We start from the raw sequence: 40,578 nt of genomic DNA, 5'->3' as shown, positions 1-40,578 counted from the left end.
TCCCACACCGCCGCAAGCGACACCGTCACCGCCCACAACGCCGGCTGCAACACATCCGCAGCCGCAAAATCATGCCGACCCGCCAGCACATCATCCAACTCCCACTCCACAAACGGAGCCAGCGCCGCCGCACACTCCGCAAGACGCGCCGCGAACACCGGCGACACCTCCGCCAGCTCACGCCCCATCCCGATCCACTGCGAACCATGACCAGGGAAGACGAACACCGTCCGCCCCACCCCCGCAGGCGACACCTCACCCGACACCACACCCGCCACCGGCTGACCCGTCGCCACCGCAGCCAACCCCGCAACCAAACCCTCACGCCCAGCACCCAACACCACCGCACGATGCTCGAACACCGAGCGGGTCGTGGCGAGCGACCACGCCACATCACCCACCGGCACACCGGGCCGCGCGACCACGTGCTCACGCAGCCGGCCCGCCTGTCCGGTGAGGGCCACGGCACTCTGGCCCGAGACCGGCCACGGAACGACCGCGACGGAGTCGGCGAGCACCGGCAGCGCCGGCTCCTCCCCGGGCTGCCGGTCGGGCTCCGCCGCTTCGGTGGGCTCGGGTGCCTCTTCGATGATCACGTGCGCATTGGTGCCGCTGACGCCGAACGCCGAGACACCCGCGCGCCGCAGCCGCTCACCCGCGGGCCACTCCTGCGCCTGCTCGAGCAACTGCACGTTGCCGGTCGTCCAGTCCACGTGCGTGGAGGGGGTGTCGGCGTGGAGGGTCCGCGGCAGGACGCCGTGCCGCATGGCCAGCACCATCTTGATGATGCCCGCCACGCCGGCGGCCTGCTGCGTGTGACCGATGTTCGACTTCACCGAGCCCAGCCACAGCGGCCGGTCCTCGGAACGCTCGCGCCCGTAGGTGGCCAGCAGCGCCTGGGCCTCAATGGGGTCACCGAGGGTGGTGCCGGTGCCGTGCGCCTCGACCACGTCGATGTCCGCGGCCGTGACCTGCGCGTTGGCGAGGGCGGCGCGGATGACGCGGCGCTGCGAGGGACCGTTCGGGGCGGACAGGCCGTTGGAGGCACCGTCCTGGTTGACAGCCGAGCCGCGGATCACCGCGAGCACCTGGTGCCCCTTGCGGCGCGCCTCGGAGAGGCGCTCCAGCACGATGATGCCCGCGCCCTCGCCCCAGCTCACGCCGTCGGCCTCGTCCGAGAAGGACTTGCACCGGCCGCTGGAGGCCATGCCGCCCTGCTGCGAGAAGTCCATGAACGCGCCCGGCAGGGCCATCACGGCCACCCCGCCGGCCAGCGCCATCGAGCACTCACCGGCCCGCAGCGCCGACACCGCCTGGTGCAGCGCGACCAGCGACGAGGAGCACGCCGTGTCCACCGTCACCGCAGGACCCGTCAGGCCCAGGACGTAGGAGATACGGCCCGAGACGACCGCGGAGGCGGTGCCGGTGAGCCGGTAGCCGTTCAGGCTCTCGTCGTCGGCGGGCAGGCTGCTCTCGTAACCCGAGCTGCTCGCGCCGATGAAGACACCGGTGGCGGAGCCGTGCAGCGAGGTCGGGGCCAGCCCGGCCCGCTCGATCGCCTCCCACGTGGTCTCCAGCAACAGGCGCTGCTGCGGGTCCATGGCCAGGGCCTCGCGCGGGCTGATGCCGAAGAAGCCGGCATCGAAGTCGGCGGCGTCGTAGACGAAGCCGCCCTGCCGCGTGTACGCCTCGCCGGCGCGGACGGCATCGCTGCCGAACTCCTCCTCGAAGACGTCCCAGCCACGGTCGGTCGGGAACTGCGAGATCGCGTCCGTTCCGGTGGCCAGCAGGTCCCAGAACTGCTCGGGACCGTGCACGTCGCCCGGGTAGCGGCAGCCCATGCCGACGATGGCGATCGGCTCGCCACCGGCGGCGGCCACCACCTGCACCGCACCGTCGGACTGCGCGGGCGAGCCGTCGGCGGCGCCGACGAGTTCGCCGCGGATGTAGTCGGCGAGCGCGGCGGCGTTCGGGTAGTCGAAGATCATCGTTGAGGGCAGCCGAACACCGGCGGCCGTGGCCAGCCGGTTGCGCAGCTCGACCGCGCCGACCGAGTCGAACCCGAGGTCACGGAACGCCCGCTGCGGCAGCACGTCCTGCGCGGAGTCGTGGCCGAGCACCGCGGCCGCGTGGCTGCGGACCAGCTCGGTCAGCGTCTGCCGCTGGTCGCCCACCGACATGCCCCGCAGGCGGGCCGCGAGTTCGGAGCCGCCGGACTCGGATTCGGTGCCGGCTTCGGCCTCCAGGATCTCGCGGACCTCGGGGATCGCCGAGAGCAGCGGGCTCGGGCGCCGCAGGGTGTAGGTCGGCACGAACTGCGCCCAGTCGAAGCCCGCGACCGCGATCGCGCCTTCGTGCGCGTCGATCGCCTGGCCGAGGGCGCGCATGCCGCGCTCGGCGTCGATGCCGTCCATGCCGTAGTCCGACAGGCGCTCGCCGCCTTCGCCGGCGGCCATGCCGACGCCGGACCACAGGCCCCAGGCGATCGACGTGGCGACCGCGCCGCGGGCACGGCGGCTCTCGCACAGCGCGTCGAGGTAGGCGTTGGCCGCGGCGTAGGCACCGAGGCCGCCACTGCCCCAGGTGCCCGCGCCGGAAGAGAAGAGGACGAACGCGTCCAGCTCCCGGTCCGCGGTCAGCTCATCCAGCGCCGCGGCGCCACCGGCCTTGGCGGAGAGCAGCGACGCCAGGTCGGCCGCCTCGATCTCCTCGACCAGCATGCCGCCGGTGATACCGGCGGCGTGCATCACGGAGGAGAGCGGCGCACCTGTGGCGTCGATCCAGTTCAGAAGCTCGCGGGTCGACTCGCGGTCACCCGCGTCGGACGCGACCACCTCGACCGTCGCGCCCGCGGTGGCGATCGAGGCAGCCAGTTCGGCGACGCCCCTGGCACCCGGGCCGGAACGGCTGGTCAGCACCACGCGCTCGGCGCCACGCCCGACCACCCACTCGGCAGTAATCGCACCCACACCACTCGTGCCACCGGTCACCAGCACCGTGCCACGCGGCGCCCACTCCGCCCGGACCACCGGACGGCCCGCACGCTCAAGCCTCCGCCCGAGAACACCACGCGCACGCAGCGCCACCTGGTCCTCGCCACCATCGGCGAGCACGGCGACCAGTCGTGCTCCGGACCGCGCGTCGAACTCCTCGGGCAGGTCGATCAAACCGCCCCAGCGCCCCGCCAGTTCCAGACCGGCGACCACGCCCAGGCCCCAGACCTGCGCCTGCACCGGGCTCGTCACGCTCTCGCCGGCCCCGGTGCCGACCGCACCGCGGGTCAGCACCCACAGCGGTGCCCCGACGTTCGCCCGGCCGAGCGCCCGCACGAGTGCCGCCGTCGCCACGAGTCCGGCCGGCACCACCGCGTACGCGGGGTGCGACGCCTCGTCAAGCGCCAGCGTCGAGACAATGCCCGCCACTCCGGCGGTCACGGACGCGTCGATCCCTTCGGGGCCGGCGGCGGTGACGATCTCGGCACCGCGCTCGGTCAGCGCCCCGGCGACGGACTCCGCGTCCGCGCCCGTGCCGACGACCAGCCAGGTGCCCGACAGCACCGCCTGCGACTCGGCCACCGGCGCCCAGGTGATCCGGTAACGCCAGTCGGCGACCGTCGCGTCCACCCGGCTGCGCTTGCGGTAGTCCGCGAGCGCCGGCAGCACCTCACCCAGCCTGCCACCATCAACATTCAGCGCCGCGGCCAGCTCGTCCAGGTCACCGCCCTCGACGGCGGCCCAGAACTCCGCATCGCCCTCGGACACCCTCCCCAGGACCGGGTGCGGCGTCTGCGGCCAGTAATGGCGGTGCTCAAAGGCATAGGTCGGCAGATCGACCACCGTGCCGCCACCGAGAATCCCGGCCCAGTCGACGCCGACGCCCTTGACGTACGCCTCGGCGAACGAGGTCAGCAGACGCTCGGCGCCGCCGTCCTCGCGCCGCAGCGTGCCGACGACCACGGCGTCCGCGTTCTCCTGCACCGCGTCACCGATCGCACCGGTGAGCACCGGGTGCGGCGAGGACTCGACGAACACGCCGTGCCCGGCCTCGGCCAGGATGCCGATTGCCCGGTCGAACTCGACCGTCTCGCGCAGCGAGGCGAACCAGTAACCCGGGTCCATCTCCGGACCGTTCAGCCACTCGCCACTCAGCGCGGAAACCATCGGAACCCTGGCCTCGCGCGGAGCTATCCCCGCCAGGACGGACAGAATCTCGTCCCGCAGCTCGTCCACCTGCGGGCTGTGCGAGGCGTAGTCCACCGGAACCATCCGGGTACGCACCGACTCGCCGCACGACTCCTGCACCTCACGCAGCGCCTCCGGCTCACCGGAGACCACCGTCGCCCGCGGCCCGTTCACCGCCGCGATCGACAGGCGCGCGCCGAAGGGAGCGATGCGCACGCGCACCGCGTCCGCCGACTCCGCGATCGACAGCATCCCCCCACGACCCGCCAGGGCCGCAAGCGTCCTGCTGCGCAACGCCACCACCTTCGCCGCGTCCTCCAGGGACAGAATCCCCGCCACCGCGGCGGCGGCAATCTCACCCTGCGAGTGACCCACCACCGCGTCAGGAACAACACCCGCGGCGCGCCAGACCTCCGCGAGGGAGACCATCACGGCCCACAGCGCGGGCTGGACCACGTCGGCGGCCTCGAACCCGTGCTCACCCGCGAGCACATCGTCGAGCTCCCAGTCCACGAACGGCGCGAGCGCCGCCCCGGCCTCGGCAAGACGCGCTGCGAACACCGGCGACACAGCCGCCAGTTCACGGCCCATGCCGATCCACTGCGAACCCTGACCCGGGAAGACGAACACCGTCTTGCCCACCCCGGCCGGGGAGACGGAACCCGTCACCACACCGGGAGCCGGCTGCTCCGTGGCCACCGCGGCCAGACCGGCCGCCAACACCTCGCGCTCGGCGCCCAGCACCACCGCGCGGTGCTCGAAGACCGAACGCGTCGTGGCCAGCGACCACGCCACATCCCCCACCGGAACCTCGGGCCGCGCCAGCACGCGCTCCCGCAGCCGGCCCGCCTGACCCGCGAGGGACACCGCGCCGCGGCCGGAGACCAGCCAGGCGGGAACGGTGGGCGCGAGCACCGGCAGCTTCGGCTCGCCGCCGGTCTCCGGAGCGGCTTCCGCCGCCTCGGTCTCCGCCGGTGCCTCTTCGAGGATCACGTGCGCGTTCGTACCACTGATGCCGAACGCCGAGACACCCGCACGCCGCGGCCGGTCGCCCGGCTGCCAGTCGCGTGCCGCGCTGAGCAGTTGCACGTTGCCCGAGGCCCAGTCGACGTGCGACGAGGGGGTCTCGGCGTGCAGGGTCCGCGGCAGCAGGCCGTGCCGCATGGCGAGCACCATCTTGATGACGCCCGCGATACCGGCGGCCTGCTGCGCGTGACCGATGTTCGACTTGATCGACCCGATCCACAGCGGCTGGTCGGCGGTGGGCCGCTCCTGGCCGTAGGTGGCGAGCAGCGCGCCGGCCTCGATCGGGTCACCCAGCTCGGTGCCCGTGCCGTGCGCCTCGACCACGTCGATGTCCGCCGCCGCGAGTTGCGCGTTGGCGAGGGCGGCGCGGATGACGCGGCGCTGCGAGGGGCCGTTCGGGGCGGACAGGCCGTTGGAGGCACCGTCCTGGTTGATCGCGCTGCCCCGCACGACGGCGAGCACCTGGTGCCCGTTGCGCCGCGCGTCGGACAGGCGCTCCAGCATCAGGACGCCCGCGCCCTCGGCCATGCCCATGCCGTCGGCGTCGTCGCTGAACGCTTTGCAGCGTCCGTCGGCGGCGAGCGCCCGCAGCCGCGAGAAGCCCACGAACTCGTCCGGGTCGGCCATCACCATCACGCCGCCGGCCAGCGCCATCGAGCACTCGCCGCTCCGCAGGGCCTGGGCCGCCTGGTGGAGCGCGACCAGCGACGAGGAGCAGGCGGTGTCCACGGACACGGCCGGACCGGTCAGGCCCAGCGTGTAGGAGACACGTCCCGACAGCACGCTCAGCGCGTTGCCCGTGATCAGGTGCGGCTGTGCGTCCGCCTCACCGGCGACGGCCGCGACGTAGCCCGAGGGGGCCGCGCCGACGAAGACGCCCGTGCCCGTGCCCTTGAGCGAGGCCGGGTCGATGCCGGAGCGCTCGATCGCCTCCCACGAGGTTTCGAGCAGCAGCCGCTGCTGCGGGTCCATCGCCAGCGCCTCACGCGGGCTGATCCCGAAGAACCCGGCGTCGAACTCCGCGGCGCCCGGCAGGAAGCCGCCCTCGACCACGTAGGTCGAGCCCTCGGCGTTCGGGTCCGGGTCGAAGAGCCCTTCGGCGTCCCAGCCGCGGTCGACCGGGAAGCCGGAGATGGCGTCGCCGCCGGTGGCGAGCAGCTCCCACAGTTCCTCGGGGCTGCGCACCCCGCCGGGGTAGCGGCAGGCCATGCCCACGATCGCGATCGGCTCCGAGGGAGCGTTGACCACGACGGTCGTGACCTCGTTCGAGGCGTCGCCCAGCAGCCTGGAGAGGATCTCCTCGGCCAGGGCCGTCGCGTTGGGGTGGTCGAAGACCACGGTGGAGGGCAGCTTCACGCCGGTGGCAGTGTTGAGCCGGTTGCGCAGCTCCACCGCCGTCAGCGAGTCGTAGCCCACGTCGCGGAAGGCCCGGTCCGCCGGGACCTCGGCCACGGACTCGTGGCCCAGTACCGCGGTGGCGTGGGAGCGGACCAGGTCGATGACGGTGCGGCGCCGCTCGGCCACCGGCAGCGCGGCCAGCTTGGACGCGTACTCGCCGCGCTCGGCCGTCTCGGTCTCGGCCGGCCGCGTCGGCTCGACCTCTTCGAGCGCCTCCGCGATGGTGTCGAGCAGCGGGCGCGGGCGCGCCGCGCAGAAGACCGGGGCGAACTTCTCCCACTCGACGTCCGCGACCGCGATGAACGTCTCGTCATCCGCCAGGACATCGCCCAGCGTGATCAGCGCGCGGTCCAGGTTGAGGAAGTTCATGCCCTGCCGCCGCAGGCGGCTGGGCGTCACGCGGCCGGGGGTCTGCTCGATCGTCGCGTCGACGGCGTCCCAGTCGCGGGTGTCCCAGACGCCCCAGGCGATGGACGTGCCCGGCAGGCCGCGGGCCCGCCGGTCCTCGGCGAAGGCGTCGAGGAAGGAGTTGCCGGCGGCGTAGGCGCCGTGGTCGTTGCTGCCCCAAGTCGCGGAGATCGACGAGAACAGGACGAACTCGTCCAGGTCGAGGCCCGCCGTCGCCACGTCCAGGTGCACCGCACCCGCGGCCTTGGCGCCCAGCGCCGTGGCCAAGCCCTCGCGGTCGGTGTTCTCGACCCGCGCCAGGTAGGGCGCGTTCGCCGAGTGCAGCACCGTCGACAGTCCGGGGCCGGACTGCTCGATCCAGGTCACCATGTCGGTGACCTGCTCCTGGACGCCCAGGTCGCAACTGATCACCTCGACGTCCGAGCCGGCCTGCGCCACCGAGGCGGCCAGCTCGGCCAGCCCCGGAGCCGAAGGGCCGGAACGGGACGTCAGCACGACGCGGGCCGCGTCGCGCTCGGCGAGCCAGACGCCGACGCTGACGCCGATCGAGCCGGTACCGCCGGTGAGCAGCACCGTGCCGCGCGGCTGCCACGCCTCGCGACCGCCCGGCCTCGCCTCGGCCCTGACGAGTCGCCGTATGTAGGTGGCGGACCCGCGCAGCGCGACCTGGTCCTCACGGCCTGCCGCGAGAACGGACGCGAAACGGTTACCCGCCTCGACGTCGAAGACCGGCGGGAGGTCGATGAGACCGCCCCACATCTCCGGGCGTTCGAGGCCGACCGCGCGGCCGAGGCCCCACAGTTGGGCCTGCACCGGGCTGGTGGTGACCTCGCCCGCGCCGGTCTGCACCGCGCCACGGGTGACGATCCACAGCGGGACGGCGGCAGCGGCCTCGTTCATGGCGCGCACCAGGTCGACCGTCGCGGCGGTGCCGCGCGGCACCCAGGGGTAGGTCGGGTCGGGGGCCTCGTCCAGCGCGAGCAGCGAGACCACGCCGCTGACCTCGGAGACCATGAGTTCGTCGACGGTCTCCAGCGTCGTACGGATCACCTCGGCGCCGTGGCGCGTCAGCGCGTCGGCAATCGCGGGAGCGTCCGGGGTGTCGCCGATCAGCAGCCAGTTGCCGGAGAGCGCGGCGGCGCCGCCCCGGCCGGCCGGCTGCCAGGTGATGCGGTAACGCCAGTCGTCGACCGGCCCGCCGGTCCGCTTCACGACGGGCGTCTCGGGCCAGAACCTGCGGCGCTGGAAGGCGTAGGTGGGCAGGTCGACGGTCTCGCCGCCGCCGAGCACGGCCGCCCAGTCGACGGCGACGCCGCCCACGTACGCCTCGGCGAGCGAGGTCAGCAGGCGCCGTGCGCCGCCGTCCTCGCGCCGCAGCGTGCCGGCCGTGACCGGGGAGCGCTCTTCGAGGCTGTCGCCGATCGCGCCGGTGAGCACCGGGTGCGGCGAGGACTCGATGAAGGTGCCGTGTCCGGCTTCGCCCAGGATGCCGATCGCGCGGTCGAACTCGACCGTCTCGCGCAGCGAGGCGAACCAGTAACCCGGGTCCATCTCCGGGCCGTTCAGCCACTCGCCACTCAGCGCGGAGACCATCGGGATGCGAGCCTCGCCCGGGGTGATGCCCGCCAGGGTGGCGAGGATCTCCTCACGGAGCTCGTCCACCTGCGGGCTGTGCGAGGCGTAGTCCACCGGAACCATCCGGGTGCGCACCGACTCGCCGCACGACTCCTGCACCTCGCGCAGCGCCTCCGGTTCACCGGAAACGACCGTCGCCCGCGGCCCGTTCACCGCCGCGATCGACAGGCGCGTGCCGTAGGAGGCGATGCGCACGCGCACCGCGTCCGCCGACTCCGCGATCGACAGCATCCCGCCACGACCCGCCAGGGCCGTGAGCGTCCTGCTGCGCAACGCGACGACCTTCGCCGCGTCCTCCAGGGACAGGATGCCCGCCACCGCGGCGGCGGCGATCTCACCCTGCGAGTGACCCACCACCGCGTCGGGAACAACACCCGCCGCCTGCCACACCGCGGCCAGCGACACCATCACCGCCCACAGCGCCGGCTGCACCACATCCGCGGCCTCGAACCCGTGCTCACCCGCGAGCACAGCGTCCAGCTCCCACTCCACGAACGGCGCGAGCGCCGCCCCGGCCTCGGCAAGACGCGCAGCGAACACCGGCGACACAGCCGCCAGCTCACGGCCCATACCGATCCACTGCGAACCCTGACCCGGGAAGACGAACACCGTCTTACCGGCTCCGGTGGGCGCGACCTCGCCGGTGACCACGCCGGCCAGCGGCTGATCCGTGGCCAGCGCCGTCAGGCCGGCGAGCAGTTCCTCGCGGTCGCCGCCGAGCACCACCGCGCGGTGCTCGAAGACCGAACGCGTCGTGGCCAGCGACCACGCCACGTCGCCCACCGCCACCTCGGGCCGCGCCAGCACGTGCTCGCGCAGGCTGCCGGCCTGGCCGGCCAGCGCGACGGGGCTCTGCCCCGAGACCACCCATGCCGGAAGGGCGGGGGTGAGTACGGCGGCGGGAGCCGGGGCCTTCTCCTCTTCGACGGCGGCCGGCTCGTCCTCGTCGGGCGTCTCCTCCAGGATCATGTGCACGTTCGTGCCGCTGACGCCGAAGGCCGAGACACCCGCGCGCCGCGGCCGGTCGCCCGGCTGCCAGTCCCGCGCCTCCTGGAGCAACTGCACGTTGCCGGCCGCCCAGTCCACGTGCGTGGACGGGGTGTCGGCGTGCAGCGTCCGCGGCAGGACGCCGTTCCTGATCGCCAGCACCATCTTGATGACGCTCGCGACGCCGGCCGCGCACTGGGTGTGTCCGATCTGGGACTTCACCGAACCGAGCCACAGCGGCTGGCCCTCGGTGCGCTCCTGGCCGTAGGTGGCCAGCAGCGCCTGCGCCTCGATCGGGTCACCGAGCGAGGTGCCGGTGCCGTGCGCCTCGACCACGTCGACCTCGGCCGCCGAGACCTGCGCGTTGGCGAGCGCGGCGCGGATGACGCGGCGCTGCGAGGGGCCGTTCGGGGCGGACAGGCCGTTCGACGCACCGTCCTGGTTGACGGCCGAGCCGCGGATGACCGCGAGCACCTGGTGCCCGTTGCGGCGCGCGTCCGAGAGGCGCTCCAACAGGATCATGCCGGCGCCCTCGCCCCAGCCGATGCCGTCGGCGTCGTCGGAGAACGCCTTGCTCCGACCGCTGGAGGCCATGCCGCCCTGCTCGGAGAACTCCATGAACGCGCCGGGCGAGGTCATCACCGCGACACCGCCGGCCAGCGCCATCGAGCACTCGCCGGAGCGCAGCGACTGCACCGCCTGGTGCAGGGCCACGAGCGAGGAGGAGCAGGCCGTGTCGACCGTGAGTGCCGGACCGGTGAGGCCCAGGACGTAGGAGATGCGGCCGGAGGCGACGGAGGAGATGGCGCCGGTGAGCCGGTAGCCGTGCAGGCTCCGGTCGTCCATGGGCAGGGCGCTCTCGTAGCCCGAGTGGCTGGCGCCGATGAAGACACCGGTGGCCGTGCCGTGGAGCGAGGTCGGGGGCAGCCCGGCCCGCTCGATCGCCTCCCACGAGGTCTCGAGCAACAGCCGCTGCTGCGGGTCCATCGCCAGCGCCTCGCGCGGATTGATCCCGAAGAAGCCCGCGTCGAAGTCGGCCACGTCGTAGACGAAGCCGCCCTGCCTGGCGTACGCCTGTCCGGCGCGGACCGCCTCGCCGCCGAACTCCTGCTCGTAGGCGTCCCAGCCGCGGTCGGTCGGGAACTCGCCGACGGCGTCCGTGCCCGCGGTGATGAGGTCCCAGAACTGCTCGGGCCCGCGGACATCGCCCGGGAACCGGCAGCCCATGCCGACGATGGCGATGGGCTCGCCCACGGCCGCGGCCAGGACCTGCACCGCGCCCTCGCCCTGGGCGGAACCGTCGGCGGCGCCGACGAGTTCGCCGCGGATGTACTCGGCGAGCGCGGCGGCGTTCGGGTAGTCGAAGATCATCGTCGACGGCAGCCTGACGCCGGCCGCCGCCGAGAGGCGGTTGCGCAGCTCGACCGCGCCGACCGAGTCGAAGCCCAGGTCCTTAAAGGCCCGCTGCGACAGCACGTCCTGCGCGGACTCGTGCCCGAGCACGGCCGCGGCGTGGCCGCGGACCAGCTCCGTCAGCGTCTGCCGCTGGTCGGCGACCGACAGGCCGGTGAGCCGTGCGGCAAGTTCCGAACCGCCGGCCCCGGCGCCGGGCTCCGCCGCGACGCCGGCCTCGGCCGCGAGGATCTCGCGGACCTCGGGCAGCGCGGAGAGCAGCGGGCTGGGGCGGCGGAAGGTGTAGGTCGGCACGAACTGCGCCCAGTCGAAGCCGGCGACGGCGACCGCGCCCTCGTCCGCGTCGAGCACCTGGCCCAGCGCGCGCATGCCGCGCTCGGCGTCGATGCCGTCCATGCCGTAGTCGAGCAGCCGCTCGGCACCGGCCGCCATGCCGACGCCGGCCCACAGGCCCCACGCGATCGACGTGGCGACCGCGCCGCGGGCGCGGCGGTTGTCGCAGAGCGCGTCGAGGTGGGCGTTGGCGGCGGCGTAGGCGGCCAGGCCGCCGCTGCCCCAGGTGCCCGCGCCCGAGGAGAAGAGGACGAACGCGTCCAGCTCCCGGTCGGCGGTCAGCTCGTCCAGCGCGGCGGCGCCGCCGGCCTTCGCCGACAACAGCTCCGCCAAGTCGGCCGCCTCGACCTCCTCGACCGGCTTGCGGCCGCCGACACCGGCGGCGTGCAGCACCGAGGAAAGGGACACACCGGTGGCGTCGATCCAGGTCAGAAGCCCGGCGGTCGACTCGCGGTCGCCGATGTCGGACGCAACCACGTCCACCGTCGCGCCCGAGGCCGCGAGGGAGGCCGCCAAGGCGGCGACTCCGGCGGCTGCCGGGCCGGAACGGCTGGTCAGCACGACGCGCTCGGCGCCGCGCCCGACCACCCACTCGGCGGTGATCGCGCCCACACCGCTCGTGCCACCGGTCACCAGCACCGTGCCACGCGGCGCCCACTCCGCCCGGACCACCGGACGGCCCGCACGCTCGAGCCTCCGCCCGAGAATGCCGCGCGCACGCAGCGCCACCTGGTCCTCGCCCGCTCCGGCGAGCACGGTGACGAGGCGGGCTCCGACCCGCGCGTCGAGCACCTCGGGCAGGTCGATCAGACCGCCCCAGCGCCCGCCAAGTTCGAGACCCGCCACCACGCCGAGACCCCACACCTGGGCCTGCGTCGGGCTCACGGCCGGCTCGCCCGCGCCGGTGCCCACGGCACCGCGCGTCAGCACCCACAGCGGTGCCTCGATGCCGGCCTCGCCCAGCGCCCGCAGCAGCTCCACGGTGGCGAGGGAACCGGCCGAGACGACGCTGTCGCCTGCGAGCCGTTCGCCGTCGAGTGCCAGCGTCGAGAGCACGCCGGCGACGCCGGCGGCCACGGACGCGTCGATCTCACCGGGGCCGGCGACGGCGACGATCTCCGCGCCGCGCTCGGCCAGCGCCCCGCCGAGCAGCCCGGCGTCGACGCCGGTGCCCACGACGAGCCACCTGCCCGGGAGCACCGCCTCGGAGTCGGCGACCGGGGCCCAGGTGATCCGGTAGCGCCAGTCGGCGACCGCCGATTCGGCACGCTCGCGACGGCGCCAGTCCGTCAGCGCACCGAGGGCGGCCTCGTTCGGGTCCACGCCGAGCAGCTCGGCCAGCGTGCCGGCGTCGCCCTGCTCGACGGCCGTCCAGAAGCCGGCCTCGGCCGGGGTGCTCCCGGCTGCGGCGAGCGTCGGCCGCTCGACGACGGTGCTCGGCCAGAAGCGGCCACGCTGGAAGGCGTAGGTGGGCAGGTCGACACTCACGCCGCCGCCCAGGATGCCCGCCCAGTCGACGGCCACGCCGCGGACGTACGCCTCGGCGAACGAGGCGAGCAGGCGCTCGGCGCCGCCGTCCTCGCGCCGCAGCGTGCCGACGACGACGGGGAGGCGCTCTTCGAGGCTGTCACCGATCGCACCGGCGAGCACCGGGTGCGGGGAGACCTCGACGAAGACGCCGTGCCCGGCCTCGCCCAGGATCTGGATCGCGCGGTCGAACTCGACCGTCTCGCGCAGCGAGGTGAACCAGTAGCCGGGGTCCATCTCGGTGCCCGCGAGCCATGCGCCGGTCACCGCGGAGACCATCGGGACGCGCGCCGTGCCCGGCACGATCCCGTCGAGTGCGGTGAGGATCTCCTCGCGCAGCTCCTCCACCTGCGGACCGTGGGAGGCGTAGTCCACCGGGATCATCCGGGTGCGGACCGACTCGCCGCAGGCGTCGACCAGTTCGCGCAGGGCGTCGGGGTCGCCGGAGACGACCGTCGCCCGCGGGCCGTTCACCGCCGCGACCGAGAGCCGGTCGCCGTACGAGGCGATGCGCTCGCGCACCGCGTCCGCGGACTCGGCGATCGACAGCATCCCGCCGCGCCCCGCGAGCGCCGCGAGCGTCCAGCTCCGCAGCGCGACGACCCGCGCCGCGTCCTCCAGGGAGAGGATGCCCGCGACCGCGGCGGCGGCGATCTCGCCCTGCGAGTGACCCACCACCGCGTCGGGAACGACGCCCGCCGCCTGCCAGACCTCCGCGAGGGAGACCATCACGGCCCACAGCGCGGGCTGCACCACGTCGGCGGCCTCGAACCCGTGCCGGCCCGCCAGGACGTCGTTCAGCTCCCACTCCACGTGGGGGGCGAGCGCCGCGGCGCACTCGGCGAGCTTCGCCGCGAAGACCGGGGAGAGCTCCGCCAGTTCACGGCCCATGCCGATCCACTGCGAACCCTGCCCCGGGAAGACGAACACCGTCTTGCCCACCCCGGCCGGGGAGACCTCGCCGGTCACCACTCCGGCCACGGGCTGCTCCGTGGCCACGGCGGCGAGGCCCGCGAGCAGCTCCTCGCGCTCGCCGCCGAGCACCACGGCGCGGTGCTCGAAGACCGTGCGCGAGGTGGCGAGCGACCACGCCACGTCGGCCACCGGAACCTCGGGCGACGCCACCGCGTGCTCCCGCAGCCGGCCGGCCTGGCCGGCGAGGGCCACGGCGCTGCGGCCCGAGACGAGCCACGCGGGCACGGCGGGGGCGAGCACCGGCAGCTTCGGCTCGCCGCCGGTCTCCGGGGCCGCCTCGGGCGCCCCCGTCTCCGCCGGTGCCTCTTCGATGATCAGGTGCGCGTTGGTGCCGCTGATGCCGAACGCCGAGACACCCGCGCGCCGCGGCCGGTCACCCGGCTGCCAGTCCCGCGCCTCCTGGAGGACCCGCACGTTGCCGGATGCCCAGTCGACGTGCGACGAAGGGGTGTCGGCGTGCAGCGTCCGGGGCAGCAGGCCGTGGTTGAGCGCGAGCACCATCTTGATGACACCGGCGACACCGGCGGCCTGCTGCGCGTGGCCGATGTTCGACTTGATCGAACCGATCCACAGCGGGTCGTCGCCGTGCCGCTCCTGGCCGTAGGTGGCCAGCAGCGCCTGCGCCTCGATCGGGTCACCCAGTGTGGTGCCCGTGCCGTGCGCCTCCACGGCGTCGACGTCCGCCGCCGAGATCTGCGCGTTGGCGAGGGCGGCGCGGATGACGCGGCGCTGCGAGGGACCGTTCGGCGCGGACAGGCCGTTGGAGGCACCGTCCTGGTTGATCGCGCTGCCGCGGATCACCGCGAGCACCTGGTGCCCGTTGCGGCGCGCGTCCGAGAGGCGCTCCAGCATCACCATGCCGGCGCCCTCGGCCATGCCCATGCCGTCGGCCTCGTCGCCGAAGGCACGGCAACGCCCGTCGGAGGAGAGCGCCCGGAGCCGCGAGAAGCCCACGAACTCGCTCGGGTCGGCCATCACGAGGACGCCACCGGCCAGGGCCATCGAGCACTCGCCGCCGCGCAGCGCGGTGACCGCCTGGTGGAGCGCGACCAGCGACGAGGAGCAGGCGGTGTCCACCGAGACGGCGGGGCCCGTCAGGCCGAGGGTGTAGGAGATGCGGCCGGAGAGCACGCTCAGCGCGTTGCCCGTGATCAGGTGCGCCTGGGCCTCGGCCTCGCCGCCCACGGCGGCGATGTAGCCGGAGGTGGCGGCACCGACGTAGACGCCCGTGCCGGAGCCCTTGAGCGAGGCCGGGTCGATGCCGGAGCGCTCGATCGCCTCCCACGAGGTCTCCAGCATCAGGCGCTGCTGCGGGTCCATCGCCAGCGCCTCACGCGGGCTGATCCCGAAGAACCCGGCGTCGAACTCCGCGGCGCCCGACAGGAAGCCGCCCTCGACCACGTACGTCGAGTCCTCGGCGTCCGGGTCCGGGTCGAAGAGCCCCTCGACGTCCCAGCCGCGGTCGACCGGGAAGCCGGAGATCGCGTCGCCGCCCGAGGAGAGCAGGTGCCACAGCTCCTCGGGGCTGCGCACCCCGCCCGGGTAGCGGCAGGCCATGCCGACGATCGCGATCGGCTCGGAGGGGGCCGACCCGGACACCGTCACGGTCGGTCCGGCGTCCGCCACCCCGAACAGCTCGGAGAGGATCTCCTCGGCCAGGGCGGTGGGGTTGGGGTGGTCGAAGACCACCGTGGAGGGCAGCTTCACGCCGGCCGCGGTGTTGAGCCGGTTGCGCAGCTCCACCGCCGTCAGCGAGTCGAAGCCGACGTCCCGGAACGCGCGCTCGGCCGGCACCTCGGCCACGGACTCGTGGCCGAGTACGGCGGTGGCGTGTGAACGCACCAGGTCGATGACGGTGCGGCGGCGCTCGGCCAGCGACAGCGAGGCGAGCCGCAGCGCGTACTCGCCGCGCTCCGCAGCCCGCACGGCGGCGGGCCCGGCGAGGTCGGTCTCCTCGCGCGCCTCCGGGATCGTGTCGAGCAGCGGGCGCGGACGCGAGGCGCAGAAGACCGGGGCGAACCGCTCCCACTCCACGTCGGCGACCGCGATGAACGTCTCGTCGTCGCCGAGGACCTGTCCCAGGGCGGTGAGCGCCCGGTCCACGTCGAGGAAGTTCATGCCCTGCCGGCGCAGACGGGTGGGCGTCACCCGGCCCGCGCCCTGGTCGAGGGCCGCGTCGACGGCGTCCCAGTCCTGGGAGTCCCAGACCCCCCAGGCGATGGAGGTGGTCGGCAGGCCGCGGGCCCGCCGCACCTCGGCGAAGGCGTCGAGGAACGAGTTGCCGGCGGCGTACGCGCCGTGGTCGTTGCTGCCCCAGGTCGCGGAGATCGACGAGAAGAGCACGAACTCGTCGAGGTCGAGACCCGCCGTCGCCACGTCCAGGTGCACCGCGCCCGCGGCCTTGGCGCCGAGGGCGGCGGCGAGGCCGTCCCTGGTGGTGTCCTCGACCCGCGCCAGGTACGGCGAATTGGCCGAGTGCAGCACGGTCGACAGGCCGGGACCCGACTCTTCGAGCCAGGCGACCATGTCGGTGACCTGCTGCTGGACACCCAGGTCGCAACTGATCACCTCGACGTCGGAGCCCGCCTGGGCCACCGAGGCGGCGAGCTGCGCGAGCTTCGGGGCGGAGGGACCCGAGCGGGAGGTCAGCACGACGCGGGGCGCGCCGCGCTCGGCGAGCCACACGCCGACGCTGACACCGATCACTCCGGTGCCGCCGGTCAGCAGGACCGTGCCACGCGGGTTCCACTCCACCGGCTCGGCGCGGCGCGCCTCGGCGTGCACCAGGCGCCGGATGAAGGTACCGGACTCGCGCAGCGCGACCTGGTCCTCGCGGCCGTCCGCGAGGACCGCGGCGAGCCGCGTGCCGGTCCTGGCGTCGATCGCGGCCGGCAGGTCGACGAGTCCGCCCCAGAAGGCGGGGCGTTCGAGCCCGACCGCGCGGCCGAGGCCCCAGACCTGGGCCTGAGCCGGGCTGGCGGTGACCTCGCCCGCGCCGGTCTGCACCGCGCCGCGGGTGACGATCCACAGCGGGGTGTCGGCGCCGGCCTCGTGCAGGGCACGGACGAGGTCGACCGTGCCCGCGGTGCCGCGCGGCACCCACGGGTGGTCGGCGGAGGGGGCCTCGTCCAGGGCGAGCAGCGACACGACGCCGCTCAGCTCCGTGAACGCGGCCTCGCCGATGCCGTCGAGCGTCGTGCGGACCACCTCGGCGCCGTGCCGCGTCAGCGCGTCGGCGATCTCCGGTGCCTCGGCGGCCTCGCCGACGAGCAGCCAGGTGCCGGACAGGACGGCGGAGCCGTCCCCGCCGGTCGGCTGCCAGGTGATGCGGTAGCGCCAGTCGTCCACCGACCAGGCGGCCCGCTTCGCGGAGCGGACCTCGGGCCAGAACCTGCGGCGCTGGAAGGCGTAGGTGGGCAGGTCGACGGTCTCGCCGCCGCCCAGGACATCCGCCCAGTCGACGGCGACGCCGCCCACGTACGCCTCGGCGAACGAGGTCAGCAGGCGCTCGGCGCCGCCGTCCTCGCGCCGCAGCGTGCCGACCACGACGGAGGAGCGCTCCGCCAGGCTGTCGCCGATCGCGCCCGCGAGCACCGGGTGCGGCGAGACCTCGACGAACACGCCGTGTCCCGCGTCGCCCAGCGTACGGACGGCCCGGTCGAACTCGACGGTCTCGCGCAGGCTGGCGTACCAGTAGCCCGGGTCGAGCTCGGGTCCCGCGATCGTGGCGCCGCTCATGGCGGAGATCATCGGGATGCGGGTCTCGCGCGGGGCGATGCCGGCCAGGGCGGCGAGGATCTCCTCGCGGAGCTCGTCGACCTGGGGGCTGTGCGAGGCGTAGTCCACCGGGATCATCCGGGTGCGCACCGACTCGCCGCACGACTCCTGCACCTCGCGCAGCGCGTCGGGCTCACCGGAGACGACCGTCGCCCGGGGGCCGTTGACCGCCGCGATCGACAGGCGCGTGCCGTAGGAGGCTATGCGCACGCGCACCGCGTCCGCCGACTCCGCGATCGACAGCATCCCCCCACGACCGGCAAGCGCCGCAAGCGTCCTGCTGCGCAACGCCACCACCTTCGCCGCGTCCTCCAGGGACAGAATCCCCGCCACCGCGGCGGCGGCGATCTCACCCTGCGAGTGGCCGACGACGGCGTCCGGCCGCACGCCGGCCGCACGCCAGACCTCCGCGAGGGAGACCATGACCGCCCACAGCGCGGGCTGGACCACGTCGGCGGCCTCGAACCCGTGCCGGCCCGCCAGGACGTCGTCGAGCTCCCAGTCCACGAACGGCGCGAGCGCCGCGGCGCACTCGGCGAGCCGCGCCGCGAACACCGGCGAGACCTCGGCCAGTTCACGGCCCATGCCGATCCACTGCGAACCCTGACCCGGGAAGACGAACACCGTCTTGCCCACCCCGGCCGGGGAGACCTCGCCCGTCACCACGCCGGGGACCGGCTGGCCGGTGGCGACCGCGGTCAGACCGGCGAGCAGTTCCTCGCGCTCGCCGCCGAGCACCACCGCGCGGTGCTGGAACGCCGAGCGGGTCGTGGCGAGCGACCACGCCACGTCGCCGGCCGGCACCGCGGGGGATGCCACGGCGTGTTCGCGCAGCCGGCCCGCCTGGCCCGCGAGGGCCTGCGCGCTCTGGCCCGAGACGGGCCAGGCCACGAGCGGGACCGCGTCGGCGAGCACCGGCAGCGCCGGCTCTCCGCCGGCCTCCGCCGGGGGGAGCTCGGGAACCTCGGAGGGGGCGGGCGCCTCCTCCAGGATCACGTGGACGTTGGTGCCGCCGATACCGAAGGCCGAGATGCCCGCGCGCCGCGGCTGCTCGCCCGCGGGCCACTCCACCGCTTCGCGGAGCAACCGCACGTGTCCGGTCGACCATTCGACGTGCGTGGAGGGCTGCTCGGCGTGCAGGGTCCGCGGCAGCAGGCCGTGCCGCATGGCGAGCACCATCTTGATGATGCCCGCGACGCCGGCCGCTTCCTGCGTGTGGCCGATGTTGGACTTCACCGAGCCGAGCCACAGCGGCTTGTCCTCGGTGCGCTCCTGGCCGTAGGTGGCGAGCAGCGCCTGCGCCTCGATGGGGTCACCGAGGGTGGTGCCGGTGCCGTGCGCCTCGACGACGTCGACCTCGGCGGCCGTGACCTGCGCGTTGGCGAGGGCGGCGCGGATGACGCGGCGCTGCGAGGGGCCGTTGGGGGCGGACAGGCCGTTGGAGGCGCCGTCCTGGTTGACGGCCGAGCCGCGGATGACCGCGAGCACCTGGTGCCCGTTGCGCTTCGCCTCGGAGAGGCGCTCCAGCACGATGATGCCGGCGCCCTCGCCCCAGCCGATGCCGTCGGCCTCCTCGGAGAACGCCTTGCTCCGGCCGCTGGAGGCCATGCCGCCCTGCTCGGAGAAGTCCATGAAGGCGTCGGGCGAGGTCATGACCGCGACACCGCCGGCGAGCGCCATCGTGCACTCGCCCGAGCGCAGCGCCTGCACCGCCTGGTGCAGCGCGACGAGGGACGAGGAGCAGGCCGTGTCGACGGTGACGGCGGGGCCGGTGAGGCCCAGGACGTAGGAGATGCGGCCGGAGTGGACCGCCGTCACGTTGCCGGTGATCCGGTAGCCGTTGAGGCTCTGGTCGTCGATCGGCAGCACGGAGGTGTATCCGGAGTGGTTGGCGCCGATGAAGACACCGGTGGCGGAGCCGTGCAGCGAGGTCGGGGCCAGCCCGGCCCGCTCGATCGCCTCCCACGTGGTCTCGAGAAGCAGCCGCTGCTGCGGGTCCATCGCCAGCGCCTCGCGCGGGTTGATGCCGAAGAACCCGGCATCGAAGTCGGCCACGTCGTAGACGAAGCCGCCCTGGCGGACGTACGCCTCGCCGGCGCGGACCGCCTCGCCGCCGAACTCCTCCTCGAACGCCTCCCAGCCTCGGTCGATCGGGAAGCCGGCGATCGCGTCGGTCCCGGACGTCAGCAGGTCCCAGAACTGCTCGGGCCCGCGGACGTCGCCCGGGTAGCGGCAGCCCATGCCGACGATGGCGATCGGCTCGCCACCGGCGGCGGCCACCACCTGCACCGCGCCTTCGTCCTGCGCGGTGCCGACCAGCTCGCTCCGCATGAACTCGGCGAGCGCGTCGGCGTTGGGGTAGTCGAAGATCATCGTCGAGGGCAGCCGAACACCGGCGGCCGTCGACAGGCGGTTGCGCAGCTCGACCGCGCGGACCGAGTCGAAGCCCAGGTCCTTGAAGGCCCGCTGCGAGGAGACGTCCCCGGCCGCGTCGTGGCCGAGCACCGCGGCGGCGTGGCCGCGGACGAGATCCGTCAGCGTCTGCCGCTGGTCGGCCACCGAGAGGCCGGAGAGGCGTGCCACGAACTCGGAGCCGCCCGCGACGGCGCTGGTGCCGGCCTCGGCCGCGAGGATCTCGCGGACCTCGGGCAGCGCGGAGAGCAGCGGGCTCGTCCGACGCAGGGTGTACGTCGGCACGAAGCGCGCCCAGTCGAAGCCGGCGACGGCGACCGCGCCCTCGTCGGCGTCGAGCACCTGGCCCAGCGCGCGCATGCCGCGCTCGGCGTCGATGCCCTCCATGCCGAACTCGGACAGCCGCTCACCGCCGCCGCCGGCGGCCATGCCGACGCCGGTCCACAGGCCCCAGGCGATCGACGTGGCGACCGCGCCGCGGGCGCGGCGGTGGTCGCTGAGCGCGTCGAGGTAGGCGTTGGCCGCACCGTAGGCGGCCAGGCCGCCGCTGCCCCAGGTGCCGGCGCCGGAGGAGAAGAGGACGAACGCGTCCAGCTCCCGGTCCGCGGTGAGCTCGTCGAGCACGGCGGCGCCGCCGGCCTTCGCCGAGAGCAGCTCCGCCAGGTCGGCGGCCCCGAGCTCCTCGACGGGCCTGCCCGTGCCGACACCTGCGGCGTGCAGCACCGAGGAAAGGGACACACCGGTGGCGTCGATCCAGGTCAGAAGCCCGTTCGTCGCCTCGCGGTCAGCCGTGTCCGAGGCGACCACGTCCACCGCGGCACCGGCGGCCGCGATCGAGGCGGCGAGCCGCGCCACGTCCGCGGCGGCAGGTCCCGAGCGGCTGCTGAGTACGACGCGCTCGGCGCCGCGCTCGACGACCCACTCGGCGGTGATGGCGCCCACGCCGCTCGTGCCACCGGTCACCAGGACGGCGCCGCGCGGGCTCCACTCCCGGCGGGCGACGGGACGCCCGGCGCGCTCCAGCCGGCGTCCGAGGACGCCGCGCGAGCGCAGCGCCACCTGGTCCTCGCCGCCGTCGGCGAGGACGGCGACGAGACGCGAGCCGGTCCGCGCGTCGGACTCCGCGGGCAGGTCGATCAGACCGCCCCAGCGCTCGGCGAGTTCGAGACCCGCCGTCACGCCGAGGCCCCAGACCTGCGCCTGCGCCGGGTTCACGACCGGCTCGCCCGGCCCGGTGCCGACCGCACCGCGGGTCAGCACCCACAGCGGTGCCTCGACACCGGCCGCGCCCAGGGCGCGGACCAGCTCCACCGTGGCCAGCAGGCCGGCGGGCACGACGGAGTGCTCGGGGTGCGGCACCTCGTTCAGGGCGAGTGCCGAGAGCACGCCGGCGACGCCCGCGGTCACGGACGCGTCGATCCCCTCGGGACCGGCGACGGTGACGACCTCGGCGCCGCGCTCGGCGAGCGCCCGCGCGGCCGACTCCGCGTCCGCGCCGTCACCGACGACAAGCCATGTCCCCGACAAGACCGCGTCGGCGTCGGCGACCGGGAGCCAGGTGATCCGGTAACGCCAGTCGGCGACCACCGCGTCGAGCCTGCTGCGCCGCCGGTAGTCGGTCAGCGCAGGCAGGACCTCGGTCAGCCTGCCGCCGTCGACGCCGAGCGTCGCGGCGAGTTCGTCCAGGTCGCCCTGCTCGATCGCGGCCCAGAACTCGGCGTCGCCCTTGCGGGCGGAGCCGCCCGCGGGCTGCTCCGCCTTGCGCCAGAAGCGGCCGCGCTGGAAGGCGTAGGTGGGCAGGTCGACACTCGCGCCGCCGCCCAGGATGCCCGTCCAGTCGACGGCCACGCCGCGGACGTACGCCTCGGCGAACGAGGTCAGCAGGCGCTCGGCGCCGCCGTCCTCGCGCCGCAGCGTGCCGACCACGACGGGGAAGCGCTCCTCCAGGCTGTCGCCGATCGCGCCGGTGAGCACCGGGTGCGGGGACGCCTCGATGAAGACACCGTGCCCGGCCTCGCCCAGGATCTGGATCGCGCGGTCGAACTCGACCGTCTCGCGCAGCGAGGCGAACCAGTAGCCGGGGTCCATCTCCGGGCCGTTCAGCCACTCGCCACTGAGCGCGGAGACCATCGGGATGCGAGCCTCGCGCGGGGTGATGCCCGCCAGGACGGACAGAATCTCGTCCCGCAGCTCGTCCACCTGCGGGCTGTGCGAGGCGTAGTCCACCGGAACCATCCGGGTACGCACCGACTCGCCGCACGACTCCTGCACCTCACGCAGCGCCTCCGGCTCACCGGAGACCACCGTCGCCCGCGGCCCGTTCACCGCCGCGATCGACAGGCGCTCACCGAAGGGGGCGATGCGCTCGCGCACCGCGTCCGCCGACTCCGCGATCGACAGCATCCCACCACGACCGGCAAGCGCCGCAAGCGTCCTGCTGCGCAACGCCACCACCTTCGCCGCGTCCTCCAGGGACAGGATGCCCGCCACCGCGGCGGCGGCAATCTCACCCTGCGAGTGACCGACGACCGCGTCGGGAACGACACCGGCCGCCTCCCAGACCGCGGCCAGCGACACCATCACCGCCCACAGCGCCGGCTGCACCACATCCGCGGCCTCGAACCCGTGCTCACCCGCGAGCACAGCGTTCAGCTCCCAGTCCACGAACGGCGCAAGCGCCGCCCCGGCCTCGGCAAGACGCGCAGCGAACACCGGCGACACAGCCGCCAGCTCACGGCCCATACCGATCCACTGCGAACCCTGACCCGGGAAGACGAAGACGGTCGCGCCGACGCCGCCGGGCACCACCTCGCCCGACACCACGCCAGCCGCGGGCTGCTCCGTCGCCACCGCGGCGAGACCCGCGAGCAGTTCGTCGCACCCGGCGCCGACCACCACGGCGCGGTGCTCGAAGGACGCGCGCTTCGCCGCGAGCGACCACGCCACGTCACCGACGGCCACCCCGGGCCGCGTCACGACATGTTCACGCAGCCGGCCGGCCTGGCTCGCGAGAGCCGCGGTGCTGCGGCCGGACACCAGCCAGGCGGGAACGACGGGCGAGAGCACCGCGGGGCTCGGCGCCTGCGCGCCCTCGCCGCCCGCGACGGGTGCGGGCGCGCCGTCGACGACCGGCTCGCCCTGCTCGATGATCACGTGCGCGTTGGTGCCGCTGACGCCGAAGGAGGAGATGGCGGCGCGGCGCGGGCGGCCCGCGTCGGGCCAGGGCAGGGCGTCGGTGAGCAGGCGGACGTTGCCGGCTGCCCAGTCCACCTGCGGCGTCGCCTCGTCGACGTGGAGCGTCCGCGGCAGCACGCCGTGGCGCATGGCCTCGACCATCTTGATGATGCCGGCGACGCCGGCGGCGGCCTGGGTGTGGCCGATGTTCGACTTGATCGAACCGAGCCAGAGCGGCTGGTCCTCGTGCCGGTCCTGGCCGTAGGTGGCGAGCAGCGCCTGCGCCTCGATCGGGTCACCGAGGGTGGTGCCCGTGCCGTGGCCCTCCATGGTGTCGATGTCGGCGGGCGTCAGCCCGGCCGCGGCGAGCGCCTGCTTGATCACGCGGCGCTGGGAGGGGCCGTTGGGCGCGGAGAAGCCGTTCGACGCGCCGTCCTGGTTGACCGCGCTGCCCCGCACGATCGCGAGCACCTGGTGCCCGTTGCGGCGCGCGTCCGACAGCTTTTCGAGCAGCAGGATGCCGGCGCCCTCGCCCCAGCCGGTGCCGTCGGCACCGGCGGCGAACGAACGGCAGCGGCCGTCGGGCGAGAGCCCGCGCTGCTCGCTGAACTCGACGAACGTCTCGGGCGTGGCCATGATGCTGACGCCACCGGCAAGCGCCAGCGTGCACTCCCCGGAGCGCAGGGCCTGCGAGGCCCACTGGAGCGCCACGAGCGAGGAGGAGCAGGCGGTGTCGACGGTGACCGCGGGGCCTTCGAGGCCGAGGGTGTAGGCGACTCGCCCCGAGACGAGGCTGCCGTCACTGCTGGTGACGCCGTAGTCGTGGTACATCGCGCCGGCGAACACGCCGGTGCGGCTGCCGCGGAGCGACGCCGGGTCGAGGCCCGCGCGCTCCATGGCCTCCCAGGTGATCTCGAGCAGCAGCCGCTGCTGGGGGTCCATGGAGAGGGCCTCGCGCGGGCTGATCCGGAAGAAGTCCGGATCGAACAGCGCGGCGTCGTACAGGAATCCGCCGTCGCGGACGTAGGTCTTGCCGGGCTTCCCCGGCTCCGGGTCGTACAGCTCGCCCAGGTCCCAGCCGCGGTCGGTCGGGAAGGGACCGATCGCGTCACGGCCCTCGTCGACCAGCGTCCACAGCTCCTCGGGAGACGTGACGCCTCCGGGGAAGCGGCAGGCCATGCCGATGATCGCGATGGGCTCCGTGGCGTCCTCGGCGGTGGCACGCAGGCTCTGGTTGTCCCGCTTCAGCCGCTCGTTCTCGACGAGCGAGCCGCGCAGTGCCTCAATGATCTCTTCGACCTTGGCATCCACCGCCGTCTCAGCCTCCGCTCACTGTCGTGGTCCGCGCGCCGTTCGCGCCGACCGTGTCAAGAAATTCACCGAGCACCTCGGTGAAGCGCTCGGGCTCCTCGAAGTGGGTGGCGTGGCTGGAGTCCTCGAAGATCTCCCAGCGGGCGTTCGGGATGAGCTCCTGGAAGGGCCGCACGGTGACCGGGGTCGCCTCGTCGTGCCGGCCCGAGATGACCAGGGTGGGCACCTGGATGTCGGGCAGGCAGTCGATCACCCCCCAGTCGCGCAGGGTGCCGATCACGTGGAACTCGTTGGGGCCGTTCATGGTGCGGTACACCGTCGGGTCGGTCCAGGTCTCGATGTACGAGGCCATCAGCTCGCCCGGCAGCGGATCGATGCGACAGACGTGCCGGCGGTAGAAGACCTGCATCGCCTCCAGGTACTCCTCGCTGTCGGTGGTGCCGGCCGCCTCGTGCTTCCGCAGCGTCGCGTCGACGCCGGGCGGAAGCTGGGCGCGCAGCACGTCCATCTCCTGGAGCCACAGCGGGTAGGAGGCGGGCGAGTTGGCGATGACGAGGCCGCGCAGGCCGGCGGGGCGTGCCGAGGCGTGCTTGGCGGCCAGCAAGCCACCCCACGACTGGCCGAACAGCACGTAGTCGTCGGCGATGTCGAGCCGGTGGAGCAGGTTGTCGAGCTCGTCGAGGAAGAGCTCGGGGGTCCAGAAGCCGGGGTCGGCGTCCGGGAGGTGGGTGGACCCCCCGTTGCCGAGCTGGTCGTAGTGCACCACGGGCCAGCCGCGGTCGGCGAAGACGGTCAGCGGGAGCAGGTAGTCGTGGGTGGACCCTGGGCCACCGTGCACGACGACGAGGGCCGGACGGCCCGTTTTGGGCTGTCCGGTGACGCGGTACCAGGTCGCGTGCTCCCGGAAGGGAACAGTTCCCTTGGCCGTGGGCGTGGGCGCCATTTCTCCAACCATCTCTCGACCGTCTGCGGTCGGATCGTTCTCGGCTGCGGTTCCGGGTTTCTCGGGCTGCGTGGGGATCACCGGGGGTCCCGTAGCTCGGACGCTTCCTGTGCCGAGCGCCGCGAGCGGCTCGCCGGTGGTGCGGGTGGTCCTGGGGGCGCGCTCCCGGCCGGGGGCGAAGCAGTCGCCCGCCGGGGTGCGGAGTGTGCCCGGCATCCCACGGCCGGGCCAGGGGCCTCGCCGGAACGCTGCCTCCGGCGCGGGCCGGCCGTGGCCGGCGTCCGCCCCGAGGGCGTCCGGCAGCGGAGGCAGTCGGGGCGCGCCGTGGGAGCGGCGGGAACGGTGTCTCCTACGGGGCGGCCGGGGAACACGAGCGGCACGCGCGGCTCGTCCGCGGGCACGGCCGGGCAGCGGCACTCCGCCGCGACCACGGCGATCGGCTCCGGCTCGGGGCGCTCCGTCCGGGTGGTGCGCACCCTGGGGGCGTTCGGCTTCGTGGTAGCACTCTGGAGGTGGTCAAGAAGCTTCTCCTGCTTACCCACCAAAGCCACCCCGGGTCGAGAGGGCGCCGACACGGCGACGCGCGATTGCCCGGAACGCTACGCAGGCGGAAATAGAGCCCCAACCCCTGCCCGCCCCTAAACGTGGCGCGCCCCTCCGGGTCGCGGGTCTGCTTCCCGGTCCACCGGGGATGCGCGGGCCGGGCCGCCTATGCCGCCGCGGCCGGATCGCCGGCAACCACGATCGGGAAACGGCTCCCGCCGGCGTTGCGCGCGGCGCGCCGGAGGGGGGACGGTGACGGCCTCCGCCTCATCCCCCGGCTGCTCGCCCCGGCTCCGCGTTATCCGCGCGCCATGGTCGTTCGATTCTGCGGGCTGAAGGCCCGCCCGTCGACCCGTCTGCCGTCGATTCACGTCGAGTGACCACATCAGCCACATGCACCACATCGCCCCCCGGCGTCGGTGAAGTCCATGCGACCTTCTTGTAGCGAAATTCGGCGGATTCCGCACACAGACGACCCCGAATCCCCTGCCTATGCGAAGGAAGTGCAGGCAATATGAGAGGCGATGGCGACAACCACTCCACGCCATCGCCGCATCACCCGCGGCGGCGCGGCACGGGTAGGGAAACATTGCTCGAATGTGCCGGAAACATCATCCGGCCGGCGCTCCCGGTCGATCCGAGAGCGGATGCGGCGCACCGCGCACCGGCCGCGTCCGTCACAAGCGTGGGGGACGCGTCGGGTTCGCACGGGCCGAGGCCCGCGGAAGTCCGCTTCGCCGTGCTCATCTGTTTCCGGCAACCCCATTGCGCCGATGCGGACTCACGCGTTCCGCACCGGTAAGCGGGACGGCGGCCGACCGGAAATCCCCCGGCCGCGCACTCCGCTCCGGGTGCGCCCCGGCGTCACCCGGGTTACCGCGGGACGACCCGCAGATGTCGGGCGGATGCCGCCCAGGAGAAGCGGACGGGCGCCGTCCGCGGGCGCCCGAGGACGCCGCGACCGGCGGAGGTCACCCGCAGCCGATCACTCACGACCTACCGTGCACAACAGGGCTCCTGAGCCGCTTTCAGCAGGTCGACAGCTATCGCATAGAGTGCGCCAGGGGGCGTCCGGCGCCTCTTCGTTCAAGGACTGCCCGTCAAGGAGCGGCGTAACGTGCGAGGGTCCGCAAAGTGGATAATCGCGACACACAGCCAACCGGACTCGTGCCGCGCGACATCGCCTCGAGGCGCTGTGCCGAGTGCCGCGACCGGGCGCGCCCCGACTCTTGTGAGACCGGCGCCCTTTGTCACAGAGCTGTCGCGAAGATCTTCGCCGCCACCCCGGCGGGCGTCCACCGGAATTGATCACCCGGAGTGCCGCCGCCGACAATCGGGGGCAAACTTTCGGCCAACAGCCGCCGACTTCGCACTCCTTCCACCCTAGGTCGGATGCCCCTGTCCGACCCCTCTCACCTCTTCGGACCCGCGCCGTCCGGCATGCCCATTCCGGGGCACGCACACCCGTCCCGGGCAAGGGCGCACGACGAAACGCCCCCTCGGGTGCGCTGCTCAGACCACATGTGCCGCAGTACGCTAGGGGCCCCTAGGGGGAATCCCTTGTCCCCCGGCCCCCCGCGCAATACGCTTCGGCCGGGCGCTGATCGACGACCGCCACGCACTTCCGACAAACCACCAGGCCGCTCCGTTTCCGGCCACCGCCGGAAACAAGCAGGCTGCGTGATGAACATGCCGACGGGGGAATCTCAACAGTGTTAACAGAGCGCACAGAGATACTCGAACGACTCGATGAACTACTGGTCCAGTCCGCACGGGGCAGGGGCGCTATCGCCGTAATCAGCGGCTCCACCGCGATGGGCAAGACCACCATGCTCGACGCCGTGGCCGACATGGCCACTTCGGCGGGCAGCACGGTGCTCAGCGTGGTGAGCGCGCCGCACGAACGCGGCCTTCCATTCGCCGCACTCGCGCAGCTCTTCCACGCGCTCGACGCGCGTGTGCCGGGCACCGGAGTACCGGACATCGGGGTCCCGGAAGGGGCCCGGCTCATCGGACCTTCCGGCATGGTCGGCGGTCCTCCGCACTCCGCGGCCCATGACGATCTCGTGGCCGTCGCGCGGCAGACGCACCGCGTCGTCGCCGAACTCGCCGCCGAACGCCCGTTGCTGATCACCGTGGACGATGTCCAGCACACCGACGCGGCCACCCTCTTCTGCCTGCGCTACCTGGCACAGCGGCTGACGCAGCTCTCCGTCACCCTCGTGCTGAGTCGCGGCGCCGCGGTCGGCGAACAGCCGCCGCGCATCCTGTACGACCTCCTCTACCAGACGAGCGTGCGGCGCTTCCACCTCGGACCGCTCTCGCGTGCGGGCATCAGGGAACTCGCCGCGAGCCGCCTGCCGTTTGTCCCCGCGGAGGAGCTCGTCACCGAGATCCACACGCTGAGCGTCGGCAATCCGCTGCTCGTCCAGGCCCTCATCGAGGAGCTGCGGCTGCGCGCGGAACCCGACGTCTTCGCGGGGCACTTCCCGTGGGCGAGCGACGGCAGTCCCGTCAAGCAGGACCCGGAGGCCGAGCTTCCGACCGGGCACGTCTTCCAGCAGGTGGTCCTCGCGTGCCTGCACCGGCTCGGGCCCCGCGCGGTCCGCATCGCCCAGTGCATCGCGCTGCTCGACAAGGCGGCCACCCCGCTCCTGCTGAGCCGGCTGAGCGGCATCGACGCGGAGATGATCAGGCGCTATCTCTGGCTGCTCACCGGCGTCGGCGTGCTGGACGGTGCCCGGTTCAGGCACCCGGGCATCCAGCAGGCCGTCCTGCGCGAGATGCCCGCGGACGAGACGACGGACCTGCGCCACCGCGCCGCCTCCCTCCTGCACGACAACGGCGCACCGCCGCAGGCCATCGCCGTGCACCTGCTCAACGCGGGGCCGCTCTGCGAGGAGTGGGTGGTACCCGTGCTCCAGCGGGCCGCCCGGCACGCCCTGGCCGAGGCCGAGGTGCTCGAAGCCATCCGGTACCTGGAGCTGGCCCGCGAGTGCTGCTCCGAGGAGCAGGACCGCCTCTCGGTGACGGCGCACTACGCCTACGCCCAGTGGCAGTTGCGGCCCGCCGACTCCGCCCAGCACTTCCTCACCCTCAAGGGCCCCGTCATCGGCGGCAGGCTGCCTGCCGAGGACTCGGCACGGCTGGCCGAAGGCATGCTCTTCCACCTCAACTTAGACGATGGTCTCGAGGTCATCGACCAGCTCAACGACGGTGACGGCGACGGCGAGGCCGAGGCGGACGAGCACATGGCGACCGCGCTGCACGGCACGCGGCTGCTCATGGCGGCGGAGTTCCCCGGCCTCCTCGACCGGCCACGCCGCCCGCTCCCGACGACCGCGGTCTCGGCGACGTCCACCTCGGAGCTGCGCGCCCGGCATGCCCTGGCCCGCACCCTCGAACGGGGGGCCGACGAGTACGCCGTCGCCCTCGCCGAACAGGTGCTCCAGGGCTCCCAGTCGCCCGCGCCCTGGCGGCTCCAGGGCCTCCAGGCGGCGCTGCTCGCCCTCTGCTACGCGGACGAGCTCGACACCGCGCGCAGGTGGTACGAGATCCTCGTCGCCGACTCGCGAAGATACGACGTGCCCGTCTGGCAGGGGCTCCTGGAGACCGCGGGCGCGCTCATCTCGCTGCGGCGCGGACAGTTGGCGGAAGCCGCGCGCCAGGCGGAGATCGCCTACTCCCGGCTCTCGGGGTCGAGGTGGAACATCAGCGGCACCTTCGCACTCGCGATCCTGATCGAGGCGCGGACCTCCATGGGCGACCACAAGGCCGCCGCCAAGCACCTGGCGCCCGAGCCGCCGCCCGCGCTCTTCCACACCCGCGCGGGTCTGCACTACCTGTACGCGCGCGGCCGTCATCACCTCGCGACCGGCAACACCTACATGGCGCTCTCCGACTTCCTCGAGTGCGGCACGCTGATGCACCGCTGGAACGTCGACACGCCCGCCCTGGTGCCCTGGCGGCTCGGGGCGGCCGAAGCGTGGCTGCGGCTCGGCGACCGGGAGCGGGCGGCCCGGCTCGTCGAGAAGCAGGTCGCGATGCCCGACACCGGGCTCACCCGGTCCCGCGGGATGGCCCTGCACGGCCTCGCCCTGGTGCAGCCGACCGCCAAGCAGCCCCCCGTCCTGCTGGACGCGTTCCGCCAACTGGAGATCAGCGGCGCCTGGTACGAGGCCGCCGCCGTCCTGGTCGAGCTGAGCCGCGCCTACCAGCAGTTGGGCGAGAAGGCCCGCGCCCGGCAGACCGCGCGGCGCGCGTGGCGCCTCGCCAAGAGCTGCGGGGCCGAGTCCATGTGCCAGGCGCTGCTCCCGACGACGATGCCCAAGAGCACGGAAACGAAGGAGAGCGCGGCGCCGAGCGTCGGCGATCGCTCCGATCAGGGCGGCTTCGGCGGGCTCAGCGAGTCGGAGCGGCGCGTCGCCATACTCGCCGCCCAGGGATACGCCAACCGCGAGATCGCCGACCGGCTGTTCATCACGGTCAGCACCGTGGAACAGCACCTGACCCGCGTCTACCGCAAGATGGGCATCAGGAACCGCGAGCAGCTCCTCGTCGGCGCCCACGCCGTCAGCTACGAGACGGTCTGAGTCACCCGATCGCGGCCCCCGCGGAGCCGACGTCCGCCTGCCCGTCGCGCACGGGCAGGCGGACGCGTCGTTTCACGGGCGCGCCCGCCCGGCCGGCCGGAGCCCGCACGACGGGCGCGACACCGGCTCTCGTCCGGATGCCCGTGGATCGGGCCGTGCCGTCGGGGGCGGCCCCTTACACGGCGGCGGAGCGCCGCTCAACACCGGACACGCACGGGCAATCCCGGCATCGCGGCGAGGTGCCGCACCTGGCGGCGGTGCCGGGACGATCCGAACGAGGGGCCCTGGGCGGTTTCGTTTGAATCATCGGGCGGATCAGAGGAAGATGCCGGCGATGTGGAGTCCGGCCAGGTAGATGGTGGCGGTCTTCTCGTAGCGGGTGGCGATGCCTCGCCAGTGTTTGAGTCGGTTGATGCATCGTTCGACGGTGTTGCGTTGCTTGTAGGTCTCGCGGTCGAAGGCTGGTGGTCTGCCGCCTCGACTCCCCCGGCGGAGCCGGTGGCGGCGCTGGTCCGCGGGGGCGGGGATCACGGCCCGGATGCCGCGCTTGCGCAGGTGCTCGCGGATCGCGCGTGAGGAGTAGGCCTTGTCGGCCAGGACCGCATCCGGGCGGGTGCGAGGTCGTCCTCGCCGACGGGGAACCCGCAGGCGGGCCATGACCTCGGGGAAGGCGGGGCGTCGCCGGCCTGTCCTGCGGTGAGGACGAACGCGAGGGGTCGGCAGCGGTCGTCGGCGGCGAGGTGGATCTTGGTGGTCAGTCCGCCACGGGAACGGCCGATGGCGTGGTCGGCGGGTTCGCCGGCCGGGGCCCCTCTTTGCGGGCTCCGGCCGCGTGCTGGTGGGCCCGCACGATCGTGGAGTCGACGGAGACGGCCCAGTTGAGGTCCTCATCCGCGTCGGCCTGGGCCATCAGGGCGGTGAACACCCGCTCCCAGGTGCCGTCAACGGCCCACATCCGCAGCCGGTTGTAGACACCCCGCCAGTTGCCGTACTTCTCCGGCAGGTGCACCCACGGGGTGCCGGTCTGGAACGTGAAGGCGATCGCGTCGATCACCTCACGATGGTCACGCCAGCGGCCACCCCGCTTCGGCGTCCGGTCCGGGAGTAACGGTTCGATCCGCGCCCACTGCGCGTCGGTCAACGGCACACCCGGACCAACGACCGACTGATCCAAACGAAACGGCCTAGGGGGCTCTACGGGTAGCTGGGGGAGGCCGGCGCGGAAGACGATCGTGTCCCAGATGAAAACCGCCCGCCCCAGGCGTTCTCGGAGCGCGCGATGGAGGGGAGGCACTCGCCGTCATGTCGAGTGTTCGTGTCCACATCACTGATCCCATCGCCATCACCGGGGTGTCGTGTCGCCTTCCGCAGGCGCCGGACACCGGTGCCTTCTGGGCGTTGCTACGCGCGGGCCGGAGCGCCATCACCGAGGTGCCGGCGGACCGCTGGGATGCCGACGAGGTCCTGCCCGACCTGCCCGAGGCGCACCGCGCCGGGCTGCGGTACGGCGGCTTTCTCGACCGGGTCGACGAGTTCGACCCGGCCTTCTTCGGCATCTCGCCGCGCGAGGCGGTGGCGATCGACCCGCAGCAGCGGCTCTTCGCCGAGCTGGCCTGGGAAGCGCTCGAGGACGCGGGGATCGTCCCGGAGACGCTGCGCGGCACCACCGCGTCCGTAGTCGCCGGCGCGATCGCCGGCGACTACGCGGCGCTGGCGCAGCGCGGCGGCGCGGTCACGCAGCACTCGCTGCCTGGCCTCAACCGCGGCGTGATCGCGAACCGGGTCTCGTACGCGCTCGGCCTGCGCGGCCCGAGCCTGGTGGTCGACTCCGCCCAGTCGTCGTCGCTGGTGGCGGTGCACCTCGCACTCGAAAGCCTGCGCAAGGGCGAGACCGAGCTGGCGATCGTGGGTGGCGTGGCGCTGAACTTCGCGCCCGAGAGCGCCGAGATCGCCGGCCGGTTCGGCGGGCTCTCGCCCGACGGACGCTGCTTCACCTTCGACGCACGGGCCAACGGCTACGCGCGTGGCGAGGGCGGCGGCGTCGTCGTCATGAAGCCCCTCTCGCACGCGGTCCGTGACGGCGACACCGTGTACGGCGTGATTCTCGGCAGCGCGGTGAACAACGACGGCGCCACCGAGGGCCTCACGGTCCCCAGCGCCGAGGCCCAGGCCACGGTGCTGCGGCAGGCGTGCGAGGACGCGGGCGTGGACCCGGCGCAGGTGCGCTACGTGGAGCTGCACGGAACGGGCACCCCGACGGGCGACCCGATCGAGGCGGCGGGTGTGGGCGCCGTGTACGGCAGCGCGCGGCCCGCCGACTCCCCCGTGCTGGTCGGCTCCGCGAAGACCAACGTCGGGCACCTCGAAGGCGCGGCGGGCATCGTCGGGCTGATCAAGACGGCCCTCAGCATCAGGCACCGCGAGATCCCCGCGAGCCTCAACTACGAGACGCCCAACCCACGCATCGACCCGGAGGCGCTGAACCTGCGCGTCAGGACCGCGCACGGGCCCTGGCCCGAGGCACCGCTGGTCGCCGGCGTCAGCTCCTTCGGCGTGGGCGGCACGAACTGCCACGTCGTTCTCGCCGAGACACCCGAGCCGGACGCCGACGCGCGGGACGCGGCGGGGAGCGGGGCGGAGACCGGCGCGCGGAGCGCGGCCGAGCGCCCGGCCGACATCCCGGTGGTCCCGTGGCTGGTGTCGGGACGCACGGGGGCGGCGCTGCGCGCCCAGGCCGGACGGCTGGCCGGGGCCCGCGCCGCGGGCGCCGGCGCGGCCGACGTCGGCTGGTCGCTGGCCGGCACGCGCACGCACTTCGAGCACCGTGCCGTCGTCCTCGGGCCCGATCACGAGGCCCAGTTGGCGGCGGTGCGCGCCGGCACCGAGGCCCCGGGCCTCGTCACCGGCGTGACGGGCGACCACGGCAAGGTCGCGCTCGTGTTCCCCGGGCAGGGCTCGCAGTGGGAGGGCATGGCGCGCGAACTGCTGCGCACCTCACCGGTCTTCCGCGCGTCGATCGAGGCGTGCCACGAAGCGCTCGCCCCGCACCTCGACTGGTCGCTGCTCGACACGCTCACCGGCGAGCCCGGAGCCCCGTCGCTCGAACGCCCGGATGTCGTCCAGCCCGCGCTGTTCGCGGTGATGGTCTCGCTCGTGCGGGTGTGGGAGTCGCTCGGCGTGCGGCCCGACGCGGTCGTCGGGCACTCCCAGGGCGAGGTCGCCGCGGCCTATGTCGCGGGGGCGCTCGGCCTCGACGACGCCGCCCGCATCGTGGCGCTGCGCAGCCGGACGCTCCTGGCGCTGGCCGGCACGGGCGCCATGGTGTCGGTGCCGCTGGCGGCCGACCGGGTCGCCGAATACATCGCACCCCTCGGCGAGGGCCTGAGCATCGCCGCGGTCAACGGACCGAGCACCACCGTCGTGGCCGGTTCCTCCGAACTCGTCGCCCAACTGCTGGCCCGCTGCGGGTCCGACGGCATTCGCGCGAAGGCCGTGCCCGCCGTGGACTGGGCCTCCCACTCGCCGCACGTGGAGGCGGTCAGGGAGCCGCTGCTCGAGCGGCTCGCCGGGGTGGCCCCTCGTTCGTGCGACATCGCGTTCTACTCGACGGTCACCGGGTCCGCCCTCGACACGGCCGGCCTCGACGCCGAGTACTGGTACGCCAATCTCCGTCAGCCGGTGCTCTTCGAGCCGACGCTCAGGACGATGGCCGCGGACGGGTACGGCACGTTCATCGAGTCGAGCCCGCACCCCGTCCTCACCTTCGGGCTGCGCGAGGCACTGCCCGAAGCCGTGGTCGTGGGTTCGCTGCGGCGTGACGAGGCGGCCTGGCCGATGCTGCTCGCGGCGCTGGCCCAGCTCCACGTGCGCGGCGTCCCCGTGGAGTGGTCCGCTGTGTTCGCGGGGCGGACGCCGCGCCGCGTGCCGCTGCCCACCTACGCGTTCCAGCGCGAGCGTTACTGGCCCGAGGTCTCCGCCGCGTTCGAGCCGGGCGGGCGCGCCGTCGCCGCGCGGCAGCCCGCGGAGCGGCAGGAGACGCACGCCGAGGCGCCCGCCGGGAGCCCGGCGTGGCGCGAACGGCTCGCCGGCCTGCCTGCGGAGAGCCGACAGCGCGAGGCGCTCGAACTGGTGCGGCTGCGGACGGCGATCGTTCTCGGCCACCTGAGCACCGACACGGTCGACACCAACCGCGCGTTCCGCGAGCTCGGCATGGACTCCGCGCTCGCGGTGCAGCTCCGCGAGGAGCTGAACGCCGCCACGGGCCTCGACCTGCCCAACTCGGTCGTCTACGACCACCCGAGCCCGTCCCGGCTGGCCCAGCGGCTCTGCGAACTCGCGGTGGGCGACGGACACGGCGACGGTTCCGCCTCCGCCGTCTCCGTCCTGCCCGCGGCGAGCACCGGCGACCCGATCGTGGTCGTCGGCATGGCCTGCCGCTTCCCCGGCCGGGCCGACTCGCCCGAGGCGCTGTGGCGGCTGGTCGACGAAGGCACCGACACGATCAGCCCGTTCCCCGAGGACCGAGGCTGGGACCTGGAGGGCCTGTACGACCCCGAACCCGGCGTGCGGGGCAAGACCTACACGCGGCACGGCGGGTTCCTCGACGAGGCCGCCGAGTTCGACCCCGAGTTCTTCGGCATCAGCCCCCGCGAGGCCATGGCCATGGACCCGCAGCAGCGGGTGCTCCTCCAGATCGCGTGGGAGACGTTCGAACGCGTCGGTATCGACCCGGAGCGGCTCCGGGGCAGCGACACCGGCGTGTTCATGGGCGCCATGTCGCAGGAGTACGGCCCGCGGCTGCACGAGGGTGACGACGGGCTCGGCGGCTACCTGCTGACCGGCAGCACCGTCAGCGTCGCCTCCGGGCGCGTCGCCTACACCTTCGGGCTCGAAGGTCCGGCCGTGACGGTCGACACCGCCTGCTCCTCCTCGCTCGTGGCCCTGCACCAGGCGGCGCAGGCGCTGCGCGGCGGCGAGTGCTCGCTCGCCCTGGCCGGCGGTGTCACCGTGATGGCGACCCCGGGCATGTTCGTGGAGTTCGGGCAGCAGCGCGGCCTCGCCGCCGACGGCCGCTGCAAGTCGTTCTCGGCCGCCGCGGACGGTGTCGCCTGGGCCGAGGGCGCGGGCATGGTGCTGCTTGAGCGGCTTTCGGACGCGCAGGCGAACGGGCACCCGATCCTGGCCGTGATCCGCGGTTCCGCGGTCAACCAGGACGGCGCGAGCAACGGCCTCACGGCGCCGAACGGCCCCTCGCAGCAGCGCGTCATCCAGGCCGCCCTGGCCAGCGCCGGCCTCACCTCGGACCGGGTCGACGCCGTGGAGGCCCACGGCACCGGCACCACCCTCGGTGACCCCATCGAGGCCCAGGCGCTGCTGGCCACCTACGGGCAGAACCGGCGTCCCGACCAGCCGCTGTGGCTGGGGTCGCTGAAGTCGAACATCGGGCACACCCAGGCCGCGGCCGGCATCGGCGGCGTGATCAAGATGATCCAGGCCATGCACCACGGCACGCTGCCCAGGACGCTCCACGTCGACCAGCCGAGCCCGCACGTCGACTGGAACACGGGCAACGTCCGCCTCCTCACCGAGCAGCAGCCCTGGCCCGAGACCGACCACCCCCGCCGCGCCGCCGTCTCCTCCTTCGGCATCAGCGGCACCAACGCCCATCTCATCCTCGAAGCCCCGTCGCCTCAGCAGCAGCAGCCGGACGGCCCGGGCGAGCGGGACGTTCCCGAGGGGACCGTGGTGCCCTGGGTGATCTCGGCCAGGACCGAGCAGGCCCTGCGGGAGCAGGCCCGGCAGCTCCACACGCACCTCGCCGCCCATCCCGGCCTCACCCCGGCCGGTGTCGGCTACTCCCTGGCGACCACCCGCGCGCTCTTCCCGCACCGGGCCGTGCTCGTCGCCGACGACACCGAGCAGTTCGCGCAGGCACTCGACGCACTCGCGCAGGGCAACCCCTCGCCCGCGGTGGTGCAGGGCACGCTCCGGTCGGGGAAGACGGCGTTCCTCTTCACCGGCCAGGGCGCGCAGCGCTCCGGCATGGGGCGTGGGCTGTACGAGACCCAGCCGGTCTTCCGCGCCGCGCTCGACGAGGCGTGCACCGGGCTGGACCGGTACCTCGGTACCGAGCGGCCGCTCAAGGACATCGTCTTCGACGACGACCAGAGCCTGCTCAACCAAACCCGCTACACCCAGGCCGGCCTCTTCGCCATCGAGACGGCGCTCTACCGCCTGATCGAATCGTTCGGCATCGTCCCTGACTACCTCACCGGCCACTCCATCGGCGAACTCACCGCCGCCCACATCGCGGGCGTCCTGTCGCTCGACGACGCCTGCCGGCTCGTCGCCGCCCGCGGCACCCTCATGCAGGCACTCCCCGCCACCGGCGCCATGATCTCCCTGCGCACCACCGAGGAACAGGTACGCCCGCATCTCCAGGGGCGCGAGCACGAGGTCTCCATCGCCGCCGTCAACGGTCCGGCCTCCACCGTCATCTCCGGCGACGACAACGCCGTCACCGAAATCGCCGCGACCCTCGCCGAACAGGGCATCAAGACCAAGCGCCTGACCGTCTCGCACGCCTTCCACTCCCCCCACATGGCCGCCATGCTGACGGAGTTCGAACGCGTCGCCACGGAGCTGGACTTCCAGCCGCCCACCATCCCGATCGTCTCCAACCTCACCGGACAGCTCGCCGACCCCCAACAGCTCACCACCCCCGGCTACTGGGTCCGCCACGTCCGCGAGGCAGTCCGCTTCCACGAGGGCATCCGCACCCTGCACACCCAGGGCGTCTCCCGCTTCGTCGAACTCGGCCCCGACGGCACCCTCACCTCGATGGCCCAGGACAGCCTCACCGAACACGGCGACACCGACGCCACCTTCATCCCCGTCCTGCACCGCGAACGCGACGAACAGCGCACCTTCCTCACCGCCCTCGGCACCGCCCACACCCGCGGCATCCCCATCGACTGGACCCGGCTGCTCGGCGACACGTCACCGGTCTCGTCCCCCGGCCTGCCGACCTACCCCTTCCAACGCCAGCGCTACTGGCTGGAGACGTCGCGCCCCGGGGTGGACGCGGGACACCTCGGCCTGACGGCGACCGGTCACCCCGTGCTGACGACGCTCGCCGAGCTTCCCGACAACGGCGGGCACCTCTTCACCGGCCGCATCCGTGCGACCGACCCCGACTGGGTGGCGGAGCACGCCGTCTTCGGGGCGTTGATCGTGCCGGGCGTGGCCTTCGTCGACCTGCTGCTGCACGCGGCCGGGCATGTCGGCTGCGACCGGATCGACGAGCTCACCCACCAGGTCTTCCTGTCCGTTCCGGAGCACGGCGCCCTCCAGCTCCGCGTTCTGATCGAGCCGGCCGACGCTTCGGGACGGCGTCCGCTCTCCGTCTACTCGCGCTCCGAGGACGCGCCGGCCGACAGCGAGTGGACCCTCCACGCCACCGGCGCGCTCGCCGAGCGCCCGCAGGACACCGGCGCTCCGGCGGTGGTGGACGACGCGCTCACCGGCGGCGTCTGGCCCCCGGCCGGCGCGGAAGCCGTCGACATCGACGAGTTCTACACCCGGATCACGGAGGCCGGCTTCGGCTACGGCCCGCTGTTCCGCAGCCTGCGCGCGGCCTGGCTCGACGGCGGCACCACCTGGGCCGAGGTGACGCTTCCCGAGGACGCCGATCCCGGCGCCTACGGCCTCCACCCGGGCCTGCTCGACTCCGCGCTCCAGCCGGAGGCGCTCGTCGCCGCGGACGAGGCGGCCCAGGACACCATCCGGGTCCCGTTCTCCTGGAGCGGCGTCTCCCTGCACACGACGGGCGCCACCTCCCTCCGCCTGCGCCTCACGAGGACCACGCCGGGCACGGTGTCCCTGAGCCTCGCCGACCCGGCGGGGACGCCCGTGATGACGGTCGAGTCCCTCGCCATGCGGGCCGTCGCGCCCGAGCAGCTCGCCGCCGCGCGCGCCGCCAACGCGGGAGAGCTCTACCGGGTCGACTGGGTGAACCTGCCCACGCCCAAGGACGTCGCTCCGGCCTCGATCGACGCCGGCTGGGCCGAGCTCGTCGCCCCGGGCCTCGAACGCCTTCCGGCCCTGGTCGGGAACGGCGCGGGTGCCGCGGCCGTCCCGACCGCCGAGGGCGGCACCGCGTCCGGGTCCGAGGTGTTCGTGGCGTGGTGCGTCGCACGCGAGGACGCCGACTCGGTGCAGGCCACCCACGCGCTCACCCGGCACGTGCTCGATCTCGTCCAGCGGATCGTCTCCGACGACGAACGGCCCGACGCCCGCCTGGTCGTCCTCACCCGCAACGCCACCTCCACCGGCCCGGACGACCGGCCGGCCGACTTGGCGGGCGCCTCGGTCTGGGGGCTCCTCCGGTCCGTCCAGGCCGAACACCCCGACCGCTTCACCCTCGTCGACCTCGACGCGGCCGAGGCATCGCTGAGCGCTCTTCCCGCCGCGGTGGCCACGGGCGAGCCGCAGGTCGCCGTCCGCGACGGACGGCTCCTCGCCCCGCGGCTGGTCCGCACCGACGGCCGTTCCTCCGTCACCCCGGGCCTGCTCGACCCCGACCGGACGGTGCTGATCACCGGTGGCACCGGTGGCCTCGGCCGGCTCCTCGCCCACCACCTCGCCACCGCCCACGGCGTCAAGCACCTGCTGCTCATCAGCCGGAAGGGCCCCAACGGGAACGGCGGCATCGTCACCGACCTCGCCGCACTGGGTGCCAGGGTCACGATCGCCGCCTGCGACGCGGCCGACGAGAAGTCGCTGGCCTCCCTCCTCGATTCCCTGCCCCACGAGCACCCGCTCGGCGCCGTCATCCACTGCGCCGGCGTCCTCGACGACGGCATCACCACCGCGCTCACCCCCGAGCGTCTCGCCGGCGTGCTCCGCCCGAAGGTCGACGCGGCCTGGAACCTCCACCGCCTCACCCGCGACAAGGACCTCGACGCCTTCGTCCTCTTCTCCTCGGCGATCGGTACGCTCGGCGCTCCGGGCCAGTCCAACTACGCGGCGGCCAACAGCTTCCTCGACGCCCTCGCCCGGCACCGGCACGCGTCCGGGCTGCCCGCCAAGTCCCTGGCCTGGGGCCTGTGGGAGGACACCGCCGGCGGCATGGCCGGCACCCTCGACCAGCAGGACCGCGCCCGCATGGGACGCAACGGACTCCTGCCGATCGCGGCCGACCACGGTCTGGCGCACTTCGACGCGGCACTCGTCGCGGCGGAGCCCGTGCTCGTCCCGGCCAAGTTCGACCTCGCCGGCCTCCGCACCCGCGCCGCGTCCGTGCCGCTTCCCCCCATCTTCAACGAGCTGGCGCCGGCGCCGCGGCGCGCCGCGGCGCGGCCGGCGAAGGCCGCCCAGGACGTCGACGCGCTCCGCCAGTCGCTCGTCGGCCGGCCCGAGGCCGAGCAGCGGCGCGTCCTGATGTCCTTCCTCCGCGGTCACGTCGCGACCGTCCTCGGACACAGCTCGCCCGACGCGATCGACGTCAACGCCTCGTTCAAGGAGCTTGGCTTCGACTCGCTCAGCTCCGTGGAGCTGCGCAACGCGCTCAACAAGGCGTCGGGGATGCGGCTGCCGTCGACCCTGCTCTTCGACTACCCCACGCCGACGGCACTCGCCGACCACATCAAGGCCGCGGTGGCCGACACGGGACAGGCGGGTGCCCGCGTCAAGCCGGCCGCCGCCCGTACGGTTGCCGCCACGGCCGGCGTCAACGAGCCGATCGCGATCGTGGGCATGGCCTGCCGCTTCCCCGGCGGCGCCAACACCCCCGAGGACCTGTGGCAGCTCGTGGCCGAGGGGCGGGACGCGGTCGGCGCGTTCCCCGAGGACCGCGGCTGGGACCTGGAGAACCTCTTCGATCCCGACCCCGACGCGCTCGGGAAGTCCTACGCCCGCGAGGGCGGCTTCCTCTACGACGCGG

The 40,578-nt window shown here is 73.7% G+C and carries 4 protein-coding genes and 1 pseudogene; 2 read left to right on the top strand and 3 right to left on the bottom strand.

Translation table 11 applies throughout. The features are described 5' to 3' along the window. Both HCN56_RS26185 and HCN56_RS05275 read right to left on the bottom strand, forming a co-directional pair. On the bottom strand, positions 1 to 24,557 hold a 24,557-nt coding region (locus tag HCN56_RS26185), incomplete at its 3' end, for a type I polyketide synthase (RefSeq protein ID WP_312871059.1). A gap of 7 nt (positions 24,558 to 24,564) precedes the next feature. After that, a complete protein-coding gene (locus HCN56_RS05275; protein ID WP_167968301.1) occupies positions 24,565 to 25,500 on the bottom strand; it encodes a proline iminopeptidase-family hydrolase in 936 nt (311 codons plus the stop codon). 2,255 nt (positions 25,501 to 27,755) lie between these two features. Between HCN56_RS05275 and HCN56_RS05270 the strand changes: the two genes are divergently transcribed. After that, on the top strand, positions 27,756 to 30,635 hold the full coding sequence (locus HCN56_RS05270) for a helix-turn-helix transcriptional regulator (protein ID WP_312871058.1): 2,880 nt from the start codon (positions 27,756 to 27,758) through the stop codon (positions 30,633 to 30,635). Positions 30,636 to 30,950: 315 nt separating this feature from the next. Here the strand turns inward: HCN56_RS05270 and HCN56_RS05265 are convergent. After that, positions 30,951 to 31,782: pseudogene (locus HCN56_RS05265) on the bottom strand (IS5 family transposase). A gap of 155 nt (positions 31,783 to 31,937) precedes the next feature. Here HCN56_RS05265 and HCN56_RS26180 point away from each other — a divergent pair. Next, positions 31,938 to 40,578 (top strand): type I polyketide synthase (locus tag HCN56_RS26180; RefSeq protein ID WP_245245930.1); only part of this gene is annotated, 8,641 nt, incomplete at its 3' end.

This window comes from Streptomyces lonarensis (assembly GCF_012033735.1).
GTDB classification, from domain to species: domain Bacteria; phylum Actinomycetota; class Actinomycetes; order Streptomycetales; family Streptomycetaceae; genus Streptomyces; species Streptomyces lonarensis.
This window is presented reverse-complemented; position numbering and strand designations above follow the sequence as displayed.

Excerpts from the sequence above, each read along its gene's own strand:
- HCN56_RS05275 (WP_167968301.1), bottom strand. The coding sequence starts at position 25,500 with ATGGCGCCCACGCCCACGGCCAAGGGAACTGTTCCCTTCCGGGAGCAC.